Origin of the sequence: Methylotenera sp. 1P/1 (assembly GCF_000384355.1) — a bacterium.
Lineage (GTDB): Bacteria > Pseudomonadota > Gammaproteobacteria > Burkholderiales > Methylophilaceae > Methylophilus.
On sequence record NZ_ARWC01000001.1, the window covers coordinates 1,902,028 to 1,959,698 of the forward strand.

At 41.2% G+C, this 57,671-nt stretch carries 49 protein-coding genes (2 of these 49 only partly in view); 32 read left to right on the forward strand and 17 right to left on the reverse strand.

Annotation, left to right across the window (positions count from 1 at the left end; translation table 11 throughout):
- Nucleotides 1-1,867, reverse strand: partial view of a tRNA uridine-5-carboxymethylaminomethyl(34) synthesis enzyme MnmG gene (mnmG, locus tag A3Q3_RS0109100; protein WP_026361857.1) — the 5' portion only. Its footprint begins 47 nt before the window's first position; 1,867 of the gene's 1,914 nt are visible here — the first part of the coding sequence; it begins with the start codon at nucleotides 1,865-1,867; its stop codon lies beyond the left edge, outside the window.
- 367 nt (nucleotides 1,868-2,234) lie between these two features.
- Here mnmG and A3Q3_RS0109105 point away from each other — a divergent pair, with 367 nt between their 5' ends.
- On the forward strand, nucleotides 2,235-2,564 hold the full coding sequence (locus A3Q3_RS0109105) for a DUF2853 family protein (RefSeq protein WP_020183285.1): 330 nt from the start codon (nucleotides 2,235-2,237) through the stop codon (nucleotides 2,562-2,564).
- 63 nt (nucleotides 2,565-2,627) lie between these two features.
- Here A3Q3_RS0109105 and mnmE read toward each other — a convergent pair whose 3' ends face one another.
- Genes mnmE through rpmH form a run of 5 tightly spaced genes read right to left on the reverse strand, consistent with a single transcriptional unit; the run spans nucleotide 2,628 to nucleotide 6,391 of the window.
- Entirely contained in the window at nucleotides 2,628-3,974 is a 1,347-nt protein-coding gene (gene mnmE, locus A3Q3_RS14370; RefSeq protein WP_020183286.1) for a tRNA uridine-5-carboxymethylaminomethyl(34) synthesis GTPase MnmE, read from the reverse strand.
- A 3-nt stretch (nucleotides 3,975-3,977) separates the two neighbouring features.
- A complete protein-coding gene (gene yidC / locus A3Q3_RS14375) occupies nucleotides 3,978-5,612 on the reverse strand; it encodes a membrane protein insertase YidC (protein ID WP_020183287.1) in 1,635 nt (544 codons plus the stop codon).
- A 42-nt stretch (nucleotides 5,613-5,654) separates the two neighbouring features.
- The gene (gene yidD, locus A3Q3_RS14325; protein ID WP_081623302.1) at nucleotides 5,655-5,846 is read right to left on the reverse strand and encodes a membrane protein insertion efficiency factor YidD; all 192 of its coding nucleotides are present in this window, start codon (nucleotides 5,844-5,846) and stop codon (nucleotides 5,655-5,657) included.
- A 36-nt stretch (nucleotides 5,847-5,882) separates the two neighbouring features.
- A complete protein-coding gene (gene rnpA / locus A3Q3_RS0109120) occupies nucleotides 5,883-6,227 on the reverse strand; it encodes a ribonuclease P protein component (protein ID WP_020183288.1) in 345 nt (114 codons plus the stop codon).
- Nucleotides 6,228-6,256: 29 nt separating this feature from the next.
- Nucleotides 6,257-6,391, reverse strand: coding sequence for a 50S ribosomal protein L34 (rpmH, locus tag A3Q3_RS0109125; protein ID WP_018987191.1), 135 nt, complete (start codon nucleotides 6,389-6,391; stop codon nucleotides 6,257-6,259).
- A gap of 285 nt (nucleotides 6,392-6,676) precedes the next feature.
- On the opposite strand from rpmH, the gene dnaA reads away from it, so the two are divergent.
- The 7 genes from dnaA (at nucleotide 6,677) to A3Q3_RS0109165 (ending at nucleotide 16,842) form a co-directional block, all read left to right on the forward strand.
- Nucleotides 6,677-8,101, forward strand: a complete 1,425-nt coding sequence (gene dnaA / locus A3Q3_RS0109130; RefSeq protein ID WP_020183289.1) for a chromosomal replication initiator protein DnaA — start codon at nucleotides 6,677-6,679, stop codon at nucleotides 8,099-8,101.
- Nucleotides 8,102-8,360: 259 nt separating this feature from the next.
- Nucleotides 8,361-9,461: a DNA polymerase III subunit beta gene (gene dnaN / locus A3Q3_RS0109135; RefSeq protein ID WP_020183290.1), complete on the forward strand. Its 1,101-nt coding sequence runs from the start codon at nucleotides 8,361-8,363 to the stop codon at nucleotides 9,459-9,461.
- A gap of 44 nt (nucleotides 9,462-9,505) precedes the next feature.
- A complete protein-coding gene (gene gyrB, locus A3Q3_RS0109140; RefSeq protein WP_020183291.1) occupies nucleotides 9,506-11,911 on the forward strand; it encodes a DNA topoisomerase (ATP-hydrolyzing) subunit B in 2,406 nt (801 codons plus the stop codon).
- A gap of 248 nt (nucleotides 11,912-12,159) precedes the next feature.
- Nucleotides 12,160-13,218, forward strand: coding sequence for an ABC-three component system protein (locus A3Q3_RS0109145; RefSeq protein ID WP_020183292.1), 1,059 nt, complete (start codon nucleotides 12,160-12,162; stop codon nucleotides 13,216-13,218).
- A complete protein-coding gene (locus A3Q3_RS0109150) occupies nucleotides 13,200-13,715 on the forward strand; it encodes an ABC-three component system middle component 2 (RefSeq protein WP_198288913.1) in 516 nt (171 codons plus the stop codon). The genes A3Q3_RS0109145 and A3Q3_RS0109150 overlap by 19 nt, the downstream gene beginning before the upstream one ends.
- A complete protein-coding gene (locus tag A3Q3_RS0109155) occupies nucleotides 13,700-15,517 on the forward strand; it encodes a hypothetical protein (protein ID WP_020183294.1) in 1,818 nt (605 codons plus the stop codon). Before A3Q3_RS0109150 ends, A3Q3_RS0109155 begins: the two co-directional genes overlap by 16 nt.
- Before the next feature lie 174 nt (nucleotides 15,518-15,691).
- Nucleotides 15,692-16,842 (forward strand): IS3 family transposase gene (locus tag A3Q3_RS0109165; protein WP_369751682.1). Its coding sequence is split into 2 segments (ribosomal slippage): nucleotides 15,692-15,929 and nucleotides 15,929-16,842, totalling 1,152 coding nucleotides; the frame shifts between segments, so codons are not numbered across the junction.
- Nucleotides 16,843-16,844: 2 nt separating this feature from the next.
- On the opposite strand, the gene A3Q3_RS0109170 is transcribed toward A3Q3_RS0109165, so the two are convergent.
- Nucleotides 16,845-17,471: a hypothetical protein gene (locus A3Q3_RS0109170; protein ID WP_020183295.1), complete on the reverse strand. Its 627-nt coding sequence runs from the start codon at nucleotides 17,469-17,471 to the stop codon at nucleotides 16,845-16,847.
- A 222-nt stretch (nucleotides 17,472-17,693) separates the two neighbouring features.
- Here A3Q3_RS0109170 and A3Q3_RS0109175 point away from each other — a divergent pair, with 222 nt between their 5' ends.
- Complete coding sequence (locus A3Q3_RS0109175; RefSeq protein WP_198288914.1) at nucleotides 17,694-19,163, forward strand: DUF2779 domain-containing protein; 1,470 nt, start codon at nucleotides 17,694-17,696, stop codon at nucleotides 19,161-19,163.
- A 31-nt stretch (nucleotides 19,164-19,194) separates the two neighbouring features.
- The gene (locus tag A3Q3_RS13825) at nucleotides 19,195-20,214 is read left to right on the forward strand and encodes a YafY family protein (protein WP_157355093.1); all 1,020 of its coding nucleotides are present in this window, start codon (nucleotides 19,195-19,197) and stop codon (nucleotides 20,212-20,214) included.
- A gap of 9 nt (nucleotides 20,215-20,223) precedes the next feature.
- On the opposite strand, the gene A3Q3_RS0109185 is transcribed toward A3Q3_RS13825, so the two are convergent.
- The gene (locus A3Q3_RS0109185) at nucleotides 20,224-20,796 is read right to left on the reverse strand and encodes a hypothetical protein (protein ID WP_020183298.1); all 573 of its coding nucleotides are present in this window, start codon (nucleotides 20,794-20,796) and stop codon (nucleotides 20,224-20,226) included.
- A 434-nt stretch (nucleotides 20,797-21,230) separates the two neighbouring features.
- Between A3Q3_RS0109185 and A3Q3_RS0109190 the strand changes: the two genes are divergently transcribed.
- The 12 genes from A3Q3_RS0109190 (at nucleotide 21,231) to A3Q3_RS0109250 (ending at nucleotide 35,521) form a co-directional block, all read left to right on the forward strand.
- The gene (locus A3Q3_RS0109190) at nucleotides 21,231-23,102 is read left to right on the forward strand and encodes a DUF262 domain-containing protein (RefSeq protein WP_020183299.1); all 1,872 of its coding nucleotides are present in this window, start codon (nucleotides 21,231-21,233) and stop codon (nucleotides 23,100-23,102) included.
- Nucleotides 23,103-23,420: 318 nt separating this feature from the next.
- Entirely contained in the window at nucleotides 23,421-24,299 is an 879-nt protein-coding gene (locus A3Q3_RS14160; protein WP_020183300.1) for a 4a-hydroxytetrahydrobiopterin dehydratase, read from the forward strand.
- Complete coding sequence (locus A3Q3_RS0109200; RefSeq protein ID WP_020183301.1) at nucleotides 24,296-24,727, forward strand: TIR domain-containing protein; 432 nt, start codon at nucleotides 24,296-24,298, stop codon at nucleotides 24,725-24,727. The genes A3Q3_RS14160 and A3Q3_RS0109200 overlap by 4 nt, the downstream gene beginning before the upstream one ends.
- Nucleotides 24,728-24,827: 100 nt before the next feature.
- Nucleotides 24,828-25,856 carry a hypothetical protein gene (locus A3Q3_RS0109205; protein ID WP_020183302.1) on the forward strand — a complete coding sequence of 343 codons (1,029 nt, stop codon included), beginning with the start codon at nucleotides 24,828-24,830 and terminating at the stop codon, nucleotides 25,854-25,856.
- Between the two features lie 53 nt (nucleotides 25,857-25,909).
- Nucleotides 25,910-27,580 (forward strand): serine protease, encoded by a 1,671-nt coding sequence (locus tag A3Q3_RS0109210; protein ID WP_020183303.1) that lies wholly within the window; start codon nucleotides 25,910-25,912, stop codon nucleotides 27,578-27,580.
- Nucleotides 27,581-27,634: 54 nt separating this feature from the next.
- Nucleotides 27,635-28,306, forward strand: coding sequence for a toll/interleukin-1 receptor domain-containing protein (locus tag A3Q3_RS0109215; protein WP_020183304.1), 672 nt, complete (start codon nucleotides 27,635-27,637; stop codon nucleotides 28,304-28,306).
- A 73-nt stretch (nucleotides 28,307-28,379) separates the two neighbouring features.
- Nucleotides 28,380-29,960 (forward strand): toll/interleukin-1 receptor domain-containing protein, encoded by a 1,581-nt coding sequence (locus A3Q3_RS0109220; protein ID WP_020183305.1) that lies wholly within the window; start codon nucleotides 28,380-28,382, stop codon nucleotides 29,958-29,960.
- A 386-nt stretch (nucleotides 29,961-30,346) separates the two neighbouring features.
- Nucleotides 30,347-31,440 (forward strand): IS3 family transposase gene (locus A3Q3_RS13835; protein WP_088177900.1). Its coding sequence is split into 2 segments (ribosomal slippage): nucleotides 30,347-30,608 and nucleotides 30,608-31,440, totalling 1,095 coding nucleotides; the frame shifts between segments, so codons are not numbered across the junction.
- Between the two features lie 596 nt (nucleotides 31,441-32,036).
- On the forward strand, nucleotides 32,037-32,768 hold the full coding sequence (locus tag A3Q3_RS0109235) for a GNAT family N-acetyltransferase (protein WP_020183306.1): 732 nt from the start codon (nucleotides 32,037-32,039) through the stop codon (nucleotides 32,766-32,768).
- A 16-nt stretch (nucleotides 32,769-32,784) separates the two neighbouring features.
- Nucleotides 32,785-33,303 (forward strand): GNAT family N-acetyltransferase, encoded by a 519-nt coding sequence (locus tag A3Q3_RS0109240; protein ID WP_020183307.1) that lies wholly within the window; start codon nucleotides 32,785-32,787, stop codon nucleotides 33,301-33,303.
- A 365-nt stretch (nucleotides 33,304-33,668) separates the two neighbouring features.
- Nucleotides 33,669-34,484 (forward strand): hypothetical protein, encoded by an 816-nt coding sequence (locus A3Q3_RS0109245; RefSeq protein ID WP_020183308.1) that lies wholly within the window; start codon nucleotides 33,669-33,671, stop codon nucleotides 34,482-34,484.
- A 182-nt stretch (nucleotides 34,485-34,666) separates the two neighbouring features.
- Nucleotides 34,667-35,521 (forward strand): hypothetical protein, encoded by an 855-nt coding sequence (locus A3Q3_RS0109250; protein ID WP_020183309.1) that lies wholly within the window; start codon nucleotides 34,667-34,669, stop codon nucleotides 35,519-35,521.
- A 204-nt stretch (nucleotides 35,522-35,725) separates the two neighbouring features.
- On the opposite strand, the gene A3Q3_RS0109255 is transcribed toward A3Q3_RS0109250, so the two are convergent.
- Nucleotides 35,726-36,331, reverse strand: coding sequence for a TetR/AcrR family transcriptional regulator (locus A3Q3_RS0109255; protein ID WP_020183310.1), 606 nt, complete (start codon nucleotides 36,329-36,331; stop codon nucleotides 35,726-35,728).
- 137 nt (nucleotides 36,332-36,468) lie between these two features.
- On the opposite strand from A3Q3_RS0109255, the gene A3Q3_RS0109260 reads away from it, so the two are divergent.
- The 4 genes from A3Q3_RS0109260 to A3Q3_RS0109275 all read left to right on the forward strand — a co-directional run bounded on the left by A3Q3_RS0109260 (nucleotide 36,469) and on the right by A3Q3_RS0109275 (nucleotide 40,259).
- A complete protein-coding gene (locus A3Q3_RS0109260; protein ID WP_020183311.1) occupies nucleotides 36,469-37,266 on the forward strand; it encodes an SDR family oxidoreductase in 798 nt (265 codons plus the stop codon).
- 56 nt (nucleotides 37,267-37,322) lie between these two features.
- A complete protein-coding gene (locus A3Q3_RS0109265; protein ID WP_020183312.1) occupies nucleotides 37,323-38,228 on the forward strand; it encodes an alpha/beta fold hydrolase in 906 nt (301 codons plus the stop codon).
- Nucleotides 38,229-38,295: 67 nt separating this feature from the next.
- Nucleotides 38,296-39,720: a DHA2 family efflux MFS transporter permease subunit gene (locus A3Q3_RS0109270; protein WP_020183313.1), complete on the forward strand. Its 1,425-nt coding sequence runs from the start codon at nucleotides 38,296-38,298 to the stop codon at nucleotides 39,718-39,720.
- A gap of 77 nt (nucleotides 39,721-39,797) precedes the next feature.
- Entirely contained in the window at nucleotides 39,798-40,259 is a 462-nt protein-coding gene (locus tag A3Q3_RS0109275) for a YiiD C-terminal domain-containing protein (protein WP_026361859.1), read from the forward strand.
- Between the two features lie 82 nt (nucleotides 40,260-40,341).
- Here the strand turns inward: A3Q3_RS0109275 and A3Q3_RS0109280 are convergent, their stop codons facing one another.
- Entirely contained in the window at nucleotides 40,342-40,941 is a 600-nt protein-coding gene (locus tag A3Q3_RS0109280) for a pyridoxamine 5'-phosphate oxidase family protein (protein WP_020183315.1), read from the reverse strand.
- Nucleotides 40,942-41,011: 70 nt separating this feature from the next.
- The gene (locus tag A3Q3_RS0109285) at nucleotides 41,012-41,557 is read right to left on the reverse strand and encodes a carboxymuconolactone decarboxylase family protein (RefSeq protein WP_020183316.1); all 546 of its coding nucleotides are present in this window, start codon (nucleotides 41,555-41,557) and stop codon (nucleotides 41,012-41,014) included.
- A gap of 138 nt (nucleotides 41,558-41,695) precedes the next feature.
- Here A3Q3_RS0109285 and A3Q3_RS0109290 point away from each other — a divergent pair, with 138 nt between their 5' ends.
- Both A3Q3_RS0109290 and A3Q3_RS0109295 read left to right on the forward strand, forming a co-directional pair.
- Nucleotides 41,696-42,595 carry a LysR family transcriptional regulator gene (locus A3Q3_RS0109290; RefSeq protein ID WP_020183317.1) on the forward strand — a complete coding sequence of 300 codons (900 nt, stop codon included), beginning with the start codon at nucleotides 41,696-41,698 and terminating at the stop codon, nucleotides 42,593-42,595.
- A gap of 119 nt (nucleotides 42,596-42,714) precedes the next feature.
- Complete coding sequence (locus tag A3Q3_RS0109295) at nucleotides 42,715-43,341, forward strand: LexA family transcriptional regulator (RefSeq protein WP_020183318.1); 627 nt, start codon at nucleotides 42,715-42,717, stop codon at nucleotides 43,339-43,341.
- 45 nt (nucleotides 43,342-43,386) lie between these two features.
- Here the strand turns inward: A3Q3_RS0109295 and A3Q3_RS0109300 are convergent, their stop codons facing one another.
- From A3Q3_RS0109300 to A3Q3_RS0109310, 3 genes are all read right to left on the reverse strand, one after another.
- Nucleotides 43,387-43,968 carry a hypothetical protein gene (locus tag A3Q3_RS0109300; protein WP_020183319.1) on the reverse strand — a complete coding sequence of 194 codons (582 nt, stop codon included), beginning with the start codon at nucleotides 43,966-43,968 and terminating at the stop codon, nucleotides 43,387-43,389.
- A gap of 45 nt (nucleotides 43,969-44,013) precedes the next feature.
- Nucleotides 44,014-45,369 carry a TAXI family TRAP transporter solute-binding subunit gene (locus A3Q3_RS0109305; protein ID WP_020183320.1) on the reverse strand — a complete coding sequence of 452 codons (1,356 nt, stop codon included), beginning with the start codon at nucleotides 45,367-45,369 and terminating at the stop codon, nucleotides 44,014-44,016.
- Nucleotides 45,370-45,505: 136 nt separating this feature from the next.
- The gene (locus A3Q3_RS0109310; RefSeq protein WP_020183321.1) at nucleotides 45,506-48,100 is read right to left on the reverse strand and encodes an EAL domain-containing protein; all 2,595 of its coding nucleotides are present in this window, start codon (nucleotides 48,098-48,100) and stop codon (nucleotides 45,506-45,508) included.
- A gap of 252 nt (nucleotides 48,101-48,352) precedes the next feature.
- On the opposite strand from A3Q3_RS0109310, the gene A3Q3_RS0109315 reads away from it, so the two are divergent.
- Nucleotides 48,353-50,290: a bifunctional diguanylate cyclase/phosphodiesterase gene (locus A3Q3_RS0109315; protein WP_232418399.1), complete on the forward strand. Its 1,938-nt coding sequence runs from the start codon at nucleotides 48,353-48,355 to the stop codon at nucleotides 50,288-50,290.
- A 191-nt stretch (nucleotides 50,291-50,481) separates the two neighbouring features.
- On the forward strand, nucleotides 50,482-52,269 hold the full coding sequence (locus tag A3Q3_RS0109320; protein WP_020183323.1) for a glutathione-regulated potassium-efflux system protein KefC: 1,788 nt from the start codon (nucleotides 50,482-50,484) through the stop codon (nucleotides 52,267-52,269).
- 4 nt (nucleotides 52,270-52,273) lie between these two features.
- On the opposite strand, the gene A3Q3_RS0109325 is transcribed toward A3Q3_RS0109320, so the two are convergent.
- Together A3Q3_RS0109325 and A3Q3_RS0109330 are read right to left on the reverse strand one after the other, a co-directional pair.
- Nucleotides 52,274-52,486 (reverse strand): hypothetical protein, encoded by a 213-nt coding sequence (locus tag A3Q3_RS0109325; RefSeq protein ID WP_020183324.1) that lies wholly within the window; start codon nucleotides 52,484-52,486, stop codon nucleotides 52,274-52,276.
- Nucleotides 52,487-52,653: 167 nt separating this feature from the next.
- Nucleotides 52,654-54,042: a phosphatidylserine/phosphatidylglycerophosphate/cardiolipin synthase family protein gene (locus A3Q3_RS0109330; protein WP_020183325.1), complete on the reverse strand. Its 1,389-nt coding sequence runs from the start codon at nucleotides 54,040-54,042 to the stop codon at nucleotides 52,654-52,656.
- Nucleotides 54,043-54,290: 248 nt separating this feature from the next.
- On the opposite strand from A3Q3_RS0109330, the gene A3Q3_RS13840 reads away from it, so the two are divergent.
- On the forward strand, nucleotides 54,291-54,989 hold the full coding sequence (locus A3Q3_RS13840; RefSeq protein ID WP_020183326.1) for a hypothetical protein: 699 nt from the start codon (nucleotides 54,291-54,293) through the stop codon (nucleotides 54,987-54,989).
- Here the strand turns inward: A3Q3_RS13840 and A3Q3_RS0109340 are convergent.
- A complete protein-coding gene (locus tag A3Q3_RS0109340) occupies nucleotides 54,984-57,131 on the reverse strand; it encodes a bifunctional diguanylate cyclase/phosphodiesterase (RefSeq protein WP_020183327.1) in 2,148 nt (715 codons plus the stop codon). The two genes, A3Q3_RS13840 and A3Q3_RS0109340, sit on opposite strands and share 6 nt — an antisense overlap.
- Nucleotides 57,132-57,440: 309 nt before the next feature.
- On the opposite strand from A3Q3_RS0109340, the gene A3Q3_RS0109345 reads away from it, so the two are divergent.
- A protein-coding gene (locus tag A3Q3_RS0109345; RefSeq protein ID WP_020183328.1) for a chemotaxis protein CheW crosses the window boundary here: on the forward strand, nucleotides 57,441-57,671 show its start. Its footprint extends 2,310 nt past the window's final position; the window shows 231 of its 2,541 coding nt (coding positions 1-231); its start codon is at nucleotides 57,441-57,443; its stop codon lies off the right edge, out of view.

Here is a 57,671-nt window from a genome sequence, read left to right on the forward strand (position 1 = left end):
GCTTTAAATACACCAACAACAACGAAATGGTTGCCGGCGTAATGCCTGAGATACGGCCAGCCTGGCCAATCGTTTCTGGCTTATGCGCCACCAACTTTTGACGCGCCTCAATGCTCAACCCATGCACATCCGCATAGTCAATCTCGGCACCCAGCTTAATATGCTCACTGCCTTTTTGTTTGGAAATTTCATCTTTTTGACGGTCTATATACCCTTGATATTTGGCGGCAATCTCGACCTGCTCACGCACAGATGCATCAAGCTCACCCATGCCCAGTTCACCCAAGCTCAGCATGCCCTCGTAACTTACTTCTGGGCGACGCAACAATTCAAACAAGCTGTACTCATGCTCTAAAGGCTTACCTAAAATCGCCGCTTGTGTTTCACGTGAAACATCGTCTGCCGCCACTTGCACAAAAGTCTTTTTCAAGCGCTCTTGCTCACGCGATACAGCTTCTAGTTTTTTCTCAAAAGCCGCCCAGCGCGCATCGTCAACCAAGCCCAACTCTCGACCCTTAGCGGTTAAACGCATATCCGCATTGTCTTCACGCAGCTGTAAGCGGTACTCAGCACGACTGGTAAACATGCGGTATGGCTCAGTCACGCCCGTGGTAATCAAGTCATCCACCAACACACCCAAATATGCCTCATCCCGCGCAGGACACCATCCTTCTTTTTCTTGCGCATAAAGCGCCGCATTAGCACCCGCAAGCAAACCTTGCGCAGCGGCCTCTTCATAACCAGTGGTACCGTTAATCTGACCGGCAAAAAACAAACCTTGAACTGTTTTTGTCTCTAAGGTATTTTTTAGACCACGCGGATCGTAGTAATCGTACTCAATGGCATAACCAGGCCTAAGGATATGCGCATTCTCCAAACCCTTGATTGAGCGGACCAAGCCTAATTGAATATCAAACGGCAAACTCGTAGAAATACCATTCGGGTAAATCTCGTTAGTATTTAAGCCCTCTGGCTCCAAAAAGATTTGATGCGACTCTTTATCTGCAAAGCGGTGAATTTTATCTTCTACGCTCGGACAATAACGCGGGCCCACACCTTCAATCACACCTGTGTACATCGGTGAGCGATCCAAACCACTGCGGATAATGTCATGCGTGCGTTCATTCGTATGCGTAATCCAGCAAGGTAGTTGTGCCGGGTGTTGTGCCACATTGCCCAAAAATGAAAACACTGGCACCGGGTTATCACCAGGCTGTTCCGCCATCACACTATAATCAATGGTGCGTCCATCAATACGCGGAGGGGTGCCGGTTTTTAAACGCCCCGCTGGCAAACCAATCTCGCGCAGACGCGCTGCGAGAGAAATAGCAGGGGGGTCGCCGGCGCGGCCAGCACTATAGTTTTGTAAACCCACATGCACCAAACCGCCCAAGAATGTGCCAGCGGTCAGCACGACCGACTTAGAAGAAAAGCGCAGGCCGATTTGCGTCACCACGCCCACCGCTTTATCGCCCTCTAAAATAATATCGTCTACCGCTTGTTGAAACAGCCATAAATTGGGCTGATTCTCCAAGCGTCTACGAATGGCTGCTTTGTACAGAATACGATCCGCCTGTGCACGTGTTGCGCGCACCGCCGGACCTTTGCTTGAATTTAAAATCCTAAACTGGATACCACCTTCGTCAGTGGCCATCGCCATCGCACCACCCAGCGCATCCACCTCTTTGACCAAATGCCCTTTACCAATCCCGCCAATGCTAGGATTGCAGGACATCTGCCCTAAAGTCTCGATATTATGGGTAAGTAATAGGGTTTTTTGCCCCATACGCGCTGCCGCCAAGGCGGCTTCCGTACCGGCATGGCCACCACCCACCACAATCACATCAAATTTATCTGGAAATTGCATCATAAGCACTGCATTATCAATTCGGTTAAAGGTGGAATTTTATAGCAAAACAGATAGTTACGTCACTTATTTATCTATGTTTCACGTGAAACATACCTGCAAAGCATAATACTAAACATGGATTCAAGAAGTATAGACAACCTTGTTTGTTTCACGTGAAACAAACGCAGTGCGCGTTTGAACCGTTAAGTATTGACGAAGGCCCACCGATGCGCCTATAGTGATATCGGCGGCACGGTAGTTAGTGCGCTTCTTGCAATTGCCTCTACCGGCAAATCTGGGGCGCCAACTGGCACAACTGGCAGACCATTTCACCATTCCATAAAGGTGAAGATTAATATTTTTCAATGTACTGAGGAGATTAAAGATGGCAGATATTCAAGCGCATAAAGATTTCGTTACCAAGTATGCAAAAAATGTAAATACAGCAGCGCTAGATGGCTTAGCAAAAAACTATGCTTTGGTACTTTCAAACAATGATTCACAATACGTAGCTGCAAGTGACGAATCTGAAAGAGTCACCGTGCGTGAAAACTTTTTAAAGAAAAAACTGGGATTAACCGATTCTGATGCCACTTTAGATGCTGCAGTGGTTGCAGTGGGTGAAATTTTAAAAGAAGAGCGCTTTAAATCTCGCTTAGCTTACTACTATTTGTTAGCGGAGAAATTTAACAAACTAAGCGTGTTCGTCAAATAAGACCGTTAAATAAATCTAAACGATACACCCTAATCAAAAGACCATTTTAGCAAATGGTCTTTTTTATTTGCCGATGCAAAACTTACTGAATATCTCACCCAGCAAATCATCTGGAGTAAACTCACCAGTAATGGTGCTGAGCGCTGTTTGTGCTAAGCGCAATTCCTCGGCCACCAATTCGGCAGAGTGCATTTGACTTGCCGCAATCGCCAGATGTTCACGTACCGCTTCAAGCGCTTTTAAATGACGGGCCCGCGCCATGTAAACACCTTCACCCATCGCCTGATAGCCAGCAAAATGTAATAACTGTGTTTTAAGCAAATCTAACCCCAGCCCAGTTTTAGCCGAAAGATAAATATGGTGTTCACCATTCACACTTTCATTTTTAGGAGCTTCTTGCGACACATCAATTTTATTGTGTATCCAAATTTTGGCGATTTCTTGCGGCAAGCGGTCTAAAATCGATTTTTCCGTCTCAGTAATACCGTGAGTTGAATCGAGCAATAATAATGCGATATTGGCCGTTTCTGTGGCTCGCCAAGTTCTGGCAATCCCAAATTTTTCTACTTCATCCTCTGTTTCTCGCAAGCCTGCAGTATCAATCACATGCAAAGGTACACCATTGATTTGAATGGCGCTTTTAATGGTGTCGCGTGTTGTACCTGCAATCGGGGTGACAATCGCCACTTCCTCGCCTGCCAGTGCATTCATCAAACTGGATTTACCTACATTAGGTTGACCAATGAGGACCACATGAATGCCATCACGCAACAAGGCACCTTGCTTGGCTTGATTAAATACAAGCGATAATGCTTGTTGATTATGCGCAATTTTTTCAGCCACACGACCTTGCGTAATAAAATCAATTTCTTCTTCCGGGAAATCGAGACAAGCTTCTACATACATACGCAACTCAGTGAGTTGCGCTAGCAATGCATGTATGGTGTTTGAAAATGCGCCCGACAGAGAACGTATCGCACTTTTGGCAGCCTCTTGTGTGGCAGCATTAATGATATCGGCAACGGCTTCCGCTTGCGCCAAATCCAATTTATCATTCAGATAAGCGCGTCGAGTAAATTCACCCGGAACCGCCTGACGCGCCCCCAATGCAATGCAACGCGCCAACAACATTTGCATCAACGCCGTACCACCATGTGCTTGTAGTTCAAGCACATCTTCACCTGTGTAAGAGTGTGGGTTAGGGTAAAAAATGGCTATGCCACGATCAATCAACTCATGATCTGCATCTTTAAAATCTAGATAGGCGGCGTAGCGGGGAGGAGGGCAGTGGCCCAGCACCGCTTGTGCGATGCTTTGACTGAGTGGGCCGGAAACACGCACAATGCCGATGCCGCCTGCGCCACTGGCTGTGGCAATGGCGGCTATCGTATCGTGTGCGTGGTTAGACATATCTTATTTTTTTGCGTTGCCTTTTTTAGCTAAGGCTTCTGCGTGAATACTTTTGTTGATATACCACTGCTGCCAAATGGACAGAATATTATTCACCAACCAGTACAACACCAAGCCAGCCGGGAAGAAGAAGAAGAAAACACTGAATACAACCGGCATAATCTTCATCACTTTGGCCTGAATCGGATCAGTCGGCGCAGGGTTTAAGAAAGTCTGAATAATCATGGTAGCGCCCATTAACAGCGGCAAGATGTACCAAGGGTCAACCGCAGACAAATCCTTAATCCAACCAAAGAATGGAGCATGACGCAATTCAACCGAGCCTAGCAACACCCAATAAAGTGCAATAAAAACAGGGATTTGCACTAAAATTGGCAAGCAGCCACCCATCGGGTTGATCTTTTCTGTGCGGTACATTTCCAGCATCGCTTGCTGCATTTTTTGCTTATCGTCGCCAAATTTTTCTTTCATGGCTTGTAAGCGCGGTGCTAATTCACGCATCTGTGCCATGCTCTTATAGCTAGAAGCTGATAGCTTGAAGAAAGCGGCTTTGATAATCACGGTCAGTAAGATAATCGCCACACCCCAGTTTTTCACCAGTTCATACAGTTGGGATAACAACCAGAACAAAGGCTTCGCAATAATTGTCAAGATGCCGTAATCCACCACATATTCCAAGCCTGGTGCGGTAGCTTCCAAGTCTTTTTGCGTTTGTGGGCCCACGTACAATTCCGCAGGCACAGTCAAACTAGCGCCTGCTGCTACGCTGCCCAGCGGGCTCATGCTACCAATAGAGAAGTAGTGGTCTGTAAGTTGTGAGGTGTAAAACTTACGCTCCAAACCTGCTTTAGGAATCCACGCACCTACAAAGTAATGCTGAACCAAGCCGACCCAACCGTCTTTTGCTTTCACGGCCAAATCTTGTTTAGCCATTTCATCAAACTTCACTTTTTTGTACTTATCCGTCTCATTGTAGTAGGCGCCACCGGTAAAGGTTGGCATCATGGCAGAGCCCTGATTGGATTTATTGTCATGAATGATTTGGTAATAGACGGAAGGTGTGATGCTCGCGGTGCTATCATTTTTAATTTCGTAGCGCACATCAATCGCATAGTTGTTACGGTGGAAGGTGTAGATCTTATCCACAGCCACACCATTCTCGACTGGCGCACTGAGTTTCACTTCCAGTGTATCGGCACCTTCCGCCATCTGATAGCTGGTTTGTGCAGTGGTGAATACTGCGCGATGCGTCGGTAAATGATCGCCCTTTAAGCCAGTTTGCGCCACATATAGCATAGGCTTGGCAGCGTCACTTAATAACTCATACTGGCCATCCCCTGTATTTGCACGATGCTTACGCAAGGTAAGCTGACGCAAATCAGCGCCGTTGGTATCGATTTCCGCTTGAAACAAATCCGTCTCTACTTGTACGCGCTGACCACGTGCCAATGTAAACGCATCTTTTGCAACATCCGTAGGTGTGCTGCTATCGGCTGTACTTGATGCTGCAGCCCCTGCCTGCGTAGCCACCTGCGCAGAGGGTGCCACTGGCGGTGCATCTTTGCGTTGCCATGCATCCCATAACATCATGATAGAAAAGGAGAAAATGACAAATAAAATTATACGTCTGGTATCCATAACACTCTTTATACGTTAATGAAGATTAAAAATTGAATCCACTCAAGGGACTGGATCATGACCGCCCGCATGCCAAGGATGACAGCGCGCAATGCGTAGGATGGCTAAATAGCACCCTTTAAAAAAACCATATTTTGTAAAGGCTGAAATAGCGTAATGGGAACAGCTGGGCGAAAATCGACAATGCATCCCAACAAATGGGCTGAATATCCATTGATACAGTTTTACCAACATAATCGCCACATTACGCACACTGTTCTACCTTAAACATCATTCGCCATTTAATTTCTTCTGAATTTTATTCAGAATCACATTCAGCTCTTGATTCACTTGGCTAAAGTCTTGCTTAATAAATTTTTTCTGCACCTGAATCACCACATCTGCCGTCAGGCTCACTGTCAATCCATGGCGGCAGACCTCTCGCAATACACGCCGCATATAGTTACGCTCTACTGCGTGCTTGGCCACTTTTTTTGCTACCACAAACCCGATACGCATCGATGGCGATAAGCTCGGTCTGTAATGTACTACAAAAAAGTGTGAAGAAATGCGTTTTCTGAAACTAAAAACGGATGAAAATTCATCCGTTTTTTTGAGCATTACTAATGTTTGCATCAGCACTCAGCCTCTGCAAAGTATTTGTGTTATAAACCTAAGCGTTTACGACCTTTTGCACGACGTGCTGCAATCACTGCACGACCACCTTTGGTTTTCATGCGCACTAAAAAACCGTGTGTACGTGCACGACGTGTTTTAGATGGTTGATAGGTACGTTTCATTTAAATCTCCAAGCCACAGATGGCGTTTGTTTGACGTGTTTTACAAAGCCGTGTATTAGACCCCATTTCACTTATGTATGTCAATGATTTTTTTATTTATTTGGAGGATATATTTATTTGGCACAAGCTGTGGATAAGTCTGCATAAACGCGCTAAAATCCCATATGCAAATCACCACGCATAATAAACCAATTTTTTAATTAAATCAAATGGTTAGGTGATTTTTCTATTGAGATAATAATTCATCGTCTTGAATTCATTCGCTTTTTTAATTTTTGGGTATTCATGGATAATTTTTGGTCTACTTGCTTGCTGCGGTTTGAGAAAGAGTTGTCGCCGCAACAATTCAATACCTGGATAAAACCATTAAAAGTGGATGTGCAACCGGATGCTATTCGCCTGTTGGCGCCCAATCGTTTTGTGCAGCAATGGATCAAAGATAAGTTTTATTCCAAAATCCAGACGCTGGCTGAAGAGCTGCTCCCTGATAATATTCATATCGAATTAGACGTCCACAATGGCGATCAGACACCTACCAAGCCTATCAAAAGTGCAGGTAAATCTATCCACTCCGATGCGCCATCAACGGATATTATTCATACAAAATCCATGTCTGTGGCCCATGCACAAGAAGCGTTACCCAAACTCAATCAGCAGCGGAATAACAATGAGCGCAGATCCAATGAGCGTGCCTCCGGTTTAAATTTAGCGTTTAACTTTGATAACTATGTGACCGGTCGCGCCAATCAGCTAGCACGTGCAGCAGCCATTCAGGTAGCAGACAATCCCGGGCAAGCTTATAACCCCTTATTCATATACGGTGGGGTGGGGTTGGGTAAAACACATCTATTACAAGCCATTGGCAACCAGCTGAAAAAAGAGAAGCCCAATGCTAACATTCGTTACCTCCATGCTGAACGCTATGTGTCAGATGTCGTCAAAGCTTATGAGAACAAAGCCTTTGATGAGTTCAAGCAGCAGTACCATTCTCTAGATTTGTTGTTGATTGATGATATTCAGTTTTTTGCCAAAAAAACACGTACGCAAGAAGAGTTCTTTTACGCGTTTAATACATTGATCGAAGAAAAGAAACAAATCGTGATTACTTGCGATACTTACCCGAAAGAAATCATCGATGTAGATGAACGTTTGCGTACTCGATTCAGCTGGGGATTAACTGTTGCCATTGAGCCGCCGGAACTTGAAATGCGCGTGGCAATTTTGCTTAAAAAGGCTGAAAGCGTTAATATCCATCTGCATGAAGATGTGGCGTTTTTTGTCGCAAAACAGATTCGCTCCAGTGTGCGAGAGCTGGAAGGTGCGCTCAATCGTATTATTGCCATGGCTAATTTTACCGGGCATCCCATTGATATTCATTTGGCCAAAGATGCCTTACGTGACCTGATTGCGGTACGTGGTCGTCAAATTACGATTGAGAATATCCAAAAAACCGTTGCGGATTATTACAAAATTAAAGTGAGCGAAATGTATAGTAAAAAACGCGCACGTAATTTTGCCAGACCCAGACAAATTGCCATGAGCTTGGCGCGTGAGCTTACCAATCATAGTTTTCCAGAAATTGGTGAAGCCTTTGGTAGCCGTCACCACACCACGGTGATGCACGCATGTGAAGAAGTAGAACAGTTACGCTTAAATGACCAAACTATTGCGCGTGATATTGGTTTTTTAACGCAAGTCATACGCGATTAAAGGGTAGGTAGGGTTGTGGATAAGTAGTGAAATGTGTTGTGTATAAAATATGTATAAGTCTTGAATTTACAAAAAGTAAAATTTAATACACAAATGATGCACAGCAATATGAACAGTTTTACACAAGGTTAATATGGTTTAATTGATTGATTATATTGATAAATAAAAGCTATCAACAGATTTAGTCATCATTATTATTACTATTGTTTTATTTATATATTAAATTATTAATTAGATAAAAAATAAATTAGGTAACATTATGCAAATTAAAATAAACAGAGAAGTGTTATTAAAGCCATTAACGAACGTGACTGGTATTGTTGAAAGACGTCATACGTTACCTATCCTTTCTAACTTATTGTTAGAAGCTAAGAATAATAAAATCCAGCTCACGGCAACCGATCTGGAAATGCAAATTTCACTGACGATAGAAAATGCTTCTAGTGGAGATTTATCGACCACTATCTCGGCTAAAAAACTATTAGATATTTGCCGTTCTCTGCCAGACTCCTCAGAAATTGATTTAACTAGCAAAGATAGCCGTATTTTATTAAAAGCTGGAAAAAGCCGATTCAATTTGCAAACGTTACCGGCAACCGATTATCCGGTGATGACCAAGGCAGCAGGACAACATATCCAACTCACATTGTCTCAATTGGCGTTTAAAAAACTATTGAAACAAGTGGAATTTGCCATGGCACAACAAGATATCCGTTATTACTTAAACGGTTTGTTGTTAGAGGTGAATGGCCAACAGTTGAATATTGTGGGTACCGATGGCCACCGTTTAAGCTATACCTCTACCACCCTAGCGCAAAGTTACGAAAAAACAGAAGTGATTCTGCCGCGTAAAACCGTGCTGGAACTGATTAAACTACTGAACGATAGCGATGAAGAAATCAGCATAGAGATTGCTAATGGCCAAGTGAATTTTGCGTTTGGTGAAATCAAGTTGATTTCAAAAGTGATTGATGGGAAATTCCCCGATTACAACCGCGTAATCCCACAAGGGCACCAAAACACCTTCACCGTTAACCGCTTAGCCGTGTTAACGGCCATGCAACGTGCATCTATTTTATCCAATGAAAAATACCGTGGTATTCGCATGGTGCTCAGTCCAAATCATCTAAAGCTGATTAGCACCAATACGGAACAAGAAGAAGCCGAAGAGGAACTGGATATTGACTACGGCAAAGATACATTGGACATTGGATTTAATGTGACATACTTGATCGATGTGCTGAATAATGTCGCAGATGATGATATTGTGTTCTCCTTTGCAGATGCCAATAGCAGTTGTTTAATCACCACTTTGCATGATGAAAATTATAAATACGTGGTCATGCCGATGCGTATTTAATCCATTCATTTAATTAACACCTAGCAATTCATTAAGAAGGTCCTATGGCAGAGCAACAAGAATATAACTCAGACAGTATTAAAATTTTAGAAGGTCTAGACGCAGTACGTAAACGCCCAGGTATGTACATTGGCGATACTTCCGACGGTTCTGGACTACACCACATGGTGTTTGAGGTGTTGGATAACGCGATTGACGAAGCATTAGCAGGCCATTGTGATGATATTAAAGTCATCATCCATCCAGATAATTCCATCAGTGTTTCTGATAATGGCCGTGGTATTCCAACGGACATTAAAGACGATGATAAACACGAACCTAAGCGTTCGGCAGCAGAAATCGTGATGACGGAATTACATGCTGGCGGAAAATTTGACCAAAACTCTTACAAAGTGTCCGGCGGTTTACATGGCGTGGGTGTTTCTGTGGTCAATGCGCTATCAGATTGGTTACGCTTAAAAATTTACCGCAAAGGTAAAGTACACCAAATGGAATTTAAGCGCGGCGTGCCCGTTGCGCCTTTGGTTGTCACAGGGACAACCGAGAAAAAGGGAACAGAAGTTCACTTTTTAGCATCGGTAGAAACGTTTGTATTGGTGGAATACCACTTTGAAATTTTAGCCAAACGTATTCGCGAACTCTCTTTTTTAAACAATGGTGTGAAAATTGAGTTGATTGATCAGCGCAATGGGAAATCCGAAAACTTTGCTTATTCTGGCGGCATTAAAGGCTTTGTGGAGTACATGAACCGTAGTAAAACAGTGCTACACCCTAAAACATTTTATGCCAGCGGTGAAAAAGAGGGCATGACGGTAGAAGTGGCCATGCAATGGAACGATAGCTACTCTGAAACGGTGCAATGCTTTACCAATAACATTCCACAACGTGATGGCGGCACCCACTTAACTGGCTTACGTACGGCCATGACACGTACGCTGAATCAATATATTGAACAAAGCGAATTAGCAAAAAAAGCCAAAGTAGAAACCACCGGCGACGATATGCGCGAAGGTATTACTTGTGTGCTTTCTGTCAAAGTGCCGGATCCTAAATTCTCATCTCAAACCAAAGATAAACTGGTCTCGAGTGAAGTACAGCCTGTGGTGCAAGAAGTGGTGGCAGCAAAATTAGCGGAGTTTTTACAAGAAAACCCAGTGGATGCCAAAATTATCTGCGGCAAAATTGTAGAAGCCGCACGTGCGCGCGAGGCAGCGCGTAAAGCGCGTGAGATTACGCGTCGTAAAGGCGTGATGGATACCATGGGATTGCCAGGTAAACTGGCAGATTGCCAAGAGAAAGATCCAGCTTTGTGCGAAATTTACCTCGTCGAGGGTGACTCTGCGGGTGGTTCGGCCAAACAAGGGCGTGACCGTAAAAACCAAGCTATTTTGCCGTTGAAGGGTAAAATTTTAAACGTGGAAAAAGCACGTTTTGATAAATTACTTGGCTCACAAGAGATTGCCACACTGATTACTGCATTGGGCACCAGTATTGGTAAGGCCGATTTCAACGCAGAAAAACTACGTTATCACCGCATTATTATCATGACCGATGCGGACGTGGATGGTGCGCACATCCGTACGCTATTACTTACTTTCTTCTACCGCCAAATGACAGAGTTGGTAGAGCGCGGTCATATTTACATCGCCCAGCCACCACTCTATAAAGTCAAGCAGGGCCGAGATGAGCGTTACATCAAAGATGAGCACGAGTTGGATGAATACTTGTTGCAATCAGCGTTGAAGAATGCAGAGTTATTGACCAAAACAGATGGAGAAGTGATCAAAGAGCAAGCGCTCACAGCCATTGCCAAGCAAATGGTACTCACAGAAGCGGTGATTCGCCGTATTGCTGCGCTTTACGATGAAAGCGTACTGCGCGCGATGCAAGACTTAGGCGAGATTAGCATTGCGACAGAAGCCGATGCAGAAGCAGCAGCAGCAAAACTGCGTCCCATTTTAGGCGCTACAGGTTCAGAAGTGATCGTTGCGTTAGACCAAGAAACCAATAGCTACCGTTTAGAAGTGAACAAATACGTGCATGGCAACCTACAAAGCTGTGTTGTGGACGCAGAGTTTTTAGGCAGTGGCGATTATCGTCAAATCAGCCGCGCATCCGCTATGGTCAATAATTTGCTAGGCGCTGGCGCCATGATTAAACGTGGTGAAAAAGAACAAGCCGTGACTACCTTTAAACAAGCGCTGGACTGGCTATTAGCAGAAGCTAAACACGGCCTCAATATTCAACGCTATAAGGGCTTGGGCGAGATGAACCCAGAGCAATTGTGGGAAACCACCATGGATCCTAAAGTTCGCCGCTTACTCAAAGTACAGATTGATGATGCAATTGCCGCCGATGAAATCTTTACCACTTTAATGGGCGATAACGTCGAACCACGCAGAGCATTTATTGAAAGCAATGCCTTAGGTGTAGGTAACTTAGATGTATAGTTGTGTCGAATGCCACGATTAATGCAAAACTGTGCCAACTTAGTGAAAAATAGTGCCACAGATAATGCAAATTAATTGACAGAGTCAAGGAAAAGAAAGATTCACTAATACTGAAATTTTCGGATACTCAAGGAAGATAATAAAGGGCCATGGAGGCCCTTTATTATTTTATATCGATTGAGGATATAAATGTCTTAAGCTACTATATGTAAAAAATACAAATATAAGATAAGAATTTCAAAGGGATAATGGTTAAAAAGCCAAAATCAAACGCGCTGGTTGTCAAAAATGGCGCTCTTCCACCTGCTGCTCAAGTAATGCACTTTTCCGATGAGCAATGGGAAAATTTTATTGAGTTGTCATGCCTAAATCATGAAGTTAATGGACAAAAATACTTTCAAGTTAAACGCTTAGGTAATGCAGGCGATGCCGGAAGAGATGTTGAGGCAAGATTTCAAGCTGAATTAGTAGAAAGTAAATGGGATTTATATCAAGCAAAGCACTATGAAAATAGGCTAGCTCCTTCAACAGCATTCCCTGAGTTAGTTAAGTTTTTTTGTCATCTTGTAGCTAAAACTTATCCATGCCCAAGAAAATATTTTTTTTGCTCACCTAAAAATTGTGGTCCAGACTTACATGATCTGATAGCAAATCCTTCATTATTTAAAACCACCTTTATATCAGCTTGGGCTTCTGGTACCAATGGATTGAGTAAGCTTGGCGCGTTATTAACCGATGATGTAAGACAGTACGTTGAAAAGTTTGATTTTTCCAAAATAGAAGAATTTCTGGTACGTGACCTCATCGAGCTACATTCAAAAAACACTCAAGCTCATTATGAATTATTTGGCATCGAAACAGAACGAGGAGATGATCCTGAAATTCCAGATCTTCCGTCAAATGATGAGGTTATCTACATTACAGAGCTTTTGTCAGTATATACAGAGCACTTTAAAAGCACAGTAGATTTAAACAACATAAGCGCTTTAGAGGTGTATGTTGAACATTTGTCTGCTGCTAGAGCAAATTTTTATTGTGCTGAAGGATTGAAAAGATTTAGTAGAGATTTATATACTGAAGATGAGTTTAGTAACCTTCTTATCATGGTTTTAAAAGGTATTAGACCTCTTGTTTTAAGCCCAAAACTCCAAGATGGTTTTGATAGATTCGATGCGGCAATGCAGGCTGTATTAAGTATAAATATAAATGATAGTAAATTGAGTTCAAGAGTTAGAGGAGGGGATTTACCAGGTACTTGTCATCACTTAGTAAATGACAAAAAACTTCAATGGATAAAAAAAATATGAACTTGAACTCTATCCCTTTATTTAATTCTCCCTTCGAGCTTGGAATACGTATGGTGTATCTTCTAAGTTCATTGCGTCCTATAGGGGCAGACCTCCAGAAGCTAGTTTTACTTGATTATGCAATTGTTTATTCGGAGGATTTAGATGGTCCAACTAGCCTTCATACTCCAGTCCCATACAGAGGTGGTGAGCTATTAAGTCGCCGTGAATTGATCGAGCAAGGGCTATATTTAATGAGTACAAAGGGCTTAATTGATGTAACTATGGATGGAGAAGGAGTTACATATCATTCAGGATCTGCGGCGATGACGATGATTAAGTCTTTAACTTCAAAGTATTTCTTAGAGTTGGAAAATCGATGCAATTGGGTAGCAAAAAAATATTCACTTTCTAACTCAACAGAACTCACTTCAAGCTTTGCAGAAAAAGGTCATCTATGGGGAGCTGAATTGGAATCCTCAATGTCACAGGAAGGTTTCCAATGGCAACAATATTAAAACGATTGGCAGCCAGTGGACCAGGAAAAGACGTTGCAGAAATAACATTTAACAAAGATAGGTATTTAATACGTGGTCCTAGTGATACGGGTAAATCTTACATACGCGATTGTTTGTGGTACTTATTGGGTGGCGACAAAGTACCGAAATACCTACCAGAAGCGGAAGGATATGATTTATTAACTCTGGAAATAGAAAGTAAAGATGGTAGATCATTTGAATTTAAAAAAGCATTAGCTGGCGGAAGTACAGCCATCTGTGAGATTTTTACTAGTGATATAGGCATAAAAAGTTATGAATCGGTAAATATCGACGAAAATGAATTACTGGTTAAATTATCTGGATCTTCAAATAAACTTCTTTTACGTAGTAAGAGTAAAAAAGGACCAGTTACTAGTGGCGATTTGAGGCATTGGTTTCTCTTATCACAACCGAATATGATTAGTGAGGACGCAACTAGTGGCACTGGTTTTTCAGCTTTTCAACGTATTGGTGCGTTTAGCTTAATTCTAACGGGAAACGATGATTCAGCAATTCAAATTTCTAAGTCCTCAGCAGAGGTAGAAAGAATAAAAGGGCAGTTAGGTTCAGCTCAAGATGCACTTAAAAGAGCTGAATCAATTCTACCAAACGATATAACACGCAACGATGTTTCTGAGGCGATTGAAAGAGTCGAGTCAACACTGTCATCGCTAACTGAACAATATCAAGCAAGAGCATTGCAACTTAAAGAATTAAGAGTTTCGTTGAGAGTAGCAAATGAGGATTTAAATAAAGCTATGATAGATCGTGATCATAGCGCCTCTATGGTAGAGCGATTTGAATTGCTTGATATGAAGTATTCTAGTGACTTGGGGCGCTTAGTGGCAATCAATGAGGGAGTTGGGTTATTTCAAAATCTATCTGAAACACCTTGTCCTTTATGTGAAACACCACTTGGATCTCAATTGAATCCATCTCACCTCAATAATAAAACTCAACAACAATTTAGGATAGCTCTATTAGCAGAGGTTGAGAAAATTCGTCTTCTTCGTAAAGGATTACTCATATCTCATGGCAGTGAAAAAACACGATTAGCCGGATTAAATAAAAGGTCAAAAGAGTTACAAAATATTTTAAATGATTTAGAAAGTAGAGAGAAAATTACTTTGAATGCCACTAAAGTTGAATTTAGTGCTGATCCAAAGACGCTCGCTGTGAGATTGAGTGAATTATCCTCGCAATTAAATAGCTTTGATGAAATTGAGCGCTTAAAGCTAGAAATTGAAAACTTAAAAACTGCTTCGATAAGAAAAAAAGTTCCTTTGGATCGTAATGCGGGTGAGTCATTAGTTATGGTTTCAAATGCTGCAAAACGTCTTCTTAATAGTTGGGGTTTCGAAGAAGTTGAAAGAGTTACCTTAGATTTGCAGGCTTGTGATCTTATTATAAATGATCGTGCCAGACTTAGTTATGGTGCGGGTAAGAGAGCTATTTTTCTCGCTGCGTTATCAATTGCCCTTTTAGATCATGCAATGACCAAAGGACATCCCCATTTAGGATTTATTGTTATTGATTCGCCATTAAAAGCCTATTCTGATCCGGAAAGCTTCGAATTCGATTCAAAACATTTAAAAACAGTTACAGAAAATTTTTATGAATGGTTATCTACTTGGCAAGGCCCTGGACAAATTATTATTATCGAAAATGAACAAATATCATCTGAAACCGCAAAACGGTTACACCCACTTCAATTTACAAGAGTAAATGGCCAGGGCCGGCCAGGCTTTTATCCTGTTACTAAAGAAGAAAAGAACATTTAACATGGTGCTCCGTCTTGCTGGTAACCACTATATTAAATGTCCCATTTGGGTTGTTTGCAGCTATAAAATTCCAATTTTAGTGACAATCTGCTAAGACAAAAAGGCCCAATGAATCGCCACTAGTTTACTAGACGCCTTTGAGCCGTAATAATGGCGACCAAAGAAAGGCGACAAATGAGCGGTAAACGATATCCAGAAGAATTCAAATTAGCAGCAGTCCGTCAAATCACTGAAGGGGGGTATACAGTCTCCGATGTGGCAAAGCGACTTGATGTGACTGTTGACAGCCTCTATGCGTGGGTGAAGAAGTTCGGACCCGACGCAGCAACCCACCAAACCAAACATGCGGAACAAGCTGAACTCAACCGGCTACGTAAAGAGCTGAAACGTGTCACAGAAGAGCGTGATCTATTAAAAAAAGCCGCGGCATACTTCGCAAAGCAGTCCGAGTAAGGTATGCCTTTATCAAAGATCATCAGGACTGTTGGCCGACAAGATGGCTGTGTAGGATGCTAGAGGTGCATCCCAGCGGCTTCTATACCTGGTTAAAACATCCGCACTCAATTCGCCATAAGAACGATCAACGCCAAACAGGCTTGATTAAGCAATGTTGGCTAGAGTCCGGTGGCGTATATGGCTATCGTAAAGTACATAGTGATATGCGTGCACTGGGTGAGCGTATTGGGGTTAACCGCGTCTATCGCTTGATGCATGCACACGGCTTAAAAGCGCAGGTGGGCTACCGTAAGCCTAGGCATTATGGTGGCAAGCCTTATATAACCAGTCCCAACACGTTAAATAGGCAATTCAATCCCACATTGCCAGACCAATCATGGGTAACAGATATTACTTATATCCGTACCCATGAGGGCTGGCTCTATCTTGCTGTGGTCATGGATTTGTTCTCACGACGCATTGTGGGTTGGTCCATGCAATCGCGCATTACTAAAGAGCTGGTGTTGGATGCATTGCTGATGGCGGTATGGCGCAGGAAACCTAAACATAAAGTGCTGATACATTCTGACCAAGGTAGCCAATACACCAGCGAGGATTGGGATATATTCTTGAAGGCACATAACCTTGAGTCCAGCATGAGTAGACGCGGAAATTGCCACGATAATGCTGTGGCTGAAAGCTTCTTTCAATTATTAAAACGGGAAAGGATCAAACGCAAAATATACAATCATCGCGATGATGCAAGGCAGGATATTTTTGATTACATCGAGTTGTTCTACAACTCAAAACGACGTCATAATTCCAATAACTTGCTATCTCCGATAGACTACGAAAACCAATTCAAGAAAACGGCTGAAGAGTGTCTATAAAATTAGTGGCGATTCACAATTAAACCTTCTAATATCTCTATTTTTTGGCTGAAATGACAGTTACAACCCATATCAATCTTGATTAATCCAGATTTTGCTAATCTTCCATCTGGAAATAGAGCATGTCTAATATCGAGCTCTGAGTACCCTAAACACACTGAAAATATCTGCTCAACTGCTCTGGCAGATAGGTTTCCCAAAATATTAGTTGCTGATTCAAGTAATGAATCTATTTGAACTGTTGCGCAAAACAATAAAATATCAATTTCAACGTTGGTTAACCCAATTAAGCTTCCAAGACTTTCAATATTTTTTTTGAATACGATGTCTGTATATAAAGAGTTAACCCTATTTTTTTCTAGTTGTTCTGCTTGTTTGAATAATTGACGCTTTATTTCGGTTGAATTGAACACTATCGGCTCATCACTAAAAATATAATCGGCAAAACCAAGTCCTTCAGCTAACTTGTCATCCAAAAAATCATGTTGTCTAACAAAAGATTTATAACCTTCACCTCTAACCAGAATCCTATAAATCCAAAGTAATACAATATTTCGATTAGCTACTGTATGGGGTGTTAAGTTCATATCTTGTGATACTGCTCCGACAGAGCTAGGTATTTTTTTCATAGAATTTAACCAAAGAAATTATGTGTGAGGGCATATTACAATTACGTTGCGACAAATAGTGTCGCAAGTGAATGCTGGTATATTTCTAGGTAGAGGTTGGATATGTGTAGGCGAAATGTAGTTACTTAACACGACACCATTTGTCGCATCAGTAAATACAATGTTAACCTAATCAAATAATAAAGAATGGGTGATATGCGCATACTTTCAAAGTCAAAAATCATGGCGTTTAGACAATGTCCTAAGAGGCTATGGCTTGAGGTACATCAGCCAGATTTACGGATAGATTCTGATAAATCTGAAGCCAAATTTGAGGTTGGAAATCAGGTTGGGGCAATTGCACAATCAATATATGACCCATATTCCAATGGTGAAGTGATCGATATTAAAAGTGAAGGATTTGAACGAGCATTAGAGCGCAGTAAAGAGTTACTAAATTCGTCAAAACCAATATTTGAAGCTGGGTTTTCAGCTAGTGGGGCTTTAGCATTCGCAGATGTGATATTACCTGACCAAATTGATGGTATGCCTGCCTGGCGAATGATTGAAGTTAAGTCATCTACTAGCGTGAAGGATTACCATCGAGAGGATGTGGCAATACAAACCTATATTGCTAAATCTGCAGGCGTTCATTTGAAATCAATTTCCATAGCACATATAGATAGCTCGTGGGTATATCCGGGGAATTATGACTATGCTGGACTATTGGTTGAGTATGACTTAACTCAAGATACACTAGTACGTGAACAGGAGGTGATGTCATGGATTTCCGAGGCACAGAACGTGATCCAAGGGACTGAACCAGCAATACAAACAGGTGATCATTGCATTACTCCCTTTGATTGTGGTTTTTACGATTACTGTAGCCGTGATGAAATAAAAGCTGAATTCCCAATTAGCTGGTTGCCAAGACTTGGATCTATCAAAGCCAAAAAACTTGCAGAAAAGGGTATCCATGATTTGAGAGAGGTTCCAGATGACTTTCTGAATAAGACTCAAAAAATAGTCAGGGACTACACCAAAAGTGATTCAGTATATTTTGATAGTGAAGCTACTTTTAGAAGCCTTTCAGAACTCCCTTTACCCGCCTATTTTTTAGACTTTGAAACCATTCAATTTGCTGTTCCAATTTGGCAAGGAACACGCCCTTATCAGCAGATTACATTTCAGTTTAGTGTTCACGTGTTAAATCAAAATGAATCCTTAGACCATGCAGAGTTTTTAGACTTGTCATCTGAAGATCCCTCTCGAAAGTTTGCAATATCACTAATAAATGCCTGTGGTAAAGATGGACCAGTATTTGTCTATAACGCTGGATTTGAAACTTCACGTATACGCGAATTAGCAGAGAGATATCCTGAACTAAAAGATCAATTGTTGGCAATCAACGATAGAGTCGTTGATTTATTGCCTATCGCAAGAAATCACTATTATCATCCAAGCCAACAGGGCAGTTGGAGTATTAAAAAGGTATTGCCAGCGCTGGTACCTGAGCTTAGCTATCAAAACTTAGAAGGCGTAAAAGATGGGGGAATGGCAATGACTGCATTTTTAGAAGCAATACATCCGTCAACAAGTCTTGAACGAAAAGCGAACATTAAGTGCCAATTGCTGGATTATTGCAAACTAGATACTTATGCCATGGTTAAGCTTTGGCAAGTGTTTGCAAATCGAAATGATTTAGAACTATGATGTCCTCTAAATCCCTCAAAGAATAATTAAATTGACCATTGATAACCACACCCTTCTCAGACAATGGACCATGTTGAGGGCTATACCTCGTTATCCATTGAAAATCACAGCGAGTGAATTAACAGTTAAATTAATTAATGAGCAGTTCAGTGTATCCAAACGCACTGTACAGAGAGATTTGCTTGAGTTATCACAATCATTCCCTCTGACCTTGGACGATAGGAACAAGCCATACGGATGGAGCTGGTTAAGAGAGGCGCCAAGTTTTGATTTACCAGGACTTAGTGGTCATGAGGCATTAATGCTGGCTATGGCAGAGGAGTACCTTAAAGAGCTACTTCCAAGCATAACCAACGATGTATTAGATCCTCATTTTAAAGCTGCAAAACGTGCACTTAAAGAGCAATTTAATGCAAAGAAAATCAGTAATTGGCTTTTGAAAGTCAGATCAATTAGCGCAAATCAACCACTAATAAGCCCGAAGATACCACCCGAAATTCAAAAAGTAGTGTCCGAAGGACTGCTCACAGAAAAACAGCTCAATATCACTTACCAAAAACTTGGGGAAGATGAGAACCAAAAGTATCGAGTTCATCCATTGGCCATGGTGAATAGAGGCAATTTGTCATATTTAATGGTCACTTTCTTCGAGTACAAAGACATACGATTGCTCGCTATGCATCGAATTAAGTCTGCTGAGCTACTCAAGGAATCAGCAATAATTCCAATTGACTTTGACATAGATAAGGAAATTGCAAAAGGTCGTTTAAATTTTGGTGACGGTAAAACGATTCAATTAGTACTTGAGTTTAATCGTGAGGTTGGTGAATATTTCTTAGAGACGCCAATTGCTGTTGATCAAAATTATAGTGAAGATGATTCCAAAATTATAATAACTGCAACTGTTGCAGATACACCTCAGTTGCATTGGTGGATATTAGGTCTTGGCGCAGAAGTAAAAGTGATAAAACCAAATAGCTTAAAAAAACAAATTAATGATGAGGTTTGTAGAATGCATATAAATTATCAAAACAATAAATCCGAAACTTAATTCGTAGTTTTAATCAGGCGCAACAAGCACTTTTTGGAGACCGCCGATATTTTTGTTTAATAGGGGCTTTGAAATTCTTAAGATGAGAGATTCAACATGCTTTGGGTAGTCAACCCAAAGAGATTTACCGACATCATATGCCGAAATATATCTGACAATTTCATGTCTTTTATTTGGTTTGTTTTCAACACCCTTTGGAAAAGCAACATGGACCTCACGTCTTATTGCATCATATATTTCCGTTAGTAGATTTGAAGCCTTGCCTAAGTAAATTAAATTGGCTGCGGAGTCATAAAAAGCATAAATACCAGCACTTTTTTCATGTCCTTTGAGAAGATCTTTAATCTGAGTGAGAACATTCTTATCTTGGTTAAACAGCCCATACTCTATAATAACCTTAAACTCAGGAGTGAAAACGCAGTGAATAAAATAGTCAATAGTATCTTTTCTTGGCTGTATTTCACCAGTAAGCCAGTCATTGATTTGAGTGACAGAACATCCAGTAATGTCAGAGGCTAAACTTACATCACTCTTATAATAAGTTTGTATTAAATAGTTTAATACTTCATTACGTTTTGTCATTTTAAACTCGCTAATTGTTATACAAATAATTTTTGATAGATGCAATCAAATACTATATAAAGTTTAACTTATTGTTATGATTTATCTATATCAACTCTTACCTATTAAGAATTATTTTAGTTTAATTAAAAACACCCACTTAAACTCCAATAAGATGGTGAACATACTGAAAGTGATCAAGTAATTAGGATTACTGCTCTGGTTGCGGTTACTCCGCAATTAAATCAGTTACTACTAGGATTAGGTTCAGATATTAGTGTAATAAAACCTTACAATCTAATCGAATGTTTAACCAATCAGTCCAATAAGATGTATCACGATTGTCATTCGGAGAATTAATCATAGATTTTGTACTTCTAGATGTGTACCTGCAAGATTTTCACTAATCTTCATATCTGTATTTGTTTTCTTTTAATGTTTTTATAAAGGTTGTCATGGAAAATTCCAGTCTAAGCATTCTCTCCCTATTTAAACTGCATCATTTTCGCGTCCCTCAATATCAACGCGCCTATGCTTGGGAATCAGAGAGACAGGGAAACAATCAGGTCCCTATGTACCTTGAAGATCTTCGCCAGCAAATATCAGCACAAGCCTTTAATCCAAATAAGAACTACTACTTAGGTACACTGCTTCTGCACGAGCAAAGACTCAACGAGGAGACTTTCCTTGATGTAGTAGACGGCCAGCAAAGGCTGACGACAACAGTCATTCTACTCGCAGCAGCGGTTGCAAGAAGCCAGGAAACGAATGGCCGAATTTTCTCGAACGAAAATCTATATGCTCAGCTAAGACAATATTTCATCTTTAATGAAATCGAAAAGACGCAAAAATTTAGGACGATTAATGAAGATAACGCATTCTTCAGGTGTTATATACTAAAACTTGAGAATACCCAGCTCCAAGCTTCTTCTCCTTCTGCTCAGCGCCTAAAAGCTGCCTACGACTACTTCAAGAATGAAGTGAAAGATGATGAGTGGGAAAACCTCGTGAACTCATTACTGAAGACCACAGTCATGGTTTATTCGGTAACGAATGCATCCGATGCAACTCTAATTTTTGAGCTTCAGAATGATCGCGGAAAAAGCCTTACTAACTTGGAGTCACTAAAAAGCTATCTGATGCACCTGATTTATCTCAATACAGAGAAACCGGATGAGAATTTAGGAGTTATCCAGACACATTTTGCGGACATTTACCGAGACATCGAGCAACAGGCTACAAAGTACCGTTTACCAAAGGAAGATGCAATCCTAGCTTACCATTGTGCTGCATACATGAAATGGTCAGTGGACGAGTGGCGAAACCCTAAAGATCTTATAAAATCGGTTATTGCAAAGGTCAATAAAGATAGCCTGCGTAAATGGGTGCTGGAATTTGTTGCCCAGTTACGACTCACGTACAAGACTTTTTCGAATATATACAACGAGCTAGATAACTTTCCGGAATTCGCAAATCTTTACGTTTTAAACCGTATGGCAACATTCTGGCCGTTACTTATCCGTGCCTACACAGAAGATAACACTGAGAAAAAAGCTGAATTTCGGAAGGTTTGCCAGCTCATGGAGATCTATGCCTTGCGAGGCTATGGTATTGGAAATGTCAGGTCTGACACTGGCTTGTCAAATTATTATCGCGCAGCCAGAGATTTCAAAGGTAATTTCAACGACCTGCATAATTTTCTGCATAGCATGTGCTTCTATCGTGATATCGATGAGCGTTTTACTGCAGGGATAGACAAACCGTTATTGTTTTTACATAACAGAAACGAAGCACTATATATCCTATGGCGCTATGAAAATTATTTGCGAACTTTGCCAGGTAATAAGTCCCCACGGATCCAATGGCGCGATTTTGTATTACATGCTGATGTAGCAAGCAAACTTAATATCGAACATATCGCTGCACAAAATAACGCGCTCAGTTCTAAAGAAGTCGAGTGGGAGCCTGGTGTACCCAAGCTATTCAGTGAGGTTTGTCTACATCGTCTTGGTAACCTTGTTATCGATGCTACATCTTCAAATGCTAGCAAAGGCAAGAATGATTTCAGCGACAAGTTGGAGAACCTAACTCATTCGATTTACTTGAGCCAAAGTGAATTGATCAAGTGGGCAGAAAAAACAGAAGACAAGTATGACTGGACAATGTCATCAGTTAAGAGCAGGCATGAAAGACTCAAAGCCTTTGTAATGGAGTATTGGGACCCGACCAAATATCACAAGCCAACGAAAATAGTAGATGTAGATTCATTATCGGAGACTGAGACAGAAGAGCTGCAGCAAGAAGAAGTGGTAGTGGAAAACAATTAATCACTGAAAAATAGACGATTGATCTTAATCGTAATCATCCACTCTGCTAGACATGTAATAATTAAATCAATCGTCTAAGGTGATATTTCAGATAAAATTAATTTTCCTCACTAAAGGTGAACTACCTCCCCTCCAAAATAGGGGATTGATAGATAACGCTTGAATAATTAACCTATTAAAGCATTCTCTAAAATCGCAATTTGAATTTTGATGAAAAAAAGTCGCAAGTAAATGTTATTTATTTAAACTAAATGAAATTGAGACAATATATTGCTTTAGTAATGATTTAGTTTACCTGTTACAAAATTAAAAGGTTTTATGATTCCATTTACTATTTTCATAAGTTATCGACGACAAGATACCGCACCAATAGCATTATTACTTAAAAGTGAAATTGAAAAAAGATTGCAGTTTGTTAGGGTGTCAGTTGATGTAGAGGAAATAAAAGCAGGTGAAAATTTTCCAAATAGGATAAAAAGCATGATTGATGGATCGCATGCTGCCATAGTCCTAATTGGAAAAAACTGGATGTCAAAAAATGAGCTTGAAAGCTCACAACGCAAGGATTGGGTCGTTGAAGAAATCAGCTATGCTAAATCGGCAGATTTTACTTTTTCAGATTCAAATAGATTTGGCTTAAGCGAGAGAGCAATTATTCCAGTATTTGCTGATTGTGAAAATTATTTCGAAAATTTTGATTTACCCTCAAATATAAAATTTCTTGAAGAAATAAATGCTATTTCAATCAATTATGCAAATTGGCCTAGATTGATTGGATCTTTGCTCGACAACTTAGCAGTAAGGTTATCACTGAAAAAAAGACCAGATGCAGATGAGTATCCAAAACCTGATCTTGCAAAAGCAAGGACTCAACCATTATTAGATACAGAGTTGTTACAGACTCTAAAATACGATGATTTTGATGGTTGGTATGTGGATAACTTCGGGGTTGCTGATGTAAGGTACTTGGTAAAAACGTTTAAATTTATTGGCTTCAATCAAGCCGCTGAATTTATTGATCTTGTTTCAAATCACTGCAAAATTCTCGACCATCACCCAGAGTGGAGAAATGTATTCAATCATGTAACCGTTTCTTTAACAACATGGGATGCTCAGCGCAGAGTAACAATTTATGACTTAAATCTTGCTCTTTACATGAATATGGCATTTAAAAGTGTAATAAAGAAAAGTAGATGAGTACTATACAGATACATGTTTTCATAAGTCATGCATGGGCGTACTCAGCTGATTACGATACTTTAGCAAATTGGATATTTGAAAAAAATTGGTCTGTTGGTCAAGCCTCTCTAGATTTACGCAATTATTCTGTTCCTAGACATGATCCCATACATAACGCGGACAATGATTTACAACTAAAAAGGGCTATTTTTAATCAAATGGCAATGAGTCATGTGATTGTAATTCCTATGGGAATGTATGCTGCTCACAGCAGATGGATTCAAAAGGAGATAGAGGGAGCAAATCAATATAGAAAGCCAATCTTAGCTGTTGTACCGAGAGGTAGTCTAAGAGTGCCAGAGATTGTCTCCAATAATGCTGATTTAGAAGTTGGTTGGAATAGTGATTCAGTAGTAGACGGAATTTGGAAGTTATACAATTTGTGAAATTGTCAGTTTTAGTATCTTTTGAAAGTAATTAAGTAACAGCTATGAAGTAATTAAAAGTTTGAGTTATATCAAACTCAACACAATAAGGGGTTAAATAATGTGCAAGCATAGCGTCTCTGCAACAATAGTGTTTGTTCATGGTTTAGCGAAAAAACCTTCTCCGGATAATTTACGTAATTTATGGTTAGGAGCGCTTTCAGCACATAATCCTCACCCAGAAGTCTTTGGTAACAAGAATTCCGGCATTGATCTCAGCGATCAAGGAGTAAATTCTCTCTTCACCTATTGGGCAGATGTTTTTTATGGTGACGATTATGATACAGATTTCGCAAGTTATTTCGAATCAGTCAACTCTACAGAGTTGAACGATTTTATGAAAAAATCTGAGGGGCTGGGGGCAGAAACGTTACAACCTGAATTTATTAAACTGACTCCAAGAGAACAACGACTGATTCAACAAATTGAACGACAAATTGCCACTAGACTTTCCGAACTACCTTCAGACAACGCACAAAAAACGTTGCTAGTATCCTCTACTCAAGAAAGGTATGAAATAGCAAGCTGGTTACCAGAACCAATCAAACAAAACATCATAAAAAAAGCAACAATGGAAGCATACTACTTCTTGTTTGATAAGCCATATACCGTCCCTAATTCGAAAAAAACATATCAAGTTCGTAGTGAGCTTCGAGACCGACTAATCAAAGACTTGCAGAAGGCATCAAATAATGGGGGAAAAGTAATAATTGTTTCGCACAGTATGGGAACTATGCTTGCCTACGATGTTTTGCGGAACGTATCGAATTGTCCTCAAGTAGACACTTTAATTACCCTAGGCTCGCCTTTAGGAATTACAGAAGTGCAAGAGGAGCTTAAAGCATTGGACGCTGAGAAAATTGATTTCCCATCAGACAAATTAAATCATTGGATAAATATCTATGACCCACTAGATCCAATATGCGGCCTTGACCCTAGACTAAATAATGACTATCAACAAGTAAACAGTAAGTCAGTTATTGATATTAAAGAGAGCAACTGGGGCTCTTGGAGACATAATATTAGTCACTATTTATCAGGGAAATTGTTACGCGACCAATTGAAGTCTAATCTTGATATTTCTGAATAGGTTCGTATTAAGTTTGCCAATTAAATAAAACTTAAACTTCGGGGATAAATACTGTGCAACCTGCAGAAGAAATAGCTAAAAAACTAATCAATAATGAATGGCCAAATGTTTCCACATGGCGAATAAATGATGCTTACGTAATTATTGAAAATCTTATCAAGACCAAAAGTTATGAAATACAACTTCCGCATATAAGGTCTATTTGTCGAAGGTTAAATCAGCATCATCATTACGATATAACTTTGAAAGTATCATACTTGTGGTTAGAGATTAATGGTTTTGATGCAGAAATATCAAGACATAAAGCACAAGCATTAATCAATTTAAATCATTTAGACCAAGCAGAAAAATGGATACTAGAAACTATCGATATTGCTAGTCAAATTAAACCTGAGATTGGAATTAAAGAGTTCAAAGAACTTAAAGGGTTATTATGCAGAATAAAAAAACAACATTATGTTGTTCATCGCGAAGAGGAGCTATTAATTGATGCAATTAATGAATACTTGGCTTTGTATGATGATAAAAAATACTCAGATCCATGTTGGCATGGAGTTAATGCTGTTGCGCTATTGTCCGCAGCAAAAAGAAAAAATATAAGTCACCCAGCGCTTGTTAGGTTACCAACCATTATCGAAGAAGTAATAAATGAGGCTTTGAAAATAAGAGCACAAAGTCCAAATGACATATGGTCGCTTCCAACACTTGCTGAACTTTATTTGGCAAGTGGTGAAGAAAACCTTGCAGAGTGGAGTTTGTATAAGTTATTTGATCACCCTGAATTGTATCCATTTGTAACAGGCAGCCTAGAGCGTCAATTAAAAGAAATATGGGATGCAAATGCCTATTTAAACAATGGCGGTTTAGCATCAAATATGGCTGCAATGATTGCTAGAAACAACGATAGGGTTTCAGAGTTCAGGCAATTCAGTTTTGAAGAAATAAACACCTTAAGTTCACAGGCAAATACTAAAGGTGGGTTAGAAAAAAATTTCGGAAACGCTAGATTTTTTAGTGTAGCCACTATTAAGAAGATGTTAGAAAAATGTATTTCTGTTGGCTGTGTTGTAAGTGAGGATAACGGACGACTTGGTACAGGCTTCTTAGTAAAAGGCAATGCTCTTAAAATTGAATGGGGTGATGAGCTAGTATTTGTTACAAACTGTCATGTCGTAAGCGATGATTTACCAAATGCGCTTCCTGTTAACAGAGCATTCGTTACTTTTGATCTAGATACTGCTGAAAAAGGCGAGTTCGTTGGGAAAAAATATAAATTCACCGAAATTTTATTTTCTTCACCACCAGGAAACGAAGGGCAACTTCTACCAAAGACCGAAAATTTAGATGTTACGATATTACGACTAGATTCAACACCCAGAAACGCTGAGGGGCTCACTTGTTCCAATCGGCTGCCGATAGTTGATGGTTCAACTAAAGCTTTTGTAATAGGACATCCAAATGGATCATCATTACAAGTTTCATTACACGACGCACAGATATTAGACCTTGATCGTGCGAATGAGCGCTTAGTACATTATCGTACACCTACCGAACCTGGAAACTCCGGTAGCCCTGTTTTTAACGCGAACTGGGAAGTAATTGCCATACATCATGCGGGTTCGTCAGCTATGCCTAAGTTAAAAATAGAGCCTCCTCCTGAGTTCTATGAGGCGAATGAAGGGATTACGATATCTGCAATACGAGCTGCGTTATCTAAGAGTTGATTTCAATTTCTGTCCATAAATTAACTAAATATATAGTTACAGGAGAAGTTAAGCATGATGCTTGTAGAACGAGGTGCACGTAGAACAAGTAAACCAGATATATTCATAAGTCATTCATCAAAAGACAAATTAGAGGCGACTAGGCTAGCAGAAACTTTAAACTTTTGTTCAATTGATGTTTGGCTTGATGATTGGGAACTTGAAATCGGCCAAAGTTTGACTGAGGAGCTTTCAAAAGCAATGAATGAATCAAAATACATTGCGATATTAATTACTCCAAATTACAACAAAACAGTTTGGACGAAAACAGAATACAAGAAGGCACTTACACGAGAGCAACTTGAAGGAAAAGTAGTCATGCTTCCAATAGTAATTGGTGAGGCAGAAATCCCTGACTTTATCGAAGATAAGATATTCATAGATTTACAAAAGGATTATTACGCAGGGATAGTGAAAATTGTTGGACTAGTTCACAAAATTTCAAATTACCGTTTATCAAAAGCCTTGAAAGAAAATCCTCCTTATTGCGTTAGAGACATTTGGAGACTTTTGGAATCAATTGGTCATAATCCTTTCATAGTTCTTGGCCAAGACGATTTTCAAGAAGCACTAAAATATGGCGGTCAACTTGTTCGAGAAAATTATGCAACATTCAATCCTACTATGCTTGTTGATAACCCCAGAGTTTCTGAACATGTTCAAGATCTTTTGCGTGAAATTATGTAGATATCTAAGACTTTAGAGATTTCCAAATTGATAGCAATTATATTTCCATCTTAAGTTTCACATATAACTTTATATGAAAGAAATTTTTATATCTTATAGATCTGCAGATCTTGAAATTGGATGTATTAAAGTTTATGAGCATTTAGTGAGGGAATTTGGCTACGATGAAGTTATATTTGCACATTCAAACTTTAAATCTGGGACAGAATGGCTTCCACAAATTCGAGCTGGAATAGCAGGTTCAAGAGTAATAGTATTGATTATAGGGAAGTCTTGGGAGCAGGAAGAAGATAGTTTAAATATTGACCAAACAGATTATCTAGAAGAGGAATTAAAGTTAGCAAGTAAACTAAAGATACCAATTGTTCCAGTATGCGTTGGAATTGAATCAAAAAATCTAAAGTCAATATTGCCCTCTAAGTTTAAGTGGATTCATAAAATTCATGCATTGAATTTTGATATGAATACAATCTCAAGTACGAAGTTTATAAATGAACTTATTGAGATATTACACAAGTACAAAGTCAAACAGGGCAAGTCTGAAAGCAACTCTTTCGAGAGTGTCATTCAGTGGTTGTCATTATCAGCAAGTCAAATTTCTCGATTATGTTTTAGTCCAATTAGCGCAACATCTAGAATTCTTATAGTTTCTTCAAAAAGTATCGGTCTAGTTTTTGGTGAGTTGGTTCTATCATTGACCTTCTTTTTTCTATCTTTTAATGCCGTCACTAATCTGCGATTGGAGTATTCGTTTTTATACACTCTCTTTAAAGCTCAATCACTAGGATATTATTTATCATTTTTCGGAGGCTTAATCTACTGCTTTTCTGTTTATCTAAATAAGCAAACTTTTTATTTCACTCAATTAGTTAGCATATCAATACATCTTCTAGCCGCAAGTTTGATATATTTGTCACTATTACTTACTCTAATCAATTTTTCCATGTCTGAACGCACACTAGACATTCTTTATGAAAGTGTTCAGAGCAACCCTTATATTCAACCAGCTGTAGATGCCTTTATTGGCCAATTATCCAATTATGAGATTGTTCTATTTTTTTCAATTTTAGTAATTGGAAGCTATTTTATATTGTGGAATATTTCGGGGATTATTAGAGGAGTATCAATAACGCATGGTTATTATAAAGTATGGCCGATTTGGATTTTTGTGTATGTATCCAATCTACTTTTTACAGCACCAATATTATATTTGACTAATAACCATACAAACTTACCTCTCAAATTTAATTGGATTCATCAGGACGACAGAGTTACAGTAAGTGGTGTTACAACAGCAGCATTTTCAATTAAATTTAAGGGTGACATTACTCTAGGTGAAAACTTATTGGAAATTAATGCAGATGAGCTATTAATCGAAAACCGTGAGAAAAAAACATTAAAGGTACATATGGTTTGGTGTGGTTTAGGTTTCATGGAAAATAATCAGTTTCAGTGGTTTAAACCAATTCATGAGGGATACGTTAGAATCAACACGGATGTTAATTATAATCAAATGAAAAATTTTAGGATCTCTACTATAAAAATACCAGTCCCAGAAAGTGCAACTTCCGAAAACACAATTGTTTTATGCTCTGTTTATCTAAATAACTATTCATATAATATAAGCGGTCAGAATACTTTTTTGATTTGGTAACTCAAAAATTAAAAGTGATTTTGTTTTACCAATTTGTAAACCAAAACATGAAAATGTAAGTTTTTTTATTAAATTAAAAGCGATACTTACATCGCTATATTTACCTTCTGTTATTGCAGGATAAATGCATTCATAACTGATGATTACATATAACAATAAAAACTCGTGCATGGAGGTTTTGCCTATATTTAGCGTTATGAGAATTAGTAGGTTTTTTCAAATTAAAATGTGAAAAAATACTAGCCATTCTCATTTATGATTTTTAACCTACTATTTTATATAATCAGCAATTGAAATTTATAAGAGAACCTACATTGTGTCTGACCTGCTCCCCGCTTGCCATACCAATCTAAATTGAAATAAAGTCCACTTTCAGGAGTGGCGTAATGAAGAAGAGCAGATATAAAGAAGAACAAATCATTGGTTTTTTGAAGGAAGCAGAAGCAGGATTTCCAATTGCCGACTTATGTCGGCGAGAAGGCATCAGTGTTGGTACTTTTTATAGTTGGCGCGCCAAATTTGGTGGTATGGACAGCACCGAAGCACAACGTCTTCGTGCATTAGAACGCGAGAACGCGGATCTTAAGAAACTGCTGGCAGAAGCGCATTTGGATATCTCCGCACTTAAAGTGGCTTTTGGGGTAAAGCGCTAACCCCACAAGCAAAACGAGTAGGCATACAACGTATCCTTGATGCTGGCATGTTGTCAGAGCGTAGAGCTTGTAGCTTGGTGGGGTTATCTAGATCATCATGGCGCAACCCGCCGCAGGATGAAGAAGCAACAGTATTACTTCGGCAGCGTATTAAGCAACTCGCTCATGAACGTAAGCGATTTGGCTATCGACGTATCCACGATATGCTCAAGTTTGAAGGATACGCGGTGAATCACAAACGCGTTTATCGTCTTTACACTGAGCAAAAGCTCACGGTAAAGCGACGTAAGAAAGCCAAGCGACCCATCACAGAACGTGCAGAGTTGCTAATACCTGATGAGCCTAATCAAGTGTGGAGTATCGACTTTGTGATGGACAGCTTAGCTAATGGACGCAAGCTCAAGTGTTTAACAATCGCAGATGACAAGACCCATGAATGTATCGATATTGCAGTGGATCATGGCATCAGTGGTTTGTATGTCACCAGAGTCTTAGAGCAAGCGGCAATATTTAGAGGCTTTCCACAGGCGATTAGAACCGACGGTGGTCCCGAGTTTACCAGTCGTGTATTTATGGGCTGGATGCACACCAACGGTATAGAGCATTTACTGATTCAACCTGGTAAGCCAACCCAGAATGCGTATATTGAGTCATTCAATGGTAAATTTAGAGATGAATGCTTAAATGAACAATGGTTTGAAACATTGGCGCAAGCTAGGAAGGTAATATCAGCCTGGCGCAGAGATTATAACGAAGTAAGACCGCATAGTAGCTGTGGGCGCATTCCACCAGCTATTTATGCACAAAAACTTAGACAAGCAACATGATTTTTAAACGGACTTTTTTTCAGAATCGGTTGGTAGTGTTACAGGGGGCAGGTCACTGTATTACATGATGTAAGAATTTTATTTTGCTCTTTTATTGGCACACAATCTGAAAATTTGCATTTAACTGGCAGTATATTGATTTTGAGAAATCAATTAATTGAAAAAAGACTTAATAATCAGTAGTGTTTTTTTCACTTATTCCGGCATTCGACATTTGTCGAATGCCATGATTAATGCAAAATAATTGATAGAGGTAATTAAACCTTTAGGTTTCTACTAATATCTATATTTTAAGTAATCAAATATCAATGATTAACTCCAGCCAAAATGGAATACCAGAATCAGTTTTCTTAAATCTTTTCATTTACGATTAAATCTAGCCTTGACTAAATATTCATACTAATGCGATTATCATGCTCATGAGCTTCCCAATTATTCGCGTAACACTAATTAAGCACCGCGCCGCCATGGCGGGTGACTTTAATGCATTTATCCGGGGAAAAACTTGAATTAATTAGTGTTATAGATTTCATAAAGGCCGCGGACTAAACCCCGCGGCCTTTTTCGTTTATACAGTAAGAACATGAGGCAGAAACATGCAGAAAGAACAACATACAAATACTTTAGGACAAATAATAGGGCATCCGGTAACTGGTTGGACATCAGCTTATCAGCCAGTAAGAAAAGTACTATTGGGTAGATTTTGTCGATTAGAACCCTTAAATATCAATAAACACGCCAAAGAACTTCATGCTGCAAATGTATTAGATCAGGAAGGCAGAAGCTGGACATATTTACCATACGGGCCTTTTCATTCTTTCGCTGCCTATAGAGATTGGCTCGAGCATTTTTGTATGCATTCAGATCCTCTATTCTTTACCATTATCAGTAATGAATCAGGTAAAGCGGTTGGGCTTGCAAGTTACTTAAGAATAGATCCAGTCAGTGGATCAATAGAAATAGGTCATCTCAATTTTTCAGCGCTGATGAAGCGGACGACGATTGCTACTGAAGCGATGTGGCTTATGATAAAAGAGGCATTCGAGCTTGGCTATCGTCGCTGCGAGTGGAAGTGTAACGCACTTAATATGCCCTCACGCTATGCAGCGCAAAGGTTAGGTTTTTCCTATGAAGGTGTTTTCCGGCAGGCTACAGTCATTAAAGGACATAATCGAGATACAGCGTGGTATGCAGCCATTGACCAGGAATGGCCTGCACTGAATAATACCTTTGAGAGATGGCTGTCACCGGACAACTTTACTGATGATGGCAGTCAACTAGTATCACTTACAGATCTAACCAAATACCTACTTGTACAGCGTGGGTAGTTGTGAGGGTTAATGAATGGTGAAGAGTATACATATTCGGCGGCTCGTAGAGACTGATCAAGGCGTACATGCAGAGTTGTGGCGGGATGCACTGATAGCGCAAGACGAATGTTTTCGAATATCTATAGAAGATGAGTCTTTGCTGCAAATCCAAACAGTGTTTACAAATGAAAGTTTTACCTTAGGTGCCTTTATTGGTTCTAATTTGATAGGTACCGTAAGTGTTGAACGAGATTGGCGTAAAAAGTTAAAACATAAAGCGCTTTTATCACGCATGTACGTTCATAGAACTGCAGCTGGTAAAGGTGTTGGCAAGGCACTAGTAAACGAGGCTATTTCACAAGCAAAGTCTATCCAAGGCTTAAGGCAGTTATATCTCACGGTATTGGAGGTTAATGAAAGGGCTATACACCTTTATACTTCGGCAGGATTTGAAACATTTGCGCATGAACCTGAGTCGGTCAAAATAAATAACAAATTTATTGATGAGCTGCAAATGGTCTACTTTGTAACAACGCCTATTGTTAAGTTCTAGTTAGGGTGTTTGGCCACGAAATATATTCTAGAGCAATGCGATACGTCAGGAGAACACAAATCCGTGTCTGTTTTACCTCTTACAGCCATTTTATGGTTCCAGCTCACCGATATGGGGTAATGCCTATAAGGCAACCATTGTTTAAAGTAACCACTTAAAAACTTTTCTCCCATAATGAGCAAAAAAGCAATTACTAATCAAAGCGTTTGGTGGAAATATCATGCTGCCAGGGCAAGCAATCGAATATCTTAGGGATCGTAAATTGTAAAATTCTACGAAGTCAGCTTTTAGCATCTAAACCATTTGTACAATTAAATTCAATCCATGACACGTTCATGAGTTAGTAATGTACTGAGGTGGTTAAAATGAAGAATAATAAATTGGTGTTACTAGCGCGTTTTGCAACGCAAGCGAGGCGATTCATAGGTGCGGTGAACGTCACTAAAATGTCTACAGATGAGTCGTACGCACTTCAGACTATTTTGAATGCAAAAGTCAGCGATAATGCAGAATTAAAAGAACTGGCAAAAAAAATAAGTCAGTCACTCATTCTCAATCAAAAATTACTAGAGGCTATCGATCATTTTCTAGCTGGTTATATTGCAGTAGATGAGTTACCCAAAGTTGAATATTTTATACAAAGATTCGCTACCCATATTTATAAGATAACGCCTGAAAGTGGAGACTATCGGCACGCAGTGAGCGAGTTTTTGGCTGAAGTAGACGAACACTGTCATCCGTTCTGCACACAGATGATTCGATTATTTTATCCTTATTGGGCTGCCGAATTTGCATATCAAGGCAGTGCACAGTATCTGAATTTATCAAGTGACTTAACGAGCTTAACATCCTCACCCAAATCACTTCTGGATTTATGGGAGGAGGCAGAATCCAGCCTACTTTCAACCACTGAGCAGAGTCTATTGAATTACTTTATGACCGATATGTTGAATAAAGAAATATCGCAGGATGCAGTAGATGCGAGGCAAAAAATCGCAAAAATATTGACCGTTGAGCTCAGAAATAATCAGGCGGAAACACATTCGGATTATCGCAAAACGGTTGATAAAATTCGAGCCATCATTAATAAGCATGATTTAAAAACCTTATTTTTAGAGGTCTCTCGCGACTTTTATTCTTATTGGAGCCGTAGCATCCAGCAACATCAGCATCTGAAATAATAAGATCCAAGCTTCACTGGCTATTCATTTCATAATTGTTTACAGAACCAAATTTTCCTCTGAGATAGACTTCCGCGCTTGTTTATTTTAATAGCGGGAAGTAGTGAATGTTGAAGCGTTTTACTCCAATAATTTTGTTGTCAGCAATGAGTTTTTTATTACATATTTGCCAGGCATTCGCAATGAGTGATCAAGTAACGAGTTCTGGAAACATAGCCGTATCTCATCATAATTACAAAGCCGGTGCAGTAAGCTTTAGCGGCCCAGAAAATGTAGACGGTGGTGTAGGTGCCACTGGGCAATGGACAACCGCTATCGGTGAGGATTATGGCTTTCAGCTGGGTGGCTTTGTAGGTGGCACAGACGATCATGGCCTTTTTAATATCACTGCGCATGGATTTAAGCGTAACTGGGAAAAAGGCATTATCGGCATTGTCGGTAGCGTTAGCTCAGGCACAACCAATCATGATTTTTATTCAAATAATAAGAATATTGAAAACGGTAAAGTCATTGGTCGCTTAGGCATAGAAGGCAGTCAATATTGGCATCGTTTCAACATTGGCGGCGTGATGGGTGCTGAACATGATTATGAAACCTCATGTACAGGATTTTATGACAGGCTTGGTGTTGATTACTATGTGACTGACAATTTTAAAACGGGCATTTTTCATCAGTACACAGGTCACCGTCATGGTGGTGGATTAAAAGCAGAGTACTTATTCAAGTCTGCATCCGATACGCCGCTCTCTTTGTATGGCGAAGTAAACGACGGCAAAGATTATCCATTAACCTTTACCGTGGGAATGCGTGTGTTATTTGGCGCAGATGGGCATAGAAGTCTACAGACACGTGATCATCATGATTATGTAGAAGACTTCATTCCCAAGAAAATGGGAGATTCACATAGAAAATCACAGCTAATGATCACGCCTGCAAGCGGGGTGGGTGCTGGTAGTGCGGGTTCGGGTAGTGGTAGTCCTGGCGGCGGCGGATCAAGTGGTGGCGGTTGTACTGATCCAAGTTGCAGCGGCGGTTAAAAGATAGACTTATCATTGCGTTAGCGCTTCAGGAAAATGTCTACAACTTGTGAAGAGCATTCAGTAGCACGTATGGGATCAATTTGTTATCAATTGTAAATTTCATAATTAAATTGAATATCGGTGTTCCCCGCTTACCGCAACAATCTAAATTGAAATAAAGTCTCCTTTTATAAGCCTCGATAATGCTTCTGTTATTCCCTGTTATTTCGGCCAAGCCTTAAGTGCCAGATTAACCATTTCTAAAAGCTCTTCTTTTGTAGCGCCGCTGGTTGCTTGTACGGACATGCCTTGGTGCAGGGTAGCCAGATACTTAGCCAAATCCTTAGGATTAGCATCAGATGGTAAATCACCCTCTATTTTTGCTCTCATAAAACGTTCTGCTAATAAGTTTTCGTATGAGGCTCTTTGCTTAATTAAGACATTACGTACGACTTCAGCACTTTCACCACTGGATAGCGCTCCCTGAACAATCATGCATCCTTTGGGGTGCTGGGAATCAGTAAGAAATTCTGCAGCTTTAACTAAAAAGGTCTGTGCAACTTTATAAGCGGTCGGTTCACTCATGGCGACTTTAACAAACGCTACAGGGCCAGTTGCATATCTTAATAGTGCTTTTTTAAACAACTCTTCTTTATTTCCAAAAGCTGCGTAAAGGCTGGGTTTATTAATGCCTAATGTTTCGGTCAGTTCCGCTAAAGATGCACCCTCATAACCTCTTTCCCAAAAAATATTTAGCGCTTTATCCAGTGCTTCATCCATGTCAAACACTCTGGGACGACCTCGCGATTTTTTAAGTTCAGTTGTCATGAATAACCTTTTAAATTAATTAATATACCAATTGTTACAAAAAAAGATTGACATGGCAATAGCGATTGAATTATATTTATTTACCGATTGGTATTTAATTATCAATTTTCATTATATTTTTAATAGCAGAGGTGAATATGAGTTCAATACAAAAACAAGGCAAAGCGTTAATCACAGGCGCATCAACGGGTATAGGGGCTATCTATGCAGATCGACTGGCTAAACGCGGCTATGACTTGATTTTAGTCGCACGTGATGAGGCAAAGCTGAACGGGGTTGCCGACAAGATAAAAGCTGATCATGCAGTAAACGTAACAGTGATCTCGGCCGATTTGACGTTGAAAGAAGAGTTAGCGCGTATCGAAAGCATTCTTCGTGCAGACAGTAGCATTACTTTACTGGTCAATAATGCAGGGCTGGGTGCAGTAACAAAACTTGCGGAATCCAATATCGATGATATCGAAACCATGATTTCATTAAATGTCATTGCGCTCACACGATTATCAGCAGCTATTACGCCAGGGTTAATTACAAGTGGTCATGGCGCCATCATCAATATTGCATCCATCGTGGCACTGGCACCAGAGCTACTCAATGGCGCATACAGTGGTTCAAAAGCCTACGTAGTGAATTTCACACAATCCATGCATCTTGAGCTTGCTGATAAAGGTATCAGAGTACAAGCAGTGTTGCCTGGCGCTATCGATACGCCATTTTGGGATAAAAGCGGGTTGCCAGTGAATCATCTCCCAGCCCAAATCGTCATGAATCCAGAAGCATTGGTCGATGCGGCTTTGGCTGGCTTCGACATGGGAGAGGTCATCACCATTCCATCATTACCAGATTTGAATGATTGGCATGTGCTAGAAAGTGCACGCAAAGCACTAGCGCCCAATTTATCCCACACAACGCCAGCAAGCCGCTACTTAAGTTAGACCTAGCGTTAAACACTATTTTTGTAGTCCAAACACAAACCAAAAAGGAGTTATATATGCATACATTTTTAAAATCCCTACTGCTGATAGCCACCACGTTTTCAGTGGTCGAATCTGGCTCTGCTTTAGCTGCTGAAAAACTTGAAACAGCACCTACCAAATATATAGAGGCCAATGGCGTCAAATTTTCGTATCGCACGCTGGGACCAAAATCAGGAACGCCTTTAGTGTTGCTACAGCACTTTACTGGCAATATGGATGCTTGGGACCCAGCTGTAGTGAATGCTTTAGCAAAAACTCGCCCTGTTGTGGTATTTAATAACAGAGGGGTTGGCGCAACTAACGGCGTGGTTGCAGACAGCGTTGCACAAATGACAACGGATGCTTATGCGTTTATTCAGGCATTGGGGCATAAACAAGTCGATTTACTCGGCTTTTCTATGGGTGGCTTTGTTGCTCAGGAATTGGCTGCTCAACACCCTGAATTAGTCCACAAAGTCATTCTTGCCGGGACTACCTATCAAGGGGGCGGTAACAATTTGATGAAGGTACTTGGCGAAGCGTTTTCAAGAGCCAATGCACCTGATCCACGCGATTATTTATTCTTTTCGCAAACAGATGCAGGTAAGCAAGCTGGCAGTGAATTTTTGGCAAGAGTATATGCAAGAACAAAAGACCGGGATCCTGAGAGCGGTAAGGAAATTGCAGATGCTCATGGTAAAGCGTTAATTGTATTTACCAGTACACCAGACCCTGAGTATAAAACCTTAAAAGCAATCCACCAGCCTGTATTGGTTGTGACTGGTAGTAACGACACTATGTTACCTACCGAAGGATCAATCATGATGTATAAGCAACTTAAAAATGCGCAATTAGTGCTTTATCCTGATTCTAATCATGGTTCAATCTTTCAGTATCACGATGCATTTGTTAACTCAGCGGATTTTTTCTTGAGTCACTAATGAGCTGGCCACTTATAGAGGAGTGGCCAGTTTCACCCATTATTTAGACTGAATAGTGAGAACATAGATGAAACCAGCAGAGTTTGTATATACCCCAAGCGAGAAAGTAATGCCAGGGGCATGGCGCGTGTTTGCAATTGCATGCATTGCAGTCTTTATGGTGTCACTCGATACCACTATCTTGTATGCAGGGTTTAATAATATTCTGCAAAGTTTCCCAACCTCTACGGCTGCCGACTTATCTTGGGCAATGAATGCTTATTCGATAGTGTATGCAGCCATGCTAATCCCAGCGGGTGGTATTGCTGATAAATACGGTAGAAAAAAAGTATTTATGTTGGGAGTCACACTCTTTATTACAGCATCACTCGCTTGTGGCGCTTCTCCAAGTGTTTTTTGGCTGATTGTAGCTAGAGTCTTTCAGTCCATTGGTGCTTGTTTACTCTCGCCTGCAGCGTTAGCCATTGTGCTTGAGGCTTTCCCTAGAGAAAAGCGCATGGTTGTCATGGGTGCATGGGGCGCTGTGGGTGCTCTAGCTGCTGCATTAGGCCCAGGTGTCGGCTCATTTATCATCGATATCGGTGGCTGGCAGTGGGCATTTTTCATCAACATTCCAATTGGTTTGTTTTGTCTATGGCAAAGCATGTCCACATTGCACGAGTCAACGCAGCCTAGAGACAAAATGCGCTTAGACTGGGTTGGCATGTTGTTATTGATTACAGGAATTGGCGCGATTGCCTTCGGCATCGTCGAATTGAATTCAGCGCATTGGTCTACACCAGAACTGACTGGCATCATGTTACTAGGCTTGGCTGTGATTTTAAGCTACATCCCTTGGGCTAACATCAATCCAGAACCACTGTTTGACCTTGATCTGTTTAAGAACAAAACCTTTCTATTTTCCAACCTTGCCGGCATAGTTTTTGGCATTGCATTTTCCATTATGTTTTTTTCATTCTTTTTTTGGATGAAAAACATCTGGCACTATAGTCAGTCATTGGCTGGCACTGCCATCATGCCCGGGCCATTGGCAGTCGTGCCAACTGCGATTATCGCAGGCAAACTTGCTTCGAAAATTGGGCATCGACCATTACTAATCACTGGCTCACTCACTTATGCTTTAAGTGGTTTGTGGTTTATGTTAGTGCCAGATGCAAGCCCTGACTATGTGACCGAATGGCTTCCAGGCTTAATACTCAGTGGCATCTCTGTAGGCTTGGTCATGCCGTCGATATCGGCTTCTGCAGTCTTTGGCTTGCCTGCAAAGGATTATGCCGTTGGCAGTGCAATCAATCACGCTGTACGCCAGATTGGCACAGTGATCGGGGTCGCTATCACAGTGCTTTTACTCGCACAGGCTAAGCTGCAGATTACGGATTTTATACCGGTATATTCGATTCATATCGCTTTAGCGCTCATTACAGCCATGCTGTGTATTCCAGTGAATACGCACCCTAGACAGTTGTTGCCCGTAATCAGTCAGAAAGGTTAATTGCATAAAACGAATAGTCGTCATTGGCGTTGGGGTTGTAAGCTCACAATCGCGTTAGAATAATGCTTAATTCTTTCTTGAATGCGCAAAATATGCTTATACCCGAGTTTGAGCAATACTTATTCCGCGCGATTCCAATCACGCGCGCACTCGGCATAAAAATTGATGCCATTGACGCTAGCCGTGCATCAATATCCGCGCCTATTGCGCTGAATAAAAACCATCTCGATACTGTCTTTGGTGGAAGTTCATCGATGGTATGCATAGTGACAGCCTGGTCTCTATTCCAGCATCGTATTATTTCCAATCAACTGAATGGGCAACTAATGATTCGCCAGCAAGAAGTGAATTATTTCAAGCCGATTACAGGTGATTTTGTATGTCATGCTCATTTTAATGAGGATGTAAACTGGGACGCATTTTTAATGACATTTAAAAACAAACATAAGGCGAGACTAGGCATTACTGCGAGCATTTATCAGGACGATAAGCTTGCTGTCGAATTTAAAGGGGTATTTGTCTTACTTAATGCAGATTGAGAAAGAGTGATAAATGACGATCGAAAATAGAATGTAGCAATGCAATAAAAAGCGGACTCAACGTCCGCTTTTTATTTGATGACTACACAACACCATTTTCACGTAGAAATTCTATTTCTTCGATCAATGGTTGAATAATGCTATCTACTTCGGCCTTGCTATACCGAGGCGTAATGTGCTGCGGGCAGTTCCATTCAACAGCTTCAATATGAATAATAATGCCCCGCTCAATACGTGCCCGGTAACTTGGCACTTCTAAACGTGCAATGATCTCTGGCTCTTCTGACTCATGCACGATTCGTACAGTCCCCCACAGTTTTAGGCGACGACGATTGGGGTAATCCATGAGAATCAGTGAAACTCTAGGGTTAGCATTCAGATTACCCACACTCAGATATTGCTTATTACCACTAAAATCAGCATAGCCAATAGTCTCATGATCTAATACGCGTAAAAACCCTGCCGGACCCCCACGATGTTGCACATAGGGCCAGCCATTTTCCGAGATAGTGGCTTGATAAAAGCTGTCACGTGCTTCTATGAATTCAGTCTCAAATTCGCCTAACGTATTACGAGGGTCATCAGACAGCTCAAAATGCTGATTCCGTTCACGGCTACCGTAACGACTTTGTGCCGCTTTCACGCTATCAGTAAAACTAATGGTGGCAAATGCTTTTGACATGGTGGTACTCCTTTGCAACTTGTCATGACAACGACTCATTAACTAAATGCTGCTAGTAACGAAAACGCAATTAAGCAGCTACTTTTAAAGCAACCTTAGGAAAATCAATCTCTAAACGGCTCGCTTTACCTAGCATGTTGGTAAGAATATTGAGGCCAACATGGGTGATGATTTCAACAATATCCGCATCCGAATAGCCGGCTTCTCTGGCTTCTATCAGTTCCGCGGTTGTAATCTCACCCGTATGTTCAGCCAAAGATAATGCTAACTTCACAGCGATGGCAGCTTTAGCATCTTGGCTTTTCCCAGCGCGGTTTTCTGTCATTTCATCACCACTCAACCCGCTTTTTCTGCCGATGGCCGTATGTGCAGATACGCAATACTCGCAAGCGTTTTGCTGTGCTAATGCTAGTGCGATACGCTCACGCGTTTGCGGTTCTAAACTGCCTTCATTTGCAATGCCATGCAGACCTAAAAAGGCGCGTAAAGCAGCGGGTGAATTGGCAAACACTTTGAGAAAGTTGGGCACCATACCCAGCTGCGATTGAATGGCATCGAGTAATTCTTTTTGTTCTGTATTTGCAGTTTCATTGGTAATCGTTGTAATGCGGCTCATGATAGATCTCCTTTAAAGTTAACTGAATTTACACCGCTTAATTGATTGATTCAGCGGATGTATGCATTCTTTCACTTTACATTTACAATAAGAATACTTAAAAAATACAATAAACTATTTCATTTATAGGAATAATAAATGGACAGATTGAACATGATGGCCATTTTTATTGCGGTGGCAGAGCAAGAAGGGTTTGCAGGGGCGGCACGACTTTTAAATATATCACCCCCCGCAGTCACCCGTGCCGTCGCTGCGTTGGAAGCGCATTTAGGTGTTAAGCTTTTTAACCGTACAACGCGATTCGTCAGATTAACAGAGGCTGGTCAGCGGTATGCGGAAGATACCCGACGTATTATTGCCGCCGCCGATGAGGCCGATGAAGCGGCAACAGGCATTAACGCAGAACCCAAAGGCCATTTGGTCGTCACTGCGCCGGTCTTATTTGGTCGCTCATATGTCATGCCCGGCATCTCAGACTATCTGCAAAAGTACAAAAATACTGAGGTTACCGCGCTGTTTCTAGACCGTATTGTCAATCTGCTAGAAGAGGGGGTAGATGTTGGTATTCGAATAGGGGAGCTTCCTGATTCCAGCTATAAAGCGTTGCGAGTGGGGCAAGTAAGACGTGTGTTATGTGCATCGCCTTCCTATCTTGCAGAGCACGGGATTCCATCTACACCAGATGCACTTGTAAAACATCAGCTCATCGTGGCTGGTGCAATTAGCGCTACGGTAGACTGGCGGTTTGAAAACGATGGCTCACCAGTAAGCATTCGAATTAAACCACGCCTCAGAGTCACCAGTAATGACGCAGCGATTGAAGCTGCAGTGTTGGGATTAGGCATAACGCGCCTACTTTCGTATCAAATCGCAACACAATTAGCATCTGGCGAACTCATAATCATCATGCGTGAATTTGAGCCAAAGCCTATGCCCATCAACATTATTCATCGTGAAGGACGATATGCCTCTGCAAAAATACGGTCTTTTGTTGACTTGATGTCTACGAGATTAAGAAATGACCTTGCGTTAAGTTAAAGGCTTGTATCGTTTGTCTTTACCAACACTTGGGGTGAGTAAGCGTGTGACATTAATAAAACTCAGTTATTTATACGGGTTTTGCTTTACTAGATTTTGATTGTTGTTACAATAATCAAATGAAAATAGAAAATGAAAAAAAAGCGGGTGGATTACGAGCTGGTTCCGGACGTAAAGTAGGTACCGGAAAATTCCAAGAGCCAACAGAAGTTATCCGCATCCCCACAAGTCAAAAATCTGTGATTACAGACTTTTTAAGTGCCTATACACGCAAGCAACATGATAACGCTTTCAAAGTGGATTTAGATGCAGTGGGTGATTTCGAATTTCCCACGATGCATCACGTACCTTTGAACATCGCTTTATTCAATTCTAAAGTACCGGCGGGCAATCCTTCTCCTGCAGATGATCATGTGGAAAGCCGATTAGATCCCAGTGAGTTCCTGGTTGATAAAGTAGATGCGACTTTCTTTGTGACCATTCAAGGCTATTCCATGATTGATGCTGGCTTATTGCCTGGTGATAAAGCCGTAGTTGACCGTTCCAAATTAGCGGCCATCGGTGACATTGTGCTTGCCATGGTCGATGGTGATTACACGATTAAAACACTGGCTAGATCTAAAGATGGTCTACCGTTATTACTGCCTGCCAACAAGTCAGGGGAATACAAACCTATCGAAGTAAAAAAACATATGCAGGTTGAGATATGGGGAGTGGTAACAGGGTCGTTTAGACGTTACAAGTAATTGCTGGGGTGGTTTTTGTTTAAAAATATTGATGTTGAGGTGCTTTTATTCTCTTGGTGTACTAGCATCAGCAGCGATTAACCCTATACCTAAACCACCCGCGCCCGCTGCTGCACCGCCGCCCATTCCACCGCCACTATTACCACCACCTTTAGCTTCTCCGCGTCCGCCACCTTCGTCATCGCCACGCGTAGCACGTGTTAAACGTGCTGGACCTGATGCAGGCATGACTACACTACTTGGGATTTGCTCTAAACCCAATTGCGTACGTAAATCCGCACGTAGCGATTTAATCAGCGGCTGAAAATCTACATATTCATCATTTTTTAAGCCGTTTGCGCAAGCAACCGCTAACTCTACTTGGGCAATCGTGCCAAATAAGATGATATCCGCAAGTGTTTCTTCTAACTGGGGTGTGTGATCTTGTCTTGCTGGCGTAAATGATCCAGCTAGAGAGCGATAAGCAGCTACCAACGATTTTAATCGTTCTGACTCTTGTCTATTCTCGCGCTGACGCTTTTGTTGCACGCGTTGCATCACGAACACACGTATTGCCAACAGAATGACTGCCACGACTAGCGATGCAATCAGCGTTAATGGAAGTGGCCCAATATCAGTAATTTTCATCGCCCACCTTTTAAATAATGATAAAGATGATGCATGTGTTGGTTATCATTCCGTTGCATCAGAAATTTGTTCGGCTAACAATCTATTACGTACAAAGTTAATATGCCCGCGCAATCCATAAAACATATCGGCAAACGCTGCAGGTATTTTTATTTTACTTAACTTTGCTTCTAGCTCATCCAGATGACTCATGATTTCTTGACGTTTATTCACATCAAGTGTTGACCCAAATGCATCTTTCTCTAGCTCAAGCAGCGCTTTATAGAAAGGGTAAATAGAGAGTTGGATTTTCCAACGATAGATACTCGGTGCCAATTTTACTGCGGGTATCAATATCAACAATAATGGCACTAAAACGACGAGAATTCTGTTGATAAAACTGGCCATCCAAAATGGAAAGTCTCGATATAGAAAGCTTTTGCCAGATTTGTAATAGCGGGTCGCGTCTGGGCTGATTCGGTATTCCTGCGTGTTGAGATTAGGGAATTCACCGCTTTTAACAAACAGACTAGCAGAGCCATGCACCTCATTTGCCACATCTAGCAATAAATCAGATAGCGCCGGATGCAAGGTATCGCGCGCGATGAGTTCGACACTCGGTGCAATCAAGTTTAAATCATTGACGGGTATATTTTTGCCGAGATCAATAGAACCTTCAGGCAACACCAATTTGTGCAGATATTTAATGCGTCTGGTGTAACCATCTGCCTGATTAAAATTAAAGATATTGATACCTGGTGTTTTAACCAAGTCTTTAATCAATTGCAGTGATACAGAGTCGCCCATCACGAAGATGGCATCGATCTTGTTCTGCAATAAGTCTTCTACTGGATTAAGGCTTGGCTTTTCTATTAACTGGGTACGGCCGCCTAGCAATATCCCGTTTTCTTTCAACAAATTTAATGCCAAAGAGCGTGTACCACTACCGGGTTCGCCAATATTCAATCGTTCACCGGCAAAATCCGCAATCAAGCTTTTACTTTCGCCGCGATAAAAAATCATCATGGGTTGATAAGCAACACTGCCCAGCGACATGAGCTTGTCGACTTTCACATTGCCGACAACACCACTTTGTACGAAACCAATATCAACCTTGACGTGCTTGTCAGCCAACTTATTGAGATTATCGATAGACCCGTTGGATGGCAGTATGGTGAGTTTTACGCCTTCTCTTTCCAGAATAGCTTTGTATTTCAAAGCATTTTTCTGAAAAATGCTACCTTCCTCACCGGATGTAATTGTTAATGTTGTAGGTGCGGCTGAATTGAAGAATAAAAATAATGCCAGAGAAACAATTGCAAAAATCCCCAGCATCCAAGCCAGAAACAGAATGATGCTACCACCATAGATCGCAGCCAATTTTGCCCATATTTTTTTGAAGTGCGCTTTTAATTCAATCATAGTGTATAAGACACCATACACAGTGATTGATTACTATCTAGTTTTAAATTAAATAACATGATTAACGAAGTCAGCAAAAAATTCTCCAGAAACATCTAATTAGATGTCTGACAATACAGATTAGCAAAGTTTCTGACTACTCTTTTAATACACGCTTGTGTAGCAATGCTTCAAAGTCTGCGGCGGGTAACGGCTTAGAGAATAGGTAGCCTTGCGCATAGTCACACCCAATTTGGATTAATAAATCACGTTGTTGCTCTGTTTCTACGCCCTCTGCAATGACTTTGATATTGAGCCTGTGTGCCATGACGACAATGGCTTCACATAATGCAAACTCGGTAGTATCTAAGGACAAATTGCGGGTAAAAGAGCGATCAATTTTGATGTAATCCACATCAAACTTTTTGAGATAAGACAATGAGGAATAGCCGGTGCCAAAATCATCAATCGCCATTTGAAAGCCAGCATCACGAAAAGCCATCAATTTGTCCGGGACGTCGCCCACCACATCCATTAACAGGCCCTCTGTGATTTCAATCACCATATTATGGGCGGGTAAGTTGATTTCCTGAAGTAGTGTAATCCAGTTGTGAATGACTTCATCGTTACTTTTAAACTGAATGGGAGATTTGTTCACAGCAATCTGGAAATCAATCCCCACTAACGTTTTGATATGGCCGGCTTGTTTTGCGGCCTCTACAAACACCCAGTTGCCAATTTCATGGATAGTGCCGTTATCTTCAGCGATGGGAATAAAAATTTCTGGGCTTACAAGACCTAGTTCGGGATGTTGCCATCGTAGCAAAGCTTCTGCTTTGTGAATGTGCCCTGTGTTGAGTTCGACAATAGGTTGGTAATGCACGATAAATTGCTGGGTGTATAACGCTTGGCGCAGGTCGTTAGATAAGCGGATTCGGTAATCAGATTCTTGCTGCATGTGTTTAGTAAAAAAACGGTAACAGCCGCGACCAGCATTTTTTGCAACATACATGGCTTGATCGGCCACTTTGAGAAGTTCAATGGTGTTCTTCGCATCTTGCGGATAAAACGCAATGCCAATGCTGGCGGAGACAAAAGCTTCATGTGTATCTAGATGAAAGGACTCGGACAAGCGGTCAATGATTCTTTGTGCGGTATGTGCAATCGTCAGGTTATCTTTCATATCCCCCAAGATAATAGTGAACTCGTCACCGCCAAGACGCGCAACAGTATCTGACTCGCGCACGCAAGATTTGATGCGCGCCGCTGCTTCAATCAGTAGCGAATCCCCCATATTGTGTCCGAGCGTATCGTTGACTTCTTTAAAACGGTCTAAGTCAATAAACAAGAGCGTCGTCGAGCTAAACTCTCGCTGGGATTTTTTAATGGCTTGTTCAAGCCGGTCATTAAACAAACGGCGATTAGGTAGCTTGGTGAGTTGATCATAATTGGCCTGTTTTAAAATCAACTCTTCCGCTTTTTTAATGGCAGAGATATCTGAAAACAAAGCCACTCGTCGATGCACAGAACCATCATTGTGATAAGAGGTATTGATGGTCAACCATTCTGGAAAAACCTCTCCACTTTTACGTTTGTTCCAAACCTCACCTTGCCATTGACCAGTCGATCGGATTGAATCTGACATGGCTCTGTAAAAATCTGCACTATGGTAATCCGATTGCAAAATGACATAGGTTTTACCTTCTATTTCGTTAAGTTCATAACCAGTCATTTTGGTAAAAGCGGGGTTGATGGCAAGCAGTTGACCTTTCTCATCGGTCACTGCCATTGCCTCGCTACTGTTTTTGTATACCAAGCCTGCCAGTTTAAGCTCTTCTTCGGCAAGTTTTCGGTCGCCAATGTCTTGTACTGCACTAATAAAGTACAGCGGCACACCCTTATTGTTGCGCAATAGTTGTACGGAGAGGTTGACCCAAACAATACTGCCATCTTTATGAATATAGCGTTTTTCGGTGACATATTTGTCATCGTCGCCGTTGAGCAAGCGCTCAATACTTAGCATGTCTGCAGGCAAATCTTCGGGTAATGTGATTTGTTGAAATGTAAAATGCTGCGCCAGCACCTCTTCTTGCGAATAACCAATAATCCGGCAGTATTCTCGATTGATTTGTAAAAAGTGACCGGTGATAGCCACTTGTGCAATGCCTACGGCTGCATTCTCAAACACGGCATGAAACAAAGTCTCGTTATCGCGCAAAGCATCGCGTGCTTTGTCTCTTTGTCTAAAAGCAAGGCTGGATTCATAGATATTTTCTAAACTTAATTGAATGCTGTCACGAAACCGTTCCATTAAATCCATGGTTTTTTTGTTGTAAGCATTTTCTTTTTTATCGAGTATGCAGATCGTGCCGAACACATCTCCGCTGGGCCAACTAAGAGGAAGCCCATAGTAGGAGATCATCCCCAGTGTCACATCCGGATTGCTTACCCATTCTGGATCTGTAAGCGCATTGGGCACAAGCAGTTTGTGCTGAGTACTAATAACGGTTTCACAATAAAGCCCGGTATTGAGGCTGGCTTTTTCACCACAATGGTATGCGTTATCTTTGCTATGGCTGGAGACGAATACTTCAATTTCCGTATCGTGTACGCGCATGATCAATGCGGCTGGAATGTTGCTGATATTCGCCAGCAAATCGGCTGTGATTTGCCAGCTTTCCAGTACATCTTCAGGGACTTCAATATCATCTAAAATCGGAAATTTTGCTGGATGAGATGCAGGATCCATCATTTGACTTGCCCCCGATTTGAATGGCGATGTTATGAATTATGTTCTCTACATTACGCCTATTCAATAATGGGCACTAGGTGCGTGCTTGGGCCAACTCAAGCATTTAACAAAAATTTACCATCTCTTGTAAGTGGCTGTCACAAAGAGAAGCGGCGCGCATTTTCATTGTGTAAACAGCGGCTTATCTACTAAAGAATCTCCATTTTTAACCGTAGCTAGTAACATAAACGAGAATTACTTAGGGAATGGCAATTGAAGATAGCTAATGAACCAATGGCGCTGGATACAGAAATCGTAGAGATGTTGTATTCAAACAATCGAAGATCACTGATGGCAGCATGTGTGGTCATGATTGCATTGGTATTCATACAATATGATCTGATTCAATTGAACATATTAGCCATGTGGGCGGCAGCTTTTCTATTGGCTTACGGTGCACGTGCTTACATCACCTATCAATATTATCAAGACCGTAAAAGAGAGCATCATATCCAAAAATGGCTTAGCCGCTTTAGAGTAAATTCTGGGTTATGTGGAGCGATTTGGGGATTGGCGGGCATATTGCTTTTTCCTGTATCGGATACCGCACATCAAGCATTTTTGATTTTTGCATTGGTGGGCGTTGCAGGCGCAGGCATCGTCGTGTATTCGGTAGATAGTGTTTCCTCCAATCTGTTTATTGGCGGGCTATTAGCGTTAATGATCCCTCGTTTTTTAATTCATGGCAGCCAACTCTCTGTCGCGCTTGCAATCTTGTTCATTGTTTATGTGGTTTACGTCACCATTGCGGGGCGTAGCCTTGCCAAAAGTCTGCGCGAAAATATTACGTTACGCATTGCTTCCAACTTGGACAATAAAAAAGTGCATCAGCTGGCGTATTATGATTTTTTAACCAACTTACCTAATAGAAGATTGCTTGCAGACCGCTTGAATCAAGCGTTTGTGAGGTGTGCACGTAGCAAAGCCTATGGCGCAGTATTGTCTTTGGATTTAAATAATTTTAAAGGCTTGAACGACAGCAAAGGGCATTTGGCCGGAGATGAACTACTGCAGCAAGTGGCATACCGGTTGCAACATGCTTTGCGTAAAAAAGATACGATTGCTAGAGCAGGAGGTGATGAATTTATCGCCGTGCTGGATGATTTGGGCCGTGATAAAGAGCATGCGATCAGCGCAGCGCAAGCAACCGCAGAAAAACTCATGCAGGCATTTGCGCAGCCGTTTCAATTAAAAAACTGTAAATATCGCACCATCCCCAGCATCGGTATTTGCATATTTTATGGGGATGAGTCTAACGAAGCCGAAGTGCTCAGACGTGCAGATATCGCTATGTATCAAGCCAAGAAATCCGAAAAACTCAATAGCGTGCAGGTGTATGACGAAGCACAGCATCCGGCCATTGAATTACGCGCCACGTTAGAAAACGATTTGGCGTTTGCACTACAGGCCAATCAATTTTTACTCTACTACCAATTACAGGTAGATCAAGCCCAGCAACCGATTGGGGCAGAGGTGCTGCTACGCTGGCAACACCCAAACTTAGGTATGGTGCCGCCTAATCAATTTATCCCTATCGCAGAAGAGTCCGGAGTGATTGTATCCATCGGTAACTGGGTGTTGATGCAAGCGTGTTTGCAACTCAAGGCTTGGGAAAAAATACCGACAATGAACACGTTGAAACTATCTGTGAACGTGAGTGCATTGCAATTTAGCCAACCCGACTTTGTGGAAACCGTGACCCATACGGTGCAAGCCAGCGGGTGTAACCCAACATACTTAAAGCTAGAGTTAACGGAAAGCTTGATCGTCAAAAACATTGACGATGTGATCGACAAAATTAAGGTGCTGAAGAAACTAGGCATCACATTCTCGTTAGATGATTTTGGCATTGGCCAATCGTCACTGTCGGTCTTAAAACGGTTGCCACTGGATGAGCTTAAAATTGATAAAAGTTTTATTAACGATATTTTGCATAACAATTACGATACTTTTATTGTAGAAACCATCATCAATATGGGTAAAAATCTAGGGCATCACGTGATTGCAGAGGGTGTTGAGCTTAGACAACAAAAAAGCCTGTTAGAAAAATTAGGATGCAATGCCTATCAAGGGTTTTTGTTTTGCAAACCAATACCTTTGAGTGAGTTTGAAGCAAAGTTACTCCGACTTAGCACGCTTAAACCAGCGTAATGCTGTCATGCTTATCAAAGCTTTTTGCTGAGTAAGTCGGTGGCAATAAAGCTGTTTGAAGCGTAATTATCTGACCGCATATTGTTTCGACACGCAAATAATCAGACTGAAATAACGCACCATAAAAGCCCTGAAGGGCTTTTTTGTTTTATGATGTCCTTCAACATCACGCAACATTGATTTAGGCCATTATGGATTCCTCTGATTTTTTAGTACAAGCCACCATTTATCTTTCATCTGCCATTCTGCTGGTGCCCATTTTTAAACGTCTGGGCTTGGGTTCTGTGTTGGGCTATCTATTGGCTGGTATTTTAATTGGGCCATATGCGCTTAAACTGATTGCAGATTCGGAACATGTGTTGCACTTTGCAGAGTTTGGCGTGGTGTTGATGCTGTTTTTGGTGGGCTTGGAGCTGGAATCTCAAAAAATATGGGAGCTGCGCAAAATCTTGTTCGGCTTAGGCGGGCTGCAAGTCACGCTCACCATCTTGTTGGTCACGCAGATTGCACACCTGATGGGCTTGGCATGGCCAGTCGCGTTGGTGATTGGCATGGGCGTGGCCATGTCCTCCACCGCCATTGGTCTCACTACGTTGATTGAGAAGAAGCAGCTGGAGACTGCGGGTGGACAGGCTTCATTTGCAACCCTGTTATTTCAAGATTTATCCGTCATCCCGCTCTTTATGTTGCTTGCGGTGATTGCACCTAGCAGCACGAAGGAAGGGTTTGATTTCATGGCTGTGGTCAAAGCCATTGCCGTGATTGTCGCTATTATTTTCGCCAGCAGAATCTTGTTACGCCCAGTCATGAGAGTCATCGCACAAACCGGTATCCGGGAGATTTTTGTCGCCTTTTCATTACTGCTCGTCATTGGCGTTTCACTCGCCATGGAATCGGTAGGTTTATCCATGGCGCTAGGTACATTTTTAGCGGGTGTGTTGCTTGCCGACTCTGAATACCGCTACGAACTCAGGCTAGATATTGAGCCAGTAAAAGGTTTGTTATTAGGGCTGTTTTTTATTGCCGTTGGCATGTCGGTGGATCTATCACTGCTGACCAACTCGCCCTGGTTGATTTTTGGGTTTGCATTCCTGCTGGTCGTCACAAAAGCGCTTATTTTGATGGGTTTGGGCTATTTGTTTAAATACCCGTTTAGAGATAACTTGCTATATGGTGTGATGCTCTCGCAAATTGGTGAATTTGCCTTTGTGATTTTTGGCATTGCGCTTACACAACAAAGTATTTCGCGTGAGCTGTATAACATCCTTAATGCCATCGTTGCGGTTTCCATGCTCATTACCCCTTTGCTGGTGTTGCTGTACGACCGCGTGGTGAACATGCAGTGCAGCGAGCGACCCAAAGATACCATCACGGAAAATTCTGAGGTGATTATTGCCGGGTTTGGTCGATTTGGCCAAATTGTGGGGCGCGTATTATTAGCCAAAGGCATCAACGCTACGTTGATTGACAATGATCCAAATCAAGTCGATTTAATGCGTCAATTTGGCTGGCGTTGTTACTATGGTGATGCTTCAAGATTGGATTTGTTAGAAGAGGCTGGCATTGCCAAAGCTAAGCTGCTGGTGATTGCCGTGAATGATTCTACGGCCGCATTGGAAATGGCTAAGTTGGTGAAAGCGCGTTGGCCAGAACTTGCCATTGTGGCACGTGCGCGCAGTAGAACTGATGCATTTGATTTACGTGATGTAGGCTTGCAACCGATTCGAGAAACGTTCTATTCATCGTTAGAAGCTGCACGCCAAGCATTAATCGCCATTGGTGAGACAGCCGGCTCTGCCAGTAAAGCCATTAAGCGCTTTGAGGCGCATGATATAGAGCAGCTAGAAGCCACACGGAAAATCAGGCATGACATGACGGCTGTGTTGAGCCTGTCGCAACAAGGGCGTCAGGACCTTAAAACTTTATTTGAGTTAGAGCAGGCGGAATACGAAGGTAAGCCGCCCACCACGCCTGCATAAGATCTTATTTATCGGTTGCGTCTTCCACCTTGTCACCGGCTTGTTCTACCGCTTTGCTGGCATCATCGGTGGCGTCTTCAATTTTATCGCCTGCGTTTTCTACAGCATTATCAAGCTGCTCCCCAGCGCGTTCTGCCGGGCCTTTTTGCTCACATGCGCTTAATGCAAGCAGTGATAATAAAGCCGCCGCTGCTAATAAAGATTTATGTAATGTCATTTGTTGTACTCCCAAAATAAAGATAATAAACACCTACACTGTCAGTGTAGTAAAAAGATGCTGCTGCCAATAGTCTGGTTTGGCTGAATATGCTGTCAGTATTATCTGACAGCGCAAGCGATTAAATGGCTAATGGCATGCAAGGGTTTGGTTAAGGCGCAGCACACTTACAGATATTGTTGAAAAATGCGATAGAACTTTTCTTTTACTTTTTCCAATAACGGTCTTTTTCTAAACGTGGCCAAATCAATGCGCTTTACCTTTTGGATATCTTGGTTAAATTTTTGTTTAAGTGCTGTTGCCGTATCGGTGCCCAATATGACAACGTCGATTTCTTGGTTTGAAGCTGCACTCCGGTAATCAAAATTGGAGCTGCCCACGACAGACCATACACCATCTATGGTCACGGTTTTGGCGTGCAGGACTTCGGTATCGCTTTCAAAAATATGAATATTATTTTCTAGTAAATCTTCATAGTGGGAATGTTGCACACGCATGGCAACGGCTGAATCACTGACGCCGGGTAGCAATAAGTTGACATCCACCCCGCGCTTAGCTGCCTTGATCAGCATTTTTTTCTGATCAGACGTGGGTACAAAATAGGCAGAGCTTAGAAAAATCTCTTTTTCTGCTTGTTGAATGGCAGATACCAGCGTGGCGTAATACAAGGGCAAGCCTTTAGTCGGCGCGCTACCAATCACCCTGACCAGCTCTTTACCTTTATTGTCGATAACAGGGTAGAAGTGTGACTGATCAATGGACTGTTTTGAGTCCCAATGTGCAACGAACAGTTTTTGTACTTCTGCCACTGCTGGGCCTTGTATCACCATATTGGTATCTTTCCAATGTGCTTGCTGTACATCGGTGATGGATTTTTCCCGCATGCCCAAATTAGATTTACTTTGGTATGTGCTGCTTAAATTAACGCCGCCCACAATGGCAAGCTTCCCATCGGCCACTAAAATTTTTCTATGGTCACGTTGATTGATTTTAGATACATTTTCGATATCAAATGGATGAAATTCATGAATTTTAACGCCATGATCTTTTAACTCTTTAAAGAGTTCTGGTGGTGTAGTGACCGAACCAAATGCATCGTAAATCACACACACTTGCACGCCTTGCGCAGCTTTTTTGATCAGCAAGGTTTTCAGGTCTGTTTCCTTGAATTGAATATTTTCAAAAATAAAATATTCCAAATTAATTTGATATTTAGCATTGTTGATTGCACGGTAAATAGCATTGAAGGTTTGTTCGCCATCAAATACCAAATCCACTTGATTGCCTGCAACCAGCGGGCTGCTTGCAATGGTTTGCTCAATGGCCAAATGTTTTTTGAGTAAATCTTCTGTGTTTGTTTTGGTTGCAATGTTGTCGATGATTTTTTCTGCTTTTTTATCAGACACCGTCTGGTTGTTTGCTTGGATTTCAACGGTATCGGTTTGGGCATGTGCATCCTGAATCATTTTAGGTGCATCCGGCACTGACACACAGCCAGCGCAGCACATATAAGCAATCCACACGCACGCGTTCAAAAAAGTAAGTGGTTTCATCATGGCAACCTTCTATGGTTTAACTCTTGTATGGTTTAACTGCGTGATGGACGATGTCATATATTAATAGGTAAGTAAAAGGGTTTTTTATAGGTGAAATGATAAGGGGTATGTGGCTGCGGTTTTAGTGGAGTATGGCTGAATAGCTTGTAGGCGCTATCTGACTGTAATCCACATTGATAGATTACATTTTTGACAGTAATGTGAAAAGTTCACATATGATGCTAACAACATAAAGTGAGTCCCATCCTATGCCCTCTATTGATCAGCACAAACATGAAATGCCGAACCGTTATACGGCGCTTCTGCTTGCCATTAAACAAATTCCGCAAGCCTTTACAGCCAACAGAAAACTCATTGGATGGAGTTTGGTGCCACCCTTTATGGTGCTGCTGTTGGCGGTGTTGATTAATGTCTTTAGAGGCATCACGATTGGCTACCTGACACGTGACCCCAACGCGATTGGCGGTAATACTTACTATGCAGGATTTATTTCCCAGTTAGGCATTTTCTTTTGGGCCGGTACCGCAGCTATCTGCTGGTTTAGCTATTGGCTACTTAAACAAGCAAAGACAGCATCAGGCAACTTAGTATTCATCGCTTGTGCTGGCGCATTAACGCTATTGTTAGGCTTTGACGATGTGTTTCAATTACATGAAGGCTTTTTCCCCCATATCGGCGTATCGGAGAACGTCGTGCTAGCCAGCTATTTGGTCGTGATGATGTGTTTTCTTATTCGATTCCAGCACGTCATTTTGCGTTCAAATTATGTGTTGTTTGGTATCGCGCTGAGCTTTTTTGCGCTTTCGATGGTGGTGGATGTGTTCTCTTTGTTTGAACCAATCCGCCATCTACTGGAAGATGGTTTTAAGCTATTTGGTATTGTGGCTTGGTCAGCCTATTTTGCTGAAATATGTTGGATTGAATTAAGCAGAGCGAAAGCGTCATGACACCAGCAAGTTTTCCTCAATCAGACGATCAAAATGCACTTCTGGTAATGGCTTGCTAAAGTAATAGCCTTGCACTTCATCGCAACCTACTGATTTCACAAAGTCGAATTGAAACTCGGTCTCAACACCCTCAGCCACCACGCGCAGCCCCAAGCTTTGTCCTAAAATAATAATCGCTTTGAGTATCGCCATATTATTGGCATCTTCTTCAATCGCGTGTACAAAAGCACGGTCTACTTTCAGTTGATCGATAGGAAAGTCTTTGAGGTAGGACAAGCTGGAATAGCCGGTGCCAAAATCATCCAGAGATAATTTCACGCCAATTGCTTTGAGCTGTTGCAGCGTCTCAATAAACTTGGGCGTATCTTCAATCATGATGTTTTCAGTGATTTCCAGCTCTAATAATTCTGGTTTGAGATCACTCAGAATCAGCGCATCCTGCACAATTTCCACAAAATTGGGTTGGCGGAATTGTTTGGGCGATACATTAATGGCAATCGGGATGGCCTTGCCGGTGATCTGTTGCAGCTGTTTTGCTTTTTTGCACGCGGTGTTAAGTACCCATTGCCCGATTTTGACAATGAGCCCAGTTTCTTCGGCAACTTGTATAAACGTCAGTGGATAAATCGTCTCATAATCACTGGGTTGCCAGCGGATTAACGCTTCTGCACCACTGATTTGACCGGTACTCAGATTGAACTTAGGTTGGTAGTGCAATACAAATTCTTTGTGCTCAATGGCGCGCCTAAGTTTGTATTCCAAATTAAAGCGGTCGGTGAGCTTTTCGTTCAGCTCCGGCGTAAAAAACTGAAAATTATTGCGGCCGGTATGTTTGGCTTTAAACATGGCCGAATCCGCATTTTTTAATAGCGTATCCGGGTCTTTGCCGTCATCTGGGTACACGCTAATGCCCATGCTGCAGGTGATGCTGAAATTGAAATCATTGATATTGAGCGGAGCAGACATATGATTGAGCAGCCTGCCTAGGCTTAACTCAATGTCTTGGCGGGTTTGTACGTTTGGGATCAAAATCACAAACTCATCACCCCCCAGCCTTACCACGGTATCAATATCACGCACATTATTAGAAATGCGCTTGGAGACAGACACCAACAGCTGATCGCCCACGGAGTGGCCCATGCTGTCATTAATCAATTTGAATTGATCCAGATCGACAAACACAATAGCCAGCTTGGTGTTGTAACGGCTGGCAAAGTTAATAGATTGCTGTAAACGGTCGTTCAAAATATAGCGGTTAGGCAAACCCGTTAAGTTATCGTGCGTGGCTTGATACTCAATTTCCACCGCGTGATTTTTGAGCTCGGTAATGTCTTCAACGGTACCTTCGTAATAAATCGGCTGATTGTCTTTATCGTACACAAGGCGTGCGTTTTCCGAGATCCAGATGATGCTTTTATCTTTTCTATAAATTTGCGATTGGAAATTATGGACTTTGCCTTTGGTGGTGATTTCTTTGACGAACTCATCACGTCGTGTGGGGAGCACGTAAAGTTGGTGCTGTATGTTATTCAGCGCACTAATCAGTGCTGCGCTGGACTCGTATCCATAAATGGCGGCCAGTGCGGGGTTCGCCACCAAGTACTGTCCATCTAAGGTGCTTTGGAAAATGCCTTCAATGGCGTTTTCAAAAATCGAGCGGTAACGCGATTCTGCTTTTTTAAGCGAGGCTTCTACGTTTTTGCGGTCGGAAATGTCTTGTATATAGCCCTCAAGCGCCTGTACCTGGCCATGGTCATCGTAGACCGGGTAGCCACGCTCGCTCACCCAAATCACACTACCATTGGCGTGATGAATAGGATACTCAATCTCAAACGAGGTGTTTGTTTCAACCGCTTTAGCAATTTCTACGCGCACATAGCTACGGTATTCCGGCGCAATCACCTCTTCATAAGAGATGTTTTGATTATGAATCAATTGATCTGGCGAATAGCCAGTGAGCCCTTCACAGCCATTGCTGATGTACAACATTGTCCAATGCTCGTCATAAATGTTGCAATAGACCATGCCTTTTAAGTTGTCGACAAGGTTGTTGAGCATTTGCTGACGGTTATGCACAAAAGGCGTTGCTGGGCGCGCTTGAATGTTGGGTTGAGTAGAAATAACAATATCCTTAAATACCAAACGTACAAATCATAAGTACGTAAACCAAATTTTGAGTAAGCACTTTTCATGCCTAATTAAATGGTAATGAAAATACAGTGTGTTAGCGCGGTTAGTTGAGAGTTGGCTTAAGATTTTTAGGTGGCAATATGACGAAAACCACTGTACATATCTGGTGCAATAGGGTGTGAGCTCGCACCAAAAAGACTCAGGAAAAGCGATTTTTTCTATGAAACCAATCTTAAACAGCTATTTTGGGCTGGCGTATATTTTGCTGATAGTTATTTTATCCATACATATTTTACCCGCTATTTACTCAACGGAAACTTCATGACGCAAATCAACAGTAACCAAACAGAAAACTTTCTCCCTTACATGCGCGATGTGGTGAGATGCGAGCAGTCTTTACATGAACTCAATTTAATGTGGCGCATTATTGAGTCTTCCGCAAAAATGAATTGCAGTGAAGAGGCCAAAAGTATTTTGCCCACGATGGCAGAAACTAGGCTGGGATTTAATCGGTTGGAACGTGAGTTAGTCTTAAGTCTGGTGAGCGAAAAA

Bases quoted from the DNA above. Each gene is read 5' to 3' on its own strand.
- A3Q3_RS0109105 (WP_020183285.1), top strand. From the start codon at position 2,235: ATGGCAGATATTCAAGCGCATAAAGATTTCGTTACCAAGTATGCAAAA.
- mnmE (WP_020183286.1), bottom strand. From the start codon at position 3,974: ATGTCTAACCACGCACACGATACGATAGCCGCCATTGCCACAGCCAGT.
- yidC (WP_020183287.1), bottom strand. From the start codon at position 5,612: ATGGATACCAGACGTATAATTTTATTTGTCATTTTCTCCTTTTCTATC.
- yidD (WP_081623302.1), bottom strand. From the start codon at position 5,846: ATGTTGGTAAAACTGTATCAATGGATATTCAGCCCATTTGTTGGGATG.
- rnpA (WP_020183288.1), bottom strand. From the start codon at position 6,227: ATGCAAACATTAGTAATGCTCAAAAAAACGGATGAATTTTCATCCGTT.
- rpmH (WP_018987191.1), bottom strand. From the start codon at position 6,391: ATGAAACGTACCTATCAACCATCTAAAACACGTCGTGCACGTACACAC.
- dnaA (WP_020183289.1), top strand. From the start codon at position 6,677: ATGGATAATTTTTGGTCTACTTGCTTGCTGCGGTTTGAGAAAGAGTTG.
- dnaN (WP_020183290.1), top strand. From the start codon at position 8,361: ATGCAAATTAAAATAAACAGAGAAGTGTTATTAAAGCCATTAACGAAC.
- gyrB (WP_020183291.1), top strand. From the start codon at position 9,506: ATGGCAGAGCAACAAGAATATAACTCAGACAGTATTAAAATTTTAGAA.
- A3Q3_RS0109145 (WP_020183292.1), top strand. From the start codon at position 12,160: ATGGTTAAAAAGCCAAAATCAAACGCGCTGGTTGTCAAAAATGGCGCT.
- A3Q3_RS0109150 (WP_198288913.1), top strand. From the start codon at position 13,200: ATGGATAAAAAAAATATGAACTTGAACTCTATCCCTTTATTTAATTCT.
- A3Q3_RS0109155 (WP_020183294.1), top strand. From the start codon at position 13,700: ATGGCAACAATATTAAAACGATTGGCAGCCAGTGGACCAGGAAAAGAC.
- A3Q3_RS0109170 (WP_020183295.1), bottom strand. From the start codon at position 17,471: ATGAAAAAAATACCTAGCTCTGTCGGAGCAGTATCACAAGATATGAAC.
- A3Q3_RS0109175 (WP_198288914.1), top strand. From the start codon at position 17,694: ATGGCGTTTAGACAATGTCCTAAGAGGCTATGGCTTGAGGTACATCAG.
- A3Q3_RS0109185 (WP_020183298.1), bottom strand. From the start codon at position 20,796: ATGACAAAACGTAATGAAGTATTAAACTATTTAATACAAACTTATTAT.
- A3Q3_RS0109190 (WP_020183299.1), top strand. From the start codon at position 21,231: ATGGAAAATTCCAGTCTAAGCATTCTCTCCCTATTTAAACTGCATCAT.
- A3Q3_RS14160 (WP_020183300.1), top strand. From the start codon at position 23,421: ATGATTCCATTTACTATTTTCATAAGTTATCGACGACAAGATACCGCA.
- A3Q3_RS0109200 (WP_020183301.1), top strand. From the start codon at position 24,296: ATGAGTACTATACAGATACATGTTTTCATAAGTCATGCATGGGCGTAC.
- A3Q3_RS0109205 (WP_020183302.1), top strand. From the start codon at position 24,828: ATGTGCAAGCATAGCGTCTCTGCAACAATAGTGTTTGTTCATGGTTTA.
- A3Q3_RS0109215 (WP_020183304.1), top strand. From the start codon at position 27,635: ATGATGCTTGTAGAACGAGGTGCACGTAGAACAAGTAAACCAGATATA.
- A3Q3_RS0109220 (WP_020183305.1), top strand. From the start codon at position 28,380: ATGAAAGAAATTTTTATATCTTATAGATCTGCAGATCTTGAAATTGGA.
- A3Q3_RS0109235 (WP_020183306.1), top strand. From the start codon at position 32,037: ATGCAGAAAGAACAACATACAAATACTTTAGGACAAATAATAGGGCAT.
- A3Q3_RS0109240 (WP_020183307.1), top strand. From the start codon at position 32,785: ATGGTGAAGAGTATACATATTCGGCGGCTCGTAGAGACTGATCAAGGC.
- A3Q3_RS0109245 (WP_020183308.1), top strand. From the start codon at position 33,669: ATGAAGAATAATAAATTGGTGTTACTAGCGCGTTTTGCAACGCAAGCG.
- A3Q3_RS0109250 (WP_020183309.1), top strand. From the start codon at position 34,667: ATGAGTGATCAAGTAACGAGTTCTGGAAACATAGCCGTATCTCATCAT.
- A3Q3_RS0109255 (WP_020183310.1), bottom strand. From the start codon at position 36,331: ATGACAACTGAACTTAAAAAATCGCGAGGTCGTCCCAGAGTGTTTGAC.
- A3Q3_RS0109260 (WP_020183311.1), top strand. From the start codon at position 36,469: ATGAGTTCAATACAAAAACAAGGCAAAGCGTTAATCACAGGCGCATCA.
- A3Q3_RS0109265 (WP_020183312.1), top strand. From the start codon at position 37,323: ATGCATACATTTTTAAAATCCCTACTGCTGATAGCCACCACGTTTTCA.
- A3Q3_RS0109270 (WP_020183313.1), top strand. From the start codon at position 38,296: ATGAAACCAGCAGAGTTTGTATATACCCCAAGCGAGAAAGTAATGCCA.
- A3Q3_RS0109280 (WP_020183315.1), bottom strand. From the start codon at position 40,941: ATGTCAAAAGCATTTGCCACCATTAGTTTTACTGATAGCGTGAAAGCG.
- A3Q3_RS0109285 (WP_020183316.1), bottom strand. From the start codon at position 41,557: ATGAGCCGCATTACAACGATTACCAATGAAACTGCAAATACAGAACAA.
- A3Q3_RS0109290 (WP_020183317.1), top strand. From the start codon at position 41,696: ATGGACAGATTGAACATGATGGCCATTTTTATTGCGGTGGCAGAGCAA.
- A3Q3_RS0109295 (WP_020183318.1), top strand. From the start codon at position 42,715: ATGAAAATAGAAAATGAAAAAAAAGCGGGTGGATTACGAGCTGGTTCC.
- A3Q3_RS0109300 (WP_020183319.1), bottom strand. From the start codon at position 43,968: ATGAAAATTACTGATATTGGGCCACTTCCATTAACGCTGATTGCATCG.
- A3Q3_RS0109305 (WP_020183320.1), bottom strand. From the start codon at position 45,369: ATGATTGAATTAAAAGCGCACTTCAAAAAAATATGGGCAAAATTGGCT.
- A3Q3_RS0109310 (WP_020183321.1), bottom strand. From the start codon at position 48,100: ATGATGGATCCTGCATCTCATCCAGCAAAATTTCCGATTTTAGATGAT.
- A3Q3_RS0109320 (WP_020183323.1), top strand. From the start codon at position 50,482: ATGGATTCCTCTGATTTTTTAGTACAAGCCACCATTTATCTTTCATCT.
- A3Q3_RS0109325 (WP_020183324.1), bottom strand. From the start codon at position 52,486: ATGACATTACATAAATCTTTATTAGCAGCGGCGGCTTTATTATCACTG.
- A3Q3_RS0109330 (WP_020183325.1), bottom strand. From the start codon at position 54,042: ATGATGAAACCACTTACTTTTTTGAACGCGTGCGTGTGGATTGCTTAT.
- A3Q3_RS13840 (WP_020183326.1), top strand. From the start codon at position 54,291: ATGCCCTCTATTGATCAGCACAAACATGAAATGCCGAACCGTTATACG.